General features: G+C 69.1%; 58 protein-coding genes (2 of these 58 running past the window's edge). 23 read left to right on the top strand and 35 right to left on the bottom strand.

Going from position 1 to position 54,610, the window contains the following annotated elements; translation table 11 throughout:
• The 10 genes from copM to ACQW02_RS01580 all read right to left on the bottom strand — a co-directional run.
• Positions 1–331, bottom strand: the 5' portion of a protein-coding gene (copM, locus tag ACQW02_RS01625; RefSeq protein ID WP_431283535.1) for a CopM family metallochaperone. 11 nt of this gene lie to the left of the window's left edge; the window shows 331 of its 342 coding nt (coding positions 1–331); its start codon is at positions 329–331; its stop codon lies off the left edge, out of view.
• Positions 331–1,746: a cysteine--tRNA ligase gene (gene cysS, locus ACQW02_RS01620; protein WP_431283534.1), complete on the bottom strand. Its 1,416-nt coding sequence runs from the start codon at positions 1,744–1,746 to the stop codon at positions 331–333. Before cysS ends, copM begins: the two co-directional genes overlap by 1 nt.
• The gene (gene gltX / locus ACQW02_RS01615; RefSeq protein ID WP_431283533.1) at positions 1,743–3,086 is read right to left on the bottom strand and encodes a glutamate--tRNA ligase; all 1,344 of its coding nucleotides are present in this window, start codon (positions 3,084–3,086) and stop codon (positions 1,743–1,745) included. Before gltX ends, cysS begins: the two co-directional genes overlap by 4 nt.
• On the bottom strand, positions 3,083–3,388 hold the full coding sequence (locus tag ACQW02_RS01610; protein WP_431283532.1) for a hypothetical protein: 306 nt from the start codon (positions 3,386–3,388) through the stop codon (positions 3,083–3,085). Before ACQW02_RS01610 ends, gltX begins: the two co-directional genes overlap by 4 nt.
• The gene (locus ACQW02_RS01605; protein ID WP_431283531.1) at positions 3,385–3,774 is read right to left on the bottom strand and encodes a hypothetical protein; all 390 of its coding nucleotides are present in this window, start codon (positions 3,772–3,774) and stop codon (positions 3,385–3,387) included. The genes ACQW02_RS01610 and ACQW02_RS01605 overlap by 4 nt, the downstream gene beginning before the upstream one ends.
• Positions 3,771–5,432 (bottom strand): NAD+ synthase, encoded by a 1,662-nt coding sequence (locus ACQW02_RS01600; protein WP_431283530.1) that lies wholly within the window; start codon positions 5,430–5,432, stop codon positions 3,771–3,773. Before ACQW02_RS01600 ends, ACQW02_RS01605 begins: the two co-directional genes overlap by 4 nt.
• A gap of 62 nt (positions 5,433–5,494) precedes the next feature.
• A complete protein-coding gene (locus tag ACQW02_RS01595) occupies positions 5,495–6,385 on the bottom strand; it encodes a DMT family transporter (RefSeq protein ID WP_431283529.1) in 891 nt (296 codons plus the stop codon).
• Entirely contained in the window at positions 6,385–7,533 is a 1,149-nt protein-coding gene (locus ACQW02_RS01590; protein ID WP_431283528.1) for a nicotinate phosphoribosyltransferase, read from the bottom strand. Before ACQW02_RS01590 ends, ACQW02_RS01595 begins: the two co-directional genes overlap by 1 nt.
• Before the next feature lie 10 nt (positions 7,534–7,543).
• A complete protein-coding gene (locus ACQW02_RS01585; RefSeq protein ID WP_431283527.1) occupies positions 7,544–8,935 on the bottom strand; it encodes a class II 3-deoxy-7-phosphoheptulonate synthase in 1,392 nt (463 codons plus the stop codon).
• A 142-nt stretch (positions 8,936–9,077) separates the two neighbouring features.
• Positions 9,078–10,043: a Gfo/Idh/MocA family protein gene (locus tag ACQW02_RS01580; RefSeq protein WP_431283526.1), complete on the bottom strand. Its 966-nt coding sequence runs from the start codon at positions 10,041–10,043 to the stop codon at positions 9,078–9,080.
• Between the two features lie 137 nt (positions 10,044–10,180).
• Here ACQW02_RS01580 and ACQW02_RS01575 point away from each other — a divergent pair, with 137 nt between their 5' ends.
• The gene (locus ACQW02_RS01575; RefSeq protein ID WP_431283525.1) at positions 10,181–11,059 is read left to right on the top strand and encodes a 3-keto-5-aminohexanoate cleavage protein; all 879 of its coding nucleotides are present in this window, start codon (positions 10,181–10,183) and stop codon (positions 11,057–11,059) included.
• On the top strand, positions 11,056–11,841 hold the full coding sequence (locus ACQW02_RS01570) for an enoyl-CoA hydratase/isomerase family protein (RefSeq protein WP_431283524.1): 786 nt from the start codon (positions 11,056–11,058) through the stop codon (positions 11,839–11,841). The genes ACQW02_RS01575 and ACQW02_RS01570 overlap by 4 nt, the downstream gene beginning before the upstream one ends.
• Here ACQW02_RS01570 and ACQW02_RS01565 read toward each other — a convergent pair.
• Positions 11,838–12,551, bottom strand: coding sequence for a DUF1028 domain-containing protein (locus ACQW02_RS01565; protein WP_431283523.1), 714 nt, complete (start codon positions 12,549–12,551; stop codon positions 11,838–11,840). The two genes, ACQW02_RS01570 and ACQW02_RS01565, sit on opposite strands and share 4 nt — an antisense overlap.
• A gap of 64 nt (positions 12,552–12,615) precedes the next feature.
• On the opposite strand from ACQW02_RS01565, the gene ACQW02_RS01560 reads away from it, so the two are divergent.
• Entirely contained in the window at positions 12,616–13,587 is a 972-nt protein-coding gene (locus tag ACQW02_RS01560) for a Bug family tripartite tricarboxylate transporter substrate binding protein (protein ID WP_431283522.1), read from the top strand.
• Positions 13,584–14,018, top strand: a complete 435-nt coding sequence (locus ACQW02_RS01555) for a GNAT family N-acetyltransferase (RefSeq protein WP_431283521.1) — start codon at positions 13,584–13,586, stop codon at positions 14,016–14,018. Before ACQW02_RS01560 ends, ACQW02_RS01555 begins: the two co-directional genes overlap by 4 nt.
• Before the next feature lie 67 nt (positions 14,019–14,085).
• Here the strand turns inward: ACQW02_RS01555 and ACQW02_RS01550 are convergent, their stop codons facing one another.
• The 4 genes from ACQW02_RS01550 to ACQW02_RS01535 form a co-directional block, all read right to left on the bottom strand.
• A complete protein-coding gene (locus tag ACQW02_RS01550; protein WP_431283520.1) occupies positions 14,086–15,279 on the bottom strand; it encodes a hypothetical protein in 1,194 nt (397 codons plus the stop codon).
• Between the two features lie 242 nt (positions 15,280–15,521).
• Positions 15,522–16,229 carry a haloacid dehalogenase type II gene (locus ACQW02_RS01545; RefSeq protein ID WP_431283519.1) on the bottom strand — a complete coding sequence of 236 codons (708 nt, stop codon included), beginning with the start codon at positions 16,227–16,229 and terminating at the stop codon, positions 15,522–15,524.
• Positions 16,226–17,089 carry an isocitrate lyase/PEP mutase family protein gene (locus ACQW02_RS01540; RefSeq protein WP_431283518.1) on the bottom strand — a complete coding sequence of 288 codons (864 nt, stop codon included), beginning with the start codon at positions 17,087–17,089 and terminating at the stop codon, positions 16,226–16,228. The genes ACQW02_RS01545 and ACQW02_RS01540 overlap by 4 nt, the downstream gene beginning before the upstream one ends.
• A gap of 28 nt (positions 17,090–17,117) precedes the next feature.
• Positions 17,118–18,080, bottom strand: coding sequence for a Bug family tripartite tricarboxylate transporter substrate binding protein (locus ACQW02_RS01535; protein WP_431283517.1), 963 nt, complete (start codon positions 18,078–18,080; stop codon positions 17,118–17,120).
• A 100-nt stretch (positions 18,081–18,180) separates the two neighbouring features.
• Between ACQW02_RS01535 and ACQW02_RS01530 the strand changes: the two genes are divergently transcribed.
• On the top strand, positions 18,181–19,626 hold the full coding sequence (locus tag ACQW02_RS01530; RefSeq protein WP_431283516.1) for a class I adenylate-forming enzyme family protein: 1,446 nt from the start codon (positions 18,181–18,183) through the stop codon (positions 19,624–19,626).
• A 255-nt stretch (positions 19,627–19,881) separates the two neighbouring features.
• Here the strand turns inward: ACQW02_RS01530 and ACQW02_RS01525 are convergent, their stop codons facing one another.
• On the bottom strand, positions 19,882–20,805 hold the full coding sequence (locus tag ACQW02_RS01525; protein WP_431283515.1) for a homocysteine S-methyltransferase family protein: 924 nt from the start codon (positions 20,803–20,805) through the stop codon (positions 19,882–19,884).
• Positions 20,806–21,004: 199 nt separating this feature from the next.
• On the opposite strand from ACQW02_RS01525, the gene ACQW02_RS01520 reads away from it, so the two are divergent.
• A complete protein-coding gene (locus tag ACQW02_RS01520; protein ID WP_431283514.1) occupies positions 21,005–21,637 on the top strand; it encodes a TetR/AcrR family transcriptional regulator in 633 nt (210 codons plus the stop codon).
• On the opposite strand, the gene ACQW02_RS01515 is transcribed toward ACQW02_RS01520, so the two are convergent.
• From ACQW02_RS01515 to ACQW02_RS01455, 13 genes are all read right to left on the bottom strand, one after another.
• On the bottom strand, positions 21,630–22,577 hold the full coding sequence (locus tag ACQW02_RS01515; RefSeq protein WP_431283513.1) for a threonine dehydratase: 948 nt from the start codon (positions 22,575–22,577) through the stop codon (positions 21,630–21,632). The genes ACQW02_RS01520 and ACQW02_RS01515 overlap by 8 nt on opposite strands.
• Complete coding sequence (locus ACQW02_RS01510) at positions 22,574–23,824, bottom strand: molybdopterin molybdotransferase MoeA (protein WP_431283512.1); 1,251 nt, start codon at positions 23,822–23,824, stop codon at positions 22,574–22,576. Before ACQW02_RS01510 ends, ACQW02_RS01515 begins: the two co-directional genes overlap by 4 nt.
• A complete protein-coding gene (gene mobB / locus ACQW02_RS01505) occupies positions 23,812–24,312 on the bottom strand; it encodes a molybdopterin-guanine dinucleotide biosynthesis protein B (protein ID WP_431283511.1) in 501 nt (166 codons plus the stop codon). Before mobB ends, ACQW02_RS01510 begins: the two co-directional genes overlap by 13 nt.
• Positions 24,313–24,316: 4 nt before the next feature.
• Complete coding sequence (locus tag ACQW02_RS01500) at positions 24,317–25,312, bottom strand: formate dehydrogenase subunit gamma (protein ID WP_431283510.1); 996 nt, start codon at positions 25,310–25,312, stop codon at positions 24,317–24,319.
• Entirely contained in the window at positions 25,312–25,908 is a 597-nt protein-coding gene (fdh3B, locus tag ACQW02_RS01495) for a formate dehydrogenase FDH3 subunit beta (RefSeq protein WP_431283509.1), read from the bottom strand. The genes ACQW02_RS01500 and fdh3B overlap by 1 nt, the downstream gene beginning before the upstream one ends.
• Positions 25,909–25,922: 14 nt before the next feature.
• Positions 25,923–28,874, bottom strand: a complete 2,952-nt coding sequence (locus ACQW02_RS01490) for a formate dehydrogenase subunit alpha (protein ID WP_431283508.1) — start codon at positions 28,872–28,874, stop codon at positions 25,923–25,925.
• 19 nt (positions 28,875–28,893) lie between these two features.
• A complete protein-coding gene (locus tag ACQW02_RS01485; RefSeq protein WP_431283507.1) occupies positions 28,894–29,127 on the bottom strand; it encodes a twin-arginine translocation signal domain-containing protein in 234 nt (77 codons plus the stop codon).
• Positions 29,128–29,150: 23 nt separating this feature from the next.
• Complete coding sequence (locus ACQW02_RS01480) at positions 29,151–29,780, bottom strand: TorD/DmsD family molecular chaperone (RefSeq protein ID WP_431283506.1); 630 nt, start codon at positions 29,778–29,780, stop codon at positions 29,151–29,153.
• A gap of 106 nt (positions 29,781–29,886) precedes the next feature.
• A complete protein-coding gene (locus ACQW02_RS01475) occupies positions 29,887–30,510 on the bottom strand; it encodes a DUF3306 domain-containing protein (RefSeq protein WP_431283505.1) in 624 nt (207 codons plus the stop codon).
• Entirely contained in the window at positions 30,507–31,010 is a 504-nt protein-coding gene (locus ACQW02_RS01470) for a DUF3305 domain-containing protein (RefSeq protein ID WP_431283504.1), read from the bottom strand. The genes ACQW02_RS01475 and ACQW02_RS01470 overlap by 4 nt, the downstream gene beginning before the upstream one ends.
• Positions 31,007–32,032: a DUF6352 family protein gene (locus tag ACQW02_RS01465; RefSeq protein WP_431283503.1), complete on the bottom strand. Its 1,026-nt coding sequence runs from the start codon at positions 32,030–32,032 to the stop codon at positions 31,007–31,009. The genes ACQW02_RS01470 and ACQW02_RS01465 overlap by 4 nt, the downstream gene beginning before the upstream one ends.
• On the bottom strand, positions 32,029–32,568 hold the full coding sequence (locus tag ACQW02_RS01460) for a DUF6505 family protein (RefSeq protein WP_431283502.1): 540 nt from the start codon (positions 32,566–32,568) through the stop codon (positions 32,029–32,031). Before ACQW02_RS01460 ends, ACQW02_RS01465 begins: the two co-directional genes overlap by 4 nt.
• The gene (locus ACQW02_RS01455; protein WP_431283501.1) at positions 32,565–33,251 is read right to left on the bottom strand and encodes a biotin/lipoate--protein ligase family protein; all 687 of its coding nucleotides are present in this window, start codon (positions 33,249–33,251) and stop codon (positions 32,565–32,567) included. The genes ACQW02_RS01460 and ACQW02_RS01455 overlap by 4 nt, the downstream gene beginning before the upstream one ends.
• Positions 33,252–33,385: 134 nt before the next feature.
• On the opposite strand from ACQW02_RS01455, the gene ACQW02_RS01450 reads away from it, so the two are divergent.
• A complete protein-coding gene (locus ACQW02_RS01450; protein ID WP_431283500.1) occupies positions 33,386–35,341 on the top strand; it encodes a 4Fe-4S dicluster domain-containing protein in 1,956 nt (651 codons plus the stop codon).
• Here the strand turns inward: ACQW02_RS01450 and ACQW02_RS01445 are convergent.
• Positions 35,338–36,357, bottom strand: a complete 1,020-nt coding sequence (locus ACQW02_RS01445; RefSeq protein WP_431283499.1) for a methionine synthase — start codon at positions 36,355–36,357, stop codon at positions 35,338–35,340. The two genes, ACQW02_RS01450 and ACQW02_RS01445, sit on opposite strands and share 4 nt — an antisense overlap.
• A 78-nt stretch (positions 36,358–36,435) precedes the next feature.
• Between ACQW02_RS01445 and ACQW02_RS01440 the strand changes: the two genes are divergently transcribed.
• A complete protein-coding gene (locus ACQW02_RS01440; RefSeq protein ID WP_431283498.1) occupies positions 36,436–37,452 on the top strand; it encodes an NADP-dependent oxidoreductase in 1,017 nt (338 codons plus the stop codon).
• A gap of 30 nt (positions 37,453–37,482) precedes the next feature.
• On the opposite strand, the gene ACQW02_RS01435 is transcribed toward ACQW02_RS01440, so the two are convergent.
• The 4 genes from ACQW02_RS01435 to ACQW02_RS01420 are packed head-to-tail and all read right to left on the bottom strand — an operon-like array spanning position 37,483 to position 38,907.
• Positions 37,483–37,842: a DUF2155 domain-containing protein gene (locus ACQW02_RS01435; protein WP_431283497.1), complete on the bottom strand. Its 360-nt coding sequence runs from the start codon at positions 37,840–37,842 to the stop codon at positions 37,483–37,485.
• Positions 37,839–38,048 carry a hypothetical protein gene (locus ACQW02_RS01430; protein ID WP_431285991.1) on the bottom strand — a complete coding sequence of 70 codons (210 nt, stop codon included), beginning with the start codon at positions 38,046–38,048 and terminating at the stop codon, positions 37,839–37,841. The genes ACQW02_RS01435 and ACQW02_RS01430 overlap by 4 nt, the downstream gene beginning before the upstream one ends.
• Before the next feature lie 2 nt (positions 38,049–38,050).
• Complete coding sequence (gene mlaD / locus ACQW02_RS01425) at positions 38,051–38,569, bottom strand: outer membrane lipid asymmetry maintenance protein MlaD (RefSeq protein ID WP_431283496.1); 519 nt, start codon at positions 38,567–38,569, stop codon at positions 38,051–38,053.
• The gene (locus ACQW02_RS01420; protein WP_431283495.1) at positions 38,557–38,907 is read right to left on the bottom strand and encodes an NADH-ubiquinone oxidoreductase subunit NDUFA12 family protein; all 351 of its coding nucleotides are present in this window, start codon (positions 38,905–38,907) and stop codon (positions 38,557–38,559) included. Before ACQW02_RS01420 ends, mlaD begins: the two co-directional genes overlap by 13 nt.
• Before the next feature lie 170 nt (positions 38,908–39,077).
• Between ACQW02_RS01420 and ACQW02_RS01415 the strand changes: the two genes are divergently transcribed.
• Entirely contained in the window at positions 39,078–40,577 is a 1,500-nt protein-coding gene (locus tag ACQW02_RS01415; RefSeq protein ID WP_431283494.1) for a hypothetical protein, read from the top strand.
• 262 nt (positions 40,578–40,839) lie between these two features.
• Here ACQW02_RS01415 and ACQW02_RS01410 read toward each other — a convergent pair whose 3' ends face one another.
• Positions 40,840–41,214, bottom strand: coding sequence for an MAPEG family protein (locus ACQW02_RS01410; protein WP_431283493.1), 375 nt, complete (start codon positions 41,212–41,214; stop codon positions 40,840–40,842).
• A 102-nt stretch (positions 41,215–41,316) separates the two neighbouring features.
• Between ACQW02_RS01410 and ACQW02_RS01405 the strand changes: the two genes are divergently transcribed.
• The 14 genes from ACQW02_RS01405 to ACQW02_RS01340 all read left to right on the top strand — a co-directional run.
• Positions 41,317–41,784 (top strand): RidA family protein, encoded by a 468-nt coding sequence (locus ACQW02_RS01405; RefSeq protein WP_431283492.1) that lies wholly within the window; start codon positions 41,317–41,319, stop codon positions 41,782–41,784.
• Positions 41,781–42,167: a nuclear transport factor 2 family protein gene (locus ACQW02_RS01400; protein ID WP_431283491.1), complete on the top strand. Its 387-nt coding sequence runs from the start codon at positions 41,781–41,783 to the stop codon at positions 42,165–42,167. The genes ACQW02_RS01405 and ACQW02_RS01400 overlap by 4 nt, the downstream gene beginning before the upstream one ends.
• A 42-nt stretch (positions 42,168–42,209) precedes the next feature.
• Positions 42,210–43,349: a GNAT family N-acetyltransferase gene (locus tag ACQW02_RS01395; RefSeq protein ID WP_431283490.1), complete on the top strand. Its 1,140-nt coding sequence runs from the start codon at positions 42,210–42,212 to the stop codon at positions 43,347–43,349.
• A gap of 26 nt (positions 43,350–43,375) precedes the next feature.
• The gene (locus ACQW02_RS01390) at positions 43,376–44,209 is read left to right on the top strand and encodes a DMT family transporter (RefSeq protein WP_431283489.1); all 834 of its coding nucleotides are present in this window, start codon (positions 43,376–43,378) and stop codon (positions 44,207–44,209) included.
• Positions 44,206–46,176 carry a DUF2075 domain-containing protein gene (locus ACQW02_RS01385; protein WP_431283488.1) on the top strand — a complete coding sequence of 657 codons (1,971 nt, stop codon included), beginning with the start codon at positions 44,206–44,208 and terminating at the stop codon, positions 46,174–46,176. The genes ACQW02_RS01390 and ACQW02_RS01385 overlap by 4 nt, the downstream gene beginning before the upstream one ends.
• Positions 46,177–46,220: 44 nt before the next feature.
• Positions 46,221–47,087, top strand: coding sequence for an endonuclease/exonuclease/phosphatase family protein (locus ACQW02_RS01380; RefSeq protein ID WP_431283487.1), 867 nt, complete (start codon positions 46,221–46,223; stop codon positions 47,085–47,087).
• A complete protein-coding gene (locus ACQW02_RS01375) occupies positions 47,084–48,301 on the top strand; it encodes an MFS transporter (protein WP_431283486.1) in 1,218 nt (405 codons plus the stop codon). The genes ACQW02_RS01380 and ACQW02_RS01375 overlap by 4 nt, the downstream gene beginning before the upstream one ends.
• Positions 48,298–49,185: a PPK2 family polyphosphate kinase gene (locus ACQW02_RS01370; protein ID WP_431283485.1), complete on the top strand. Its 888-nt coding sequence runs from the start codon at positions 48,298–48,300 to the stop codon at positions 49,183–49,185. Before ACQW02_RS01375 ends, ACQW02_RS01370 begins: the two co-directional genes overlap by 4 nt.
• A gap of 49 nt (positions 49,186–49,234) precedes the next feature.
• Complete coding sequence (locus tag ACQW02_RS01365; protein WP_431283484.1) at positions 49,235–49,801, top strand: invasion associated locus B family protein; 567 nt, start codon at positions 49,235–49,237, stop codon at positions 49,799–49,801.
• The gene (gene rlmN, locus ACQW02_RS01360; RefSeq protein WP_431283483.1) at positions 49,780–50,967 is read left to right on the top strand and encodes a 23S rRNA (adenine(2503)-C(2))-methyltransferase RlmN; all 1,188 of its coding nucleotides are present in this window, start codon (positions 49,780–49,782) and stop codon (positions 50,965–50,967) included. The genes ACQW02_RS01365 and rlmN overlap by 22 nt, the downstream gene beginning before the upstream one ends.
• Positions 50,968–51,011: 44 nt before the next feature.
• Positions 51,012–52,130, top strand: a complete 1,119-nt coding sequence (locus ACQW02_RS01355; RefSeq protein WP_431283482.1) for an MFS transporter — start codon at positions 51,012–51,014, stop codon at positions 52,128–52,130.
• A 31-nt stretch (positions 52,131–52,161) separates the two neighbouring features.
• Positions 52,162–52,989: a hypothetical protein gene (locus ACQW02_RS01350; protein WP_431283481.1), complete on the top strand. Its 828-nt coding sequence runs from the start codon at positions 52,162–52,164 to the stop codon at positions 52,987–52,989.
• Positions 52,990–53,056: 67 nt separating this feature from the next.
• The gene (locus tag ACQW02_RS01345; RefSeq protein ID WP_431283480.1) at positions 53,057–54,292 is read left to right on the top strand and encodes an argininosuccinate synthase; all 1,236 of its coding nucleotides are present in this window, start codon (positions 53,057–53,059) and stop codon (positions 54,290–54,292) included.
• A 20-nt stretch (positions 54,293–54,312) separates the two neighbouring features.
• Positions 54,313–54,610: the 5' end (the start) of a hypothetical protein gene (locus ACQW02_RS01340; protein WP_431283479.1), read on the top strand. 1,424 nt of this gene lie beyond the right edge of the window; the window shows 298 of its 1,722 coding nt (coding positions 1–298); it begins with the start codon at positions 54,313–54,315; the stop codon falls past the right edge of the window.

Below are 54,610 nucleotides of genomic sequence, written 5' to 3'. Positions count from 1 at the left end.
GGCGTGCGAGCATGGCACGCATTTGCAGGATCTCGGCTTCCTGGGCGGTGATGATCGCCTGTGCCAGGGCGCGGGTCTGCGCATCCGTGCCGTGGCGCAGTTCGACGCGCGCCATGTCGATCGCACCCTGGTGATGGGCGATCATGCCAGCCAGGAAATCGCGGTCCGCATTGCCGGTGAAGGGAATGGCCATGGCCGCATGCATGCGGTTGTTGGCGTCGCGAAATTCGCGCGTGCTGGCCGGTTCCTGCGCTGGGGTCGCGCCATGGCCCGCGTGCTGCGCCAGGGCGGGCGTGGCGAAGAGCAGGGCCGCGAGGATCAGGTGGCGCATCAGTTCCTCCTCCAGACGGTGCCGGTCGCGCCGTCTTCCAAGACCACGCCCTGTTCCAGCAGGGTCGCGCGGATGCGGTCGGCCTCGGCAAAATCGCGCGCCTTGCGGGCGGCGATGCGGGCGGCGATGGCGGCCTCGATCGCGGCGGGGTCCAGGCCCCCCTGCCGCCAGGCCTGCGGGTCGGATTGCGCGATGCCGAGCACGCCGGCCGCTTCCAGGAAGGACGCCGCGGCGACGCCCGCCGCCGGCGGCGCATCGCGCCCCATACGGCCAAGCACGACGGCGGGCGACCCGCCCGTGGTCACGGCGTTTTCCAGCGTCCGCAGGTCGCGCAACCGCGCCAGGGTCAGCGGCGTGTTCAGGTCGTCGCAGAGCGGCGCCAGCGCCCAGTCGATCAGGCCGCGATCCGCACCAGCCTTGGGCGCGCGGGCGAGCATGGCGTAGTCATCCTCGCAATCCGCCCGCGCCTCCTCCAGCCCCGCCTGGGTAAAGTCCATCGCGGCACGGTAATGCGTCTTGAGCACCAGCATGCGAAAGGCTTCGCCCGCCCAGGCCCCGCGCGCCAAGATGTCGCGCACGGTCAGGAAATTGCCGAGCGACTTCGACATCTTCTCGCCATCGACGCGCAGCATGCCGTTGTGCATCCACAGATGCGCGAACTTGGAACCCGGGAAGGCGCAGACCGATTGCGCCAATTCGTTTTCATGATGCGGGAACAGCAGGTCGTGGCCGCCGCCATGGATGTCGAAATCGGCCCCCAACAACTGCCACGACATGGCCGAGCATTCGATATGCCAGCCCGGCCGGCCACGGCCCCAAGGGCTGTCCCAGCCTGGTGTTTCTGCGTCCGACGGCTTCCACAGCACGAAATCGCCGGGGTGCTTCTTGTAGGGCGCGACCTCGACCCGCGCGCCCGCAATCAGATCGTCGGGCGTACGGCCCGACAGCGCGCCATAGGCGGGGTAGGATGGCGTGTCGAACAGCACATGGCCTTCCGCGGCATAGGCATGGCCATTGGCGATCAGCTTTTCGATCATCGCGATCATCGGCGCGATGCTGGCCGTCGCGCGCGGTTCCTCATCCGGCGGCAGCGACCCGAGGGCTGCCATGTCGGTGTGGAAATCGGCGATGGTGCGGGCGGTGATCGTGCCGATCGGCTCGCCGCTGCTGCGCGCGCGCTCGTTGATCTTGTCGTCCACGTCGGTGATGTTCCGCACGTAGGTCACCTGCGGATAGAACCGCCGCAACAGCCGCGCCAGCACATCGAACACGATCACCGGGCGCGCATTGCCCAGATGCGCCAGGTCATAGACCGTCGGCCCGCAGACGTAGATCTTCACATGCGCCGGATCGATGGCCGCGAATTTTTGCCGCGCGCGGGTGGCGCTGTCGTGGAAAAAGAGCTCGGGGATCATGCGGGTGTTCCGATGGCGGCCGCCAGCCGCTGCGCGATGGTCGCGCGGGGCAGCAACGGCAGGAAGGTTTTGAGGTCCGGCCCCTTGTCGGCGCCCGTCAGGGCCAGCCGCAGCGGCATGAACAGCTTGCGGCCCTTGGCGCCGGTCTGTTCGGCCAGGGCGCCGGTCCAGGTGAACCAGGTGTCGGGGCCCGGCTCGCCCTCGGGCAGGATCGCCAGGGCGGTGGCCAGCAGGTCGCGGTCGGGCTGCGGCAGGTCGGGGCTTTCGATGGTGCCGGTCACGACCTCCCACCAATCCCGCGCCTCGGCCGGCAGGTCGAGGTTGCCGCGGACCGCCAGCCAAAAGGCTTCCGTCGCACCTTCGGGCAGGCGGGTGCGCACCGCCTCGAACGGCAGCGCGTGCAGCATGCGGCGGTTCAGCACCAGCAGCCGCGACACGTCGAAGCGCGCGGCCGATGTGCCGAAACGCGAGATGTCGAAGGTCTCGACCAGATCGGCCGGCATCGCCGCCACGGGGTCGGCGCTGCTCCCGAGCGTCGCCAACATCCCCGCCAGCGCCGCAGGCTCAATCCCATCCCGACGCATCTGGCGCAGCGACAGCGACCCCAGGCGCTTGGACAGCGGCCCGCCGTCGCTATCGGTCAGCAGCGGCAGATGCGCGAAGGACAGCTTGCGCGCGTCGCCACCCAGGGCCTCCCAGATATCCAACTGCACACCGGTATTGGTAACGTGGTCCTCGCCGCGAATGATGTGCGTGACTGCGGTTTCGAGGTCATCGACCACCGAGGCAAACGTATACAGGAACGTCCCATCCGCCCGCACCAGCACCGGATCGCTGATCGCCTGCAGCTTCACATGCTTCGCACCCAGCACCGCGTCATGCCAGGTGATGCTGCGCGGCGAGAGCTGGAAGCGCCAATAGGGCTGCTTGCCGTTCTCCCGCGCCTTCTCGATCTGCGCCGCCGTCATGCGCAGCGCCTCGCGGTCATAGACCGGCGCACGGCCCTCCCGCTTGCGGCGTTCGCGCTTGGCGATGAGTTCTTCTTCGGATTCGAAGCAGGGATACAGACGCTTCGCCGTGATCAGCCGCTGCATCGCCGCGGCATAGCGCTCCAGGCGCGACGACTGGGTAAAGGTCTCGTCCCAATCCAGGCCGAGCCAATGCAAGTCTTCCTCGATCGCCTTGGCGAATTCCGGCGTACTGCGGCCCATGTCGGTGTCATCCAGGCGCAGCACGAACTTGGCGCCGCGCCGCCGGGCAAAGAGCCAGTTGGCCAGGGCAACGCGCGCGTTGCCGACATGCAGCAGACCGGTCGGCGAGGGTGCGAAACGGACCTTCATGGGTTGGGGTCCAGTCGCGCGTAATCGGTTTCGGCGGGGGTCGTCGCGGGGTTGGCGATGCAGAAGGCGACCCAGGCCTCATTGTCCAGGCCAGGGGTCAGGGCGTATTCGCCCCAGGCGGCATACATGTCGTGCAATTCCTGTGGTGTTGTCGCTTCGGCGCGCAGGTCCTCGACGGCCGCGCGGATGAAGCGACGTGCGTATTCGCAGGCTTTCTCGGGCGTCGAAAAGCCGGCCACGACCCATTCCTCGTCGGGGTCGCCCTGGTCGGCGAAGTCGCCGCAGATGACGCGATGCGTCACGGCTCCTCGTCCCCGTCATCCGGGTCGTCCTCGATCGCGTCGGCCAGGCGGCGCGGATCGATGCCGCGCCAGTTGCGGTCCTCGGCATCCGTCACGCGCTTCTGGGCGAAATCGCGGACCTCCGTGCCGGATGTCCAGCCGGCGCCCTCGGCGCCCGTGATCTCGGCATCCTCGCCAAAGGCGAACCAGGCCGCCAGCACGGCATCGGCATCCATGCCCCGTCCACGGCAGCGTTCCATCGAATCCCGCACATAGCGCCGGGCGAAGGCATTGGCATGCGCCAGGGTTTCGAAGCCGCGCACGATCTCGACCGGGTCCGAGCCATTGCCGCCCGACAGATCCTTGATCGCCACGGCGAAGGCGCCGGTCAGGATGGGCGTGTTCACTTCACCAACCCCGTATAGCCATTGGTCAAGGGATAACGCCGGTCGCGGCCAAAGGCGCGGGTGCCCAACTTGACCCCCGGCGGTGCCTGGCGGCGCTTGTACTCGGCGCGGTCCAGCATCTTCCACACCCGGACCACCGTCGCGCGGTCATGGCCCTCGGCGACCAGGCCGTTCACATCCAACTCGCGTTCGACCAACCCCGTCAGGATCGCGTCCAGGATCTCATACGGCGGCAGGGTGTCCTGGTCGGTCTGGTCGGGCTTGAGTTCGGCCGAGGGCGGCTTTTCGATCACCCGCAGCGGCATCACCAACCCGCGCGGCCCCTTCGCCCCTTCGGGGAAGTTTTCGTTGCGCCAGTGCGACAAGGCAAAGACGCGGGTCTTGTACAGATCCTTCAGCACCGAATAGCCGCCGCACATGTCGCCATACAGCGTCGCGTAGCCGACGCTCATCTCGCTCTTGTTGCCGGTGGTCAGCAGCATGTCGCCGAACTTGTTCGACATCGCCATCAGGATCAGCCCGCGCGAACGCGACTGGATATTCTCCTCCGTGATGTCGGACTGGCGGCCGGTGAAGACCGGGCCGAGCATGCCGCCAAAGGCCTCCATCGCAGGGCCGATGCTGATGGTGTCGTAGCGGATGCCGAGCAGCCGCGCGCATTCCGCCGCATCCTCCAGGCTGTCGGCACTGGTGTAGGGGCTGGGCATCATCACCGCGCGCACGCGGTCGGCGCCCAGCGCATCGACGGCGCAGGCCGCCGTGATCGCGCTGTCGATCCCGCCCGACAGCCCGAGCAGCACGCCCGGGAAGCCGTTCTTGTTCACGTAATCGGCCACACCCAGCATCATCGCGCGCCAGGTCTGTTCCTCACCGGACATCACCGGCGGCAACGGGGTCGCGGCGCAGAGCCAGCCATTCGCGCCGCGGCTCCACTCGGTCACCGCAAGCGCCTCGGCGAAGGCAGGCATCCGCAGGGCCAGGCTGTTATCGGCATTCAGCACGAAGGAGGAGCCGTCGAAGACCAGCTCATCCTGGCCGCAGACTTGGTTGAGGAAGACGAAGGGCAGCTCCGTCTCCACCACCCGCGCCACCGCCAGATCGACGCGGGCGTAGGGCTTGTTCAACTCGAAGGGGCTGCCGTTGATCGCGATCAGGATTTCCGCGCCGGATTCCGCCAGGGTTTCGCAGACGGACGGGAACCACCAATCCTCGCAGATCATCAGCCCCAGGCGGACGCCGCGAAACGCCACCGGTCCGGGTGCGGGGCCGGGGATGAAGGTGCGCTTGTCGTCGAACACGCCGTAGTTCGGGAGTTCGTGCTTCGCCCGGCGGGCGATGATCTTGCCGCCATCCATCACGTAAAGCGCATTGTGCAATGAATCGCCCTGGCGCCAGGGCCCGCCGACGACCAGCCCCGGGCCGCCATCGGCGGTTTCCGCCGCCAGCGCCTCGATCGCCGCCACGCAATCGGCGACGAAGGCGGGCTTCAGCACCAGATCCTCGGGCGGGTAGCCCGCGATGCTGAATTCCGGGGTCACGACCAGGTCGGCCCCGTGTGCCGCCGCCGCCGCGCGCGCGGCGCGGATCCGGTCGGCGTTGACGATGATCTGGCCCTGGTGCGGGTTGATCTGCGCGAGGGCGATGCGGAGGCGATCCATGCCCGACCCCATAGAGCAGAAACCCGACCGGCGGAAACGGGTCGTCGCGCGACCCAGACCCGTCAGCGCCGAAACAGCCCCAGAAGCATCGGTGGCGGCAGCACCGCCAGCATCATCCCGGCCGAAACCAGGGCGACGCCCGCCAGCCCCGCGACGCCCAAGGGCTCACCCAGCAATGGCCATGCCGCGAGCGCCGTCATCGCCGGCACCAGGGCCGTGATGCTGGTGGTCGTGGTCGGCCCCAGCGCATTCACCGCGCGGGTAAACAGGAATCCGGCCAGCAGCACGGCCAGGATGCCCTGGTACAGGGTCTGGAAGGCGATGGCGCCCAGCGGCACCGCGGCCAGGTTGCTCGGCAGGAAGAGCCACCAGATCGGCAGGAAGACCGGGGCGGCGTAAACGGCGACGGCCATGGTCGCGGTCAGTGCCGGCACCTGCCAGCGCCGCACCAGCAGGGTATAGATCGCCCAGGACAACGATCCGCCCAGAAACAGCAAGTCACCCCGCCAGGCCCCCGGGTTCGCGCCGAAGGTATCGACGGCCAAAAGACCGATGCCCGCCGCGACCACGACCAGCGAGGCGATCCTGGTCTGGGTCCAGGCCTCGTGCATGAAGGCGGCGCCGAGGGCTGCCGACAGGAATGGCAGCATGCCCGGCAGCATCACCCCGCCATGCGACGCGGGGGCGAAGCCAAAGCCGATATAGGCCAGGATGGGGAAGCCGAAACCCGCCGTCGCCACGATCACCGCCGTCTGGCGCCACGGCAGCCGCGGCCAGCCGAACACCGCGATCAGCGGCAGCACGCCCAGGAAGGACCCGCCGTGGCGCAGCGCCGTCATATCCCAGGGGGTGAAGGCCTGGGCCGCCGAAAGCCGCCCGGTTAGAAGGAAGCCGGTCCAGACCAGCAGCACGGCAAAGGCACAGAGCAAGCCAATCCGTCGCTCGCGCCCCATCAAACTCCGCGCCGCCGATCCCCGTTCCGCCGCAACAGGAACTCGCGCCCGACCTTGACCCGCGGCTGGTCGTCGTAGGCGACGATATCGGCGGTGGCGTAGGTCTCGCCCCAGGCTTCGGGGATGAAGGACCCGGTGCCGACGACGTCGATCGGCGCCTTGGCCTCCGCCATCACCCGGCATTTCTGCACGTTGAAGCCGGAGGAAGCGACGATGCGCACCTTCGGGTAGCCAGCGGCGTCCAGCGCCTCACGCATGCGCCAGACGGCGGCGACGGACACGCCGGTGCCGACCATATGGCGCAGGTCGGTGTCGCTGCGGTAGCGGCGGATCGCCTCGGGGATGTGGCGTTCCAGCACGGCGTAGGATTCCGCCGGGTCCAGCCCCTCAAGGAACCGCCCGCCGTGGGTGTCGAGCCGGACCGCCATGCGCCCGGCGGCGGCGAGTTCTGGGAAGCGTTCGGCCACCGCCAGGCCATCCGTGACCTCACGGCCGAAATAATCGACCAGGACGGTCAGGGCCTCGTCCGGGAAGGCCTCATGGAACATCTCGGCCGCCCGCACGGTGCTGCCGGCGTAGCCGATCAGCGCATGCGGCATGGTGCCGCGCCCATGCGGTTGGTCGAAGAAATGCGCCGTCGCCTCGGTCGCATTGCCGATGAAACCCTTGGCGCCTTCCTTCTGCGCGGCCCGGCCACCGACCGATGCCGCATAGGCCATCATCTCGGCCATCTCGGCGCCGGCGCAGTGGCGCGCGTCCATCGCCAGGAACCCCACGGTCTTCAGTTCCAGGCACATCTGCCAGGCGTTGAAGGCCGCCACGCAGGGCGCGCCAAGCTTCTGCAAATACAACGTTTCAAGGTCGGCCAGCGCGGCAAACGACCCGGTCAAATAGACGATGGGATCGCCGGCGCCGACCCATTCGCCCTCCGGATGCACGAGGTCCACGTCAATCTTGACGCCACGCGCCTCGGCGACGCGCGCGATCCATTCCAGCATGATCCGCGGCGCCGACATGACCGGGCGGCGCAGGAACACGGCGTAGGTGACGGTGCAGTCACCAAAACGCTGCACCACCTGGCGGGTGCGGTTGAAGTAGACATCCGTCCGCGCCGCGATGGCGGCGTCGGACGTATCGTCAACCTTCATGCTTCTGGACTCACTGGGCCGCGACCGCGGGGCTCGCGTCATCGACCTTGCTCAGGCGCCGCGCCTTCAACTCTTCGGCGACGAGGAAGGCCAGTTCCAGCGACTGTTCGGCATTGAGCCTTGGATCGCAGAAGGTGGCGTAGTTCCCCGCCAGATCCGCTTCCGTCAGGCGATGGGCGCCACCGATGCATTCGGTCACGTCCTGCCCCGTCATCTCCACATGCACGCCCCCTGCGACCGTCCCCGCCGCGGCGTGCGCATCAAAAAATCCGCGCACCTCGTCCAGGATCGCGTCGAAGGACCGGGTCTTGTAGTCGTTGCCGGCCTTGACGGTGTTGCCGTGCATCGGGTCGCAGATCCAGGTGACCTTGCGGCCCGCGCGATGCACCGCGCGCAGCAGCGGCGGCAGTTTCTCCGCGACCTTGGTCGCCCCCATCCGGGCAATCAGGGTCAGGCGCCCAGGCTCGTTCGCCGGATTCAGGATCTCGGTCAGGCGAACCAGTTCATCCGCCTCCATCGTCGGGCCGACCTTCATCCCGATGGGATTGGCGACCCCGCGCAGGAATTCGACATGCGCGCCGTCCGGCTGGCGCGTGCGGTCGCCGATCCAGAGGAAGTGCGCGCTGACGGCGTAGTGCTTGCCGGGGTGGGTGGAGGGTTCCCGGGTCAGCGCCTGCTCATACGGCAGCAGCAGGGATTCATGGCTGGTGTAGAAGTCGGTCTCCCGCACCTCCGGCGAATTGCCCATGCCGCAGGCGCCCATGAAGCGCAGCGTCTCGTCGATGCGCTGCGCCAGGTCGTCGTAGCGCGCGGCCAGCGGGCTGCGCGCTACGAAGCCAAGGTTCCAGCGATGCACCTGGTGCAGGTCGGCATAACCACCGGTCGCCAGCGCCCGCAGGAAATTCATGGTGCCCGCGGATTGCAGGTAGGCGAATTCCATCCGCTGCGGATCCGGCACGCGGGCTTCCGCCGTGAAGGCCGGGCCGTTCACGATATCGCCGCGATAGGATGGCAGGCTGACGCCACCGACCGTTTCCGTGTCGGAGCTGCGCGGCTTGGCGAATTGCCCGGCCATGCGGCCGAGCTTCACCACCGGCAGTCCGCCGCCGAAGGTCAGCACGACAGCCATCTGCAGCAGCACGCGGAAGGTGTCGCGGATCGGGTCGGCACGGAAATCGGCAAAACCCTCGGCGCAGTCGCCGCCTTGCAGGACGAAGGCCTGGCCTTCGCCGGCCTTGGCCAGCAGCGCCTTCAGCCGGTCGGCTTCGCCGGCAAACACCAGCGGCGGAAAGGTCGCGATCCGCGCCTCCATCGTCGCCAGAGCTGCTGCATCGGGATAATCGGGCACCTGCCGGATCGGCATGCGCCGCCAGCTGTCAGGGTGCCACCCGCGAACCGTCATCGTACCAAAATCTCCGCCCGGATGAAGTTGGAACCCATCATAGCCCGATGCAGCGCCGGGCGCGACATGCCCCTGCGGCAGACCCGCCCGGCGGGCACCGGAGGGCTTGAGGAGATATCGTTACGCTATCCGCTCAGTAATGTCAGCGCCGCGCGAGCAACGCCTCGACGATCTCCTGCACCGCCAGCGCCTCCGCCAGGGTCGCCAAATCCTGCGGTTCGCCGCGTGCCATGGCGGCGACCTTGTCGAGTTGGGCGCGCATGGAGATCGGGCGCATCCGCTCATTCGGGATCGCGTCCGGGGCCGGTTCGAAGCGGCAGTCGCCGCCTCGGCGTTCGGCAAAACTCCAGTCCCGCAGGCGGATGGCGCCTGTGATCCCTTCAAGGGTCCAGAGGTTGTGGTCATCCGCCTCCGTGATGCCGACCCCGGCCGAGACAGTGACCGGCAGGCCGCCGGCGGTCAGGCTGGCGGCGACGGCGGCCTCGGAGGCACCCGCGATCGGATAGGTCGCGCGGCCGGACACGAGGTCCAGCGGCCCCAGTTCCCGCAAGGTCAGGAACAGGAAATGCGACAGCACTTCCCGGGTAAACCCGCCCTCGGCCGCCAGGGACAGCCAGGACGCCGCCCCCTGCTGCCAGCCGCGCGGCCAGGTGGCGAAGGCCGCATGGATCGACAGCGACCGCGCCTGGCCGATGCCCCCGCGCCAGGCGCGCAACTGCGCCACGGCGGGGGAGGACGCCATCGGGAAATTCACCGCCGCCCGGGCACCCTTGGCCCAGGCCACGAACGCCCGCGCCGCCGGAACGTCCGACGCCAGCGGCTTTTCCATGAACACCGCGCGCCCGGCCGCGATCGCCGCGCGCGCCAGGGGGATATGCGCGGCGGGCGGGCTTGCGATGTACAGGCAGTCACAGCTCTCGATCACCGCGGCGGCATCGGCCAGCAGCGGCACGCCCGGCGCGATCCGGCCCAGGGGTTCGGCGGCGGCGGGCGACGGATCCCAAACGCCGGACATCCGCAGCACGTCCTGGTCATGCGCCGCGACGAACCCCGCCAGGCGCTGCCCCATGATGCCGAAACCGACGATGCCGAGGCGGATGGGGGTCATGGCATTCTCCTGCACAGGCGCCGGGTGTGGCGCACCGGGGCTGGCACGCCAAGCCCCATCCCAATCGCCTGGGCGCCTTGCGCCCCCGCACGCGCCGCCGCAGGCTTGCGGCAACGCAGCAGGAGGAACCGGCCATCATGAGCCGCCCCGTCATCATCACCGCCGCCCTGACCGGGGGCGCCGACAGCGCCGGCGCCAGCCGGTTCATCCCTGTCACTCCCGAACAGATTGCAAGCGAAGCCCTCGCCGCGCGCGCCGCAGGGGCCGCGATCGTCCACATCCATGTGCGCGACCCCAAGACCGGCAAGCCGGCGCGTGACATCGCCCTGTATCGCGACGTCGTCGCCCGGATCCGCGCCGCCAAGAGCGACGTGCTGATCAACCTGACCACCGGCAGCGGCGCCCGCTACGTCCCGAACGATGAGGACCCCAGCCGCGTCGGCCCCGGCACCACCATGGCGACGCCGGAGGATCGCGTGGCGCATGTGCTGGAACTCAAGCCCGACATCTGTTCGCTCGACGTCGCGACGATGAACTTCGGCCGCCATGCCTTCGTCAACGTGCCCGACCATCTGGAACGCATGGCGACGATGATCCGCGAGGCCGGGGTCAAGCCGGAGCTTGAAGTCTTCGACCTCGGCCACGCCTGGCTGGCCAAGCACATGGCGGAGCGCGGGTTCTTCGCCGGCACGCCCTGGTTCCAACTCTGCACCGGCATTCCCTGGGGCGCGCCGGCCGATACGCGGGCGATGATCGCGCTGCTGGATGTGCTGCCCAAGGGGGCGCTCTGGTCCGGCTTCGGGATCAGCCGGCAGCAATTCCCGATGGTCGCCCAGGCGGTGATCCTGGGCGGGCACGTGCGGGTCGGGCTGGAGGACAACCTCTATCTTTCCAAGGGCGAACTCGCCCCCGGCAACGCGCCGCTGGTCACGCGCGCCGTCACCATCATCGAGGCCCTGGGCAGCAGCGTCGCCAGCCCGGCCGAAGCCCGCAGCATCCTGGGATTGAACGCATGAGCGAAGTACTGGTCACCCGCGCCGGCGGCGTCGTCACCGCCACCCTGAACCGGCCGGAACGCCGCAACGCGATGAACGCGGCCCTGGTCGCGCGGCTGGATGAACTCATCGCCTCGCTCGCCACGGACCGCGAGGCCCGCGTGCTCGTCCTGACCGGCGCCGGCGGGCATTTCTGCGCCGGGCTGGACCTAGTCGAGGTCGGTTCCGCCGAGGGCGACGCCGAAACCCGCCTGGCCGCCCAACTCGCCCGCAACCGCCGCACCGGTGAGCGCTTTGCCGCCATCGCCGCCCTGCCCCAGGTCGTCATCGCCCGCATCGAGGGCTCGGCCCATGCCGGTGGGCTTGGCTTCGTCTGCGGCGCCGACATCGCCTTTGCCTCGGCCGAGGCCCGCTTCGCCGCCCCCGAGGTCCGGCGCGGCCTGGTCGCGGCGCAGATCCTGCCCTGGATGGCGCGGCGCATGGGGCGTGCCGCGACGACCCGGATGGTGCTGGAAGGCCGCACCCTGACCGCGGCCGAGGCCCTGTCGGTCGGGCTGGTGCACGAGGTCGCCGCCGACGCCACGGCGCTGGACGCCGCCGTCGCCGCCTGCATCGCCGATGTGCTGCAGGGCGCGCCGGGTGCGCTGGCCGAGACCAAGCTGCTGCTCGCGGCCCTAGGCCCGGTCTCGCCCGACGGCTATGCCGAGGCGGGGGCCGCGTCGTTCAGCCGCTGTTCCACCGGCGATGAATCGCGCGAAGGCATCGCGGCCTTCCGGGAAAAACGCAAAGCCCGCTGGGCCTAACGCCGGAAGCGCAGGTCCAACCCCCGCGCGCGCCACTCCGCCTCATACACATCCAGGTCGATCAACCCCGCCGGGTCGGCCCGGCGTGGCGACCGCTGGAGGCCCGGGGCGCGATGGCTGCGCCATAGGGCGACCAGGCGTTCCAATTCGTCCAACGGCATCGGGTGGTCGTCGACACGCAGGTCCAGGTCACAGAAATCCTCGACCGTGGTCAGCACCATCGCGGCCGATTGCCGGCCGCGCCGATCGCCGCCCGCCGCCTGCCCGGCCTGGAGAGCGGCCATCATGCGTTCGGGCAGCGGCCGCGACACATCCCAGGCGGCGGCCGTTGCCGGCAAGACCTCTGGCCCCGCCAGCATATTGCCGGCGAAGGACACCTGCTCCCCCGGCGCATCGCCCGCCCAGTCGACGCAGTTCTGTCCTGTCCATGCCGCGGTTCGCCCGTGCCGGTCCACCGCATGGATCTGGCGGATGCCGCGCCCCTCATCGGCCGCCAGCGCCGCGGTGATCGCCTGCTGCGGCGACAGCCCGCGCGCCAGGCCATCGAGCACCGCGGGGCCCAGGTAGCGGTTCGTCATCGACTGCGTGCAGACCGCCCCCACCCCCGCCCGCACGAAGGGGCAGGAGGCACCGACCGCAAGATTGGCGGTGGTGACGGACACGGCGAAGGCGCCGGAGGCGGGGTCATGCGCGACGATGGACCAGGTCATGGATGATCCTTGCGCGGCGCGCGATCCGGTGTCACCTCACGATCAAAGAACGGAGGTTCGTCCAATGATCAAGATCACCCGCCGCGCGGCGCTCGCCGCCCCGCTGATGCTGCCCGCGCTGGCCCGCGCGCAGCCTGCCTGGCCCGACCGGCCGATCCGGCTGATCGTGCCCTTCGGCGCCGGTGGCGCGATCGACACCCTGTCCCGCACCGTGGCGCAGCGCTTCCAGGAAGTCGCCGGCCAGACGCTGGTGGTGGAGAACCGCCCCGGCGCGGGTGGCACCGTGGCCGGTGCCTTCGTCGCGCAGCAGCGGCCCGACGGGAACACCATCATGATGTGCGACGTGGGCGCGAATGCGATCGGCAAGGAGCTGATCCCCAGCCTGTCCTACGACCCGCCGACCGCCTTCACGCCGATCATCCACCTGGTGAACCTGCCGGCCGCGGTGATCATGTATCCCCAGACCCAGGTGCGCGACCTGGCCGACATGATCGCCCAGGGCAAGGCACGGCCGGATGGCTTCACCTATTCCTCGGCCGGCAATGGCAATGGCAGTCATCTGTTCATGGCGCTGCTGCTGAAGCAGGCCGGCGTCCAGATGGTGCATGTGCCTTATCGCTCGGGCGCCGAGATGGTCACCGCCCTGGTGCGCGGCGATGCGCAGTTCGGTTTCCCGACCGTATCCTCCGCATTGCAGATGGTGCGCGCGGGCAATGCCAAGGCGATCGCGATCAGCACGCCGGCGGGCACCACCGCCCTGCCCGGCATTCCGCCGGTCAGCGACACCATCCCTGGCTTCGACTGCAACGTCTGGCACGGCATCGCCGGCCCGGCCGGCATGGACCCGGCGCTGGCGCAGCGGATCAACGACGTCTTCGGCCGGATCGCCGCGATGCCGGAGGTGCAGGAGGCGATCTTCCGCACCCAGGCCGGCCGCGTCATCGGCGGAACCCCGGCCGACTTCGCCAACTTCATCCAACGCGAGGTGGTGCGCTGGACGCCGATCATCCGCGAAGGCGGCATCCGGGCGGAATGATCCGACCGGCCCTTCCTGGCGATGCCCCCGCCTGCACGGCGCTGGTCGCCGCCGCCTATACGCCCTGGATCGCGCGCATCGGCCGCGCGCCGGGGCCGATGCTGGACGACATGGCGGCCCGCATCGCCGCCGGGCAATGCTGGGTGCTGGATGACGAGGGCATCGCCGGGCTGGTGGTACTGGAAGCCAAGCCGGATGGGCTTTGGCTCGACAATGTCGCCGTCGCCCGCCCCGGTCGGGGTATCGGGCGCCAGCTCATCGACTTTGCCGAGGCCGAGGCGCAGCGCCGGGGGTATGACCGGCTGCGCCTCTATACCCATGTGCTGATGACGGAGAACCGGGCGCTCTACGCCCGGCTTGGCTATGTCGAGACGGCGCTGTTCACCGAGGCTGGGTTCGAGCGAGTGGCGATGGAGAAGCGGTTTTCCTGAACGCCGTATCCCAGGCCTTTCCTCAGTTTCTGGGGTTTCGGACAAATGCCCGGCGGGCGGCCTTGGGCTACTCGGGATAGGTCTCGCTGCCGTCCGGCGTGGCCTTGTGGAACAGGATGAATGCCAGGGGATTGCCTGGCTCGGACATCGCGTCGCTACGCTGACCCGTCACTTCTCCGGCCACGCTGCTGGTATATTCCGCCACCACTTCACCAAAACTGTTGCGCTGGATGGCCACCTTCTGCCCGGCTTCGACCTTGTCGTTGAGCTTGACCAGATGCTCGACGAGCCCGCCCTGGGTTGCCAGGATCGGGAAGGCACTATTGCCGATGAAAACAGCCACATCCTTGCCCGTACGTCCCATGGGCCCGGCGACGATGCCATGATGCTTGAGGACGTTCATCGTGCCTTCCACGAACAGGGAGATCATCCCGAGGTTCAGGACACGTGCAGCGCCGATCTCCGCGCAAAAGGCCGGGATGCCCACGTCGACAAAGGCATTGTGCAGGACCCCGGGATACACGTGATTGTCGAAGATCTGGCCGACCGGATACAGGTCTGCCATCGCCTTGATCTCCGGCACATCCATGGCGGCAATATTGAATGCGGTGACATCGAAGCCGGTGGTCCCGGTATGGAAGTCGATCGCGGCATCGGCGTTCGGCCGCAGCAGGCGGTTGAACAGGAGCCCGGCGTGGCGACTGGGCGCGGTGACGCCGTTCTCGTTCCCGGGCCATTCCCGGTTCATGTCGATCAGATCATGGCCCCGGCCAAAATTGGGCCATCTGCGCTGCATGCCTTCCAGGGCCGGGCGGGCCACGTCGGTGACGGCCATCACCGTCCCCGACATCTGCGCCGGATCGAGCTGGTTCATCACGGTCTGGACCGTATGGATGGAACTCATCTCGTCGCCATGCACGCCGCTCACCAGGACGACGCGCTTGCCGGGTCGTGCCCCCCGGGCGACCGTCACGGAGACATACCAATGCTGTCCGGTCGGCATCGCCACGCCCTGGAAATACAGAAGGTGCTTTTGCCCGGGCGCCAGGTCATTGACGTCGAGGGCGCTGACGACCTTCTTTCCCTGGATCGTATCGCCGGTATAGATCGTTGCCGGTGCCGGACCGACAGGGGAGGTCGCCGGGCCCTGGGCCTTCGCCGAACCGGCATGGGCCACAAGAGCGGCCGTTGCGCCAATCGTAGCCATTGATGCCATCATGAAATCACGGCGATCAGGGCGTTGTTCTGGCTCGCTTGGCATGATGAAGGCCTCATTCTGTAGGAAAATGACGGTCGAAAATCTGTAAATCGCCCCCCATCAAGCTGCCGATGTCACCGGCTTGCGATGTTGCCGCGCCGTTCGGCATTACCCAGGACTTTTCTTGTTATTATATAAGCTTGGACTGAGAACGCTCAGCCCAAGCGGAGGGCCGGAAGTGCACGCGGCTCTCCCCGCGACGAAGGCATCTTATCCTACACGCCTCGCCAGCGGGGGTTATTTTTTCAGCAGCCCAGCGCCTTCGCCAAGCCACCAAAATCCGGCGCCACGACCTCCCACTCCTGCTCGGCGGAAAGGTCCTTCTTCTGGCTCGGCCCGTATTCGGTCGGCCGCGCCACGAACCCCGTCTGCAGCCCGCATTTGCGCGCCGCCGCCAAATCGCTGTTGTGGGCGGCGCCCAGCATCACTTCGTTCGGCGCCAGGCCCAAAACCTCGGCGGTGCGCAGATAGGCCTGGGGGCTGGGCTTGTAGGCCTGGGCCACCTCGGCCCCCAGGATCGCGTCCCAGGGGATGCCGGCGCGCTTGGCCAGATTCAGCATCAGCGCGATGTTCCCGTTGGACAGCGGCGCGATGATGTAGCGCGTCTTCAGACGAGTCAGTCCGGCGACGACATCCGGCCAGGGGTCCAGCCGATGCCAGGCGGTGTTGAGCCAGACGCGGCGCTCCTCCGGCAGGTCGATCCCGTAATCGGCCAGCAGCGCGTCCAGGTTTTCCCGGTGCAGCACGTCCAGCCGCGTATAGGGGCGGCTGCCGTCGCGGATCGGCGCCATGGAGGGCTGGTATTTTGCTCTCCAAGCATCGGCGAAGGCGTGCGGATCGATGTCCGCGCGGCCCACCTCGGTCAGCACTTCGGCTGCTTCGCGGGCGATGCTGTTGCGCCAGTCGACGACGGTGCCGAAGACGTCGAAGACGACGGCCTTTGGGGCGCTCATTTCGCCCAACGCTTGTCGAAGTCCCAGACTTCAGGGAAGCCCATCAATTCGCACATGCGCGAAAAGCCGTAGGAATCCGCCGGCGCCAAGGTGTTGGAATCGCCGTTGGCCTTGAGGTGGCCATAGGCGCGTTCGCAGGCCGCGGACACCGCCAGGAAGCCGAGCGCCGGGTAGATCGCGATGGCATAGCCGATCTCCGCCAGGCGTGCGGCGTTCAGGATCGGCGTGCGGCCGCCTTCGACCATGTTCGCCAGCAGCGGCTTGGTCGCGGCCTTGCCGACGGCGATCATCTCGGCCTCGGTTTCGGGGCTTTCGACGAACAAAATATCGGCGCCGGCCTCGGCGTAGATCGCCATGCGGCGCAGCGCCTCATCCAGGCCCAGGCTGGTGCGGGCATCGGTGCGGGCGATGATCAGGAAGTTGGGGTCTTTGCGGGCTTCGACCGCGACCTTGATTTTCAGAGCCATGTCCTCGGCCGGGATCACGCTGCGGCCCGGGGTATGGCCGCATTTCTTCGGCATTTCCTGGTCTTCGAGCTGGATGGCGGTGATGCCCCCGGCTTCATAGCCCATCACGGTGTGGCGCACGTTCAGCAGCCCGCCATAGCCGGTATCGGCATCGGCGATGACCGGGGTCTTGGTGCCCTGGGCGATCTGGCGCATGCGGCCGACCATGTCGGAATAGGTCGCGATGCCGGCATCGGCCACGCCCAGATGGCTGGCGACGGTGCCAAAGCCGGTGGCGTAGAGGGCGGGGAAGCCCATGCCATCGGCGACCTTGGCGCTGATCATGTCGAAGACGCCGGGCGCGAGGATGAATTTTTTCTCGGCGAGCGCCTGCTTGAGGGAGGGGTGGGCCATCAGTCGATCCTTGTCTTGGTGAAATACGTCAGTTGGAACGCTCGATCCGCCCCGCCGCCACGGCTTCGGCCCAGCGCCGGTCATCGGCCTCCAGGAAGGTGGCGAAGGCGGCGGGCGGGCGCAGGTCGGGTTCCAGCCCCAGGGTCACGAAACGCTGGACCAGGGTGGGGTCGGCATAGGCGGTGGCGACCGCCGCCTGGATGCGGGCGGCAAGCTCCGGCGCCATCGATTTCGGGCCGAACATGCCGACCCAGCCGCTGATGTCATAGCCCGCGACGCCGGCTTCCTGGGCAGTCGGGACATCGGGCATCAGCGAGGTGCGGGTGGCGGTGGAGACGCAGAGCACGCGCACGCGGCCCGATTGCAGATGCGGGATGGCGCTGGCGGTGCTGGTCCAGCCGGTCGGCAGGTGGCCGGCGACGATGTCGTTCATCAGCAAGCCGCCGCCGCGGTAATAGACGTCCTGCATTTGCACCCCCGCGAGGCGGGCGAATTCGGTGCCGGCGAAGCGGGTCACGGCCTCGGTCTGGCCGAAGGCGATGCTGCCGGGGCGGGCGCGGGCGGCGGCCAGCATGCCGGCCAGGCTGTCGAAGGGCTGGGAGGTGCCGCTGACCATCACCAGGATCTGGCGGGACATCAGCGCAACCGGGGTGAAATCGCGGATGGGGTCGTAGGTCAGGTTGCCCATCGCGTATTTGTTTAGCGTATGGGTGGAGGTGACGATGCCCAAGGTGGTGCCGTCGCCATCGGCGCGGGAAATGACTTCGCTGCCGATGGCGCCATTCGCGCCGGCGCGGTTTTCCACGACGATCGGGTGGGCCAGGTGCGGGCGCATGGCTTCGACCACGGCGCGGGCCAGCACGTCGGTGCCGCCGCCGGGGGGATAGGGGACGATCACGCGGACCGGGCGGGTGGGCCAGGCGGGTTGGGCCTGGACGAGCGCGGGGGTGGCGAGCAGCGGTAGGCCGAGGATCAGCGAGCGGCGATTCATTTTGGCGGTCCTCCGAATTTGGCGGCACCCTGGCGCGGTCGCGGCGCGTCGCCAAGCCCCCGGCGGGGTGCAATGCTGACGCGGTCAGGGAGGCGATACGATGGATGTCCTGCCACGCCGCACGGCCGATGTCCTGGCGCCGCATGTCGCGGCACGGCCCGATGCCGTGGCGCTGGTGGGTGAGGCAGGCGCGCTGACCTGGGTGGATCTGGCCGGGGCGGTGACGGATACCGCACGGCGCCTGGTCGCGATGGGGGTGCGCGGCGGCGACCGGGTGATGATCCTGGGCGAGAACGAACCCACCATGGCGGTGCTGCTGCTGGCCTGCAGCCGGATCGACGCCTGGGCCATCCCGCTGAACGCCCGGCTGACGGCGCGGGAGGTTGCGGATATCCGTGAGCACTCCGGCGCGCGCGTCGTGTTTTTCTGCACGGGGGCCAGCCCGGCGGCGGCGCGGCATGCGGGGGATGCGCCGGTGGTGTGGGATGGGGTGCGGGCCTCGGCCGTGGATGAGGCCGCGGTGGCCGAGGCGGTGTGGGACGACCCGGCGAAGCAATGCGCGGCGTTGATCTATACGTCTGGAACGACGGGTCGGCCCAAGGGCGTGATGCTGTCGCATCGCTCGCTGCTGTTCATGGCGGCGATGGGGGCGAAGGTGCGCGGCTGGCGGACAGATGACGTGATGTATGGCGTGCTGCCGATGAGCCACGTGTTTGGGCTGGCCAATATGCTGTTGGGCGGGTTGCTGGCCGGGGCGACGATCCGCCTGGTGCCGCGCTTCGACCCCGATGCGATGCTGGCGGCGATCGCCCGGGATGTGTCGGTCATCCAGGGCGTGCCGGCGATTTTTTCGCGGCTGCTGGCGCGGATCGCGGGGCCCGCGGCGGCGCCGCGGCTACGGGTGCTGTCCTGCGGCGGGTCGCCGATGGACCCCGCGGTGCAGCAGGGGTTGCGGCGCGTGTTCGGGCTGCTGCCGCACAATGGCTATGGGCTGACCGAGGCGGGGCCGACCATCAGCCAGACCCGCGAACCGCGCGACGATCTGTCGACCGGCCCGATCATGGAGGGTGTCGAGGCACGCATCGCCCCGGATGGGGAGATCGAGGCGCGCGGCCCGGGTATCATGCTGGGGTATTACCGCGACCCGGCGGCGACGCGGGCGGCCTTCACCCCGGACGGGTTCTTGCGCACGGGCGACCTGGGGCGGATCGACGACGAGGGGCTGCTGTGGCTGGTCGGGCGGTCGCGCGAATTGATCATCCGCAGCGGCTTCAACGTGCACCCGGCCGAGGTCGAGGCGGTGATCGCGACCTGCCCCGGCGTGGAACAGGTCGCGGTGGTGGGGCGGCCGGTGGCGGGCAATGAGGAGGTGGTGGCCTTCTTCACCGGCGACGCCGATCCCGCCGCACTTGCGGCGCATGCGGCGGCGGGGCTGGCGCCCTACAAGCGCCCGACCCGCTGGGAACGGCTGGAGGCGATGCCCGCCAGCGGCACCGGCAAGGTGCTGAAGCACCGGTTGGCGGCGATGGCGCGGGGGTTGGCGTGAAGAATTGGGGAAGTTGCGCCGTGGAAGGGGCTTCGCCCCCTCCACACCTCCCCCACCAAGGGGCCGTGGCCCCTTGGAACCCACGGTATTTGGCAAAATAAAGGGAGGGGCATCAAGGTCGCTCCCCTGATCAAGCGCGCTCCATGCCCCTCCCTTTATTTTGCCAATACATCACGCCGGTCCAGGGGCGGCGCCCCCTGGTGGGGAGAGTTTGAGAGGGGCGAAGCCCCTTTCAAGGCACAACCTGCCCAATCCTCACAAACACGCCTCGCAGATCGCGGCGAGGTGGCGGTGGTCGGTGCCGCAACAGCCGCCCATGATCCGCATCGACGGCAGGGTGCGGCGCAGGTCGCGGTAGTGGCGGCCGAGGTCCACGGGGTCGCCGGCGTCCAGGGTTTCGCTCTCGTCCAACTCGGCGTGTGACTTGGTCGAGGCATTGGCGCGGATGCCGAGGATGCGGTCGCGCCAATCGCCTTCACCGAAGCTCGCGGCCAGGTGCGTCGGGTGGGCGCAGTTCACCATGAAATAGGCGGCCGCGCCGTTGGTGGCTGCGTCCACCGACTCGATCGCGTCGCGCAGGCTGCGGCCGGTGACCAGGCGGCCATCGGTCTCCAAGGTGAAGGAGATGGCGCAGGGGATGTCCTGCGCGCTGGCGGCGCGGATGATGCCGGTGGCCTCGTCGGGGTTGGTAAGGGTGAAGGCGGTGACCATGTCGGCCTCGGTCGCGGCGAAGGTGGCGATCTGGGTGGCATGGTAGTCCTCGGCTTCGGCGGCGCTCATGCGCCCGGCCTTGTAGCCGTCGCCGCGGGGACCGATCGCGCCGCTGATGACGCAGGGGATGGCATGGTCGCGCCGGAGGTCGAGCAGCAGGTCGATGGCGTCCTCGTTCACCTCCGCCAGTGCCTCCGGCCCGAAGCCGAGCAGCGCGCCCCAGTCGGGATTGGCGCGCCAGGTCGCGGAATCGAGGATGAAACCGGTGCCGTGCTGGCGCGCGATGTCGAGGTAGCGGGCGTAGTAGCGCCACAGCGCCTCGCGCCCCGATTTGCTGGTGAGCAGCACGAAGGCAGCGAAATGCGGCAGGTCCAGGCCTTCGTGGAAGATGAGGGTGGTTTCCATGCCGCCATCGGTCAGGAAGGTGCCGCCATCGAGTTGCGGCAGGTGGTCGCGATAGAGGGCCATGATCGGTCTCCCTGTGCTGGTGATGCCCGGAGTCTTGCCGATGGGGGCGGTACAGACCTAGCCGATCAATGGTCCAGCATGCCGAAAATTCTTGATTTCCCTGTGCGATCAATGAATTCAGCGTCGTTTCGAGGCTATGCAGACGCGCCCGATGCGGCGCCCGCGCGCAAAAACCAGACCGCCGGTACAGGAGCAGGCCATGACCAAGGGTGACGAGACGCGCAAGCGCATCCTGGACATCGCGCAGGACTCGGTGCTGGCGAAGGGATTTGGCGCGACCTCGATCGAGGAGATCATCGCCGCGACCGACCTGACCAAGAGCGGCTTCTTCTACCATTTCAAAAGCAAGAACGACTTGGCGAAGGCGCTGCTCGCCCGTTACGTCGATGAGGACGAGCGGATCTACGACGAGCTTTTTGGCCGCGCACGGGCGCTGATGGACGATCCGTTGCAGGCCTTCCTGCTGGGGCTGACCTTGCTGGCCGAGGTCTTCGCCGATCTGCCGAACCGGCATCCGAGATGCCTGGTCGCGACCAGTTGCTATTATGATCGCATCTTCGACCGCGAGATCCAGGAGATCAACCGCCAGGCGGCACTGCAATGGCGGCAGCGCTTTCGCGCCACATTCGACGAGATCGCGGCGCATTACGAACCGCACCAGCCGATCGACCTGGATCACCTGGCGGATATGGTCTCGGCGGTGATGGAGGGCGGCATCATGATGTCGAAGGCGTTGAAGGAACCGGCCGTCCTGCAACAGCAGGTGCTGGTGCTGCGCGACATGGTGAAGCTGTTGTTCGCGCCGACGCCGCCGTTGCGCGCGGTCAGGTGATCCAGGTGCGGAACAGCGCCAGGTCGATATTGCCGCCGCAGAGGATGACAGCGACTTTCTTGCCACGCATCGCGTCGCGTTCCTGCATCAGCGCGGCCAGAGGCGCGGCGCCCGCGCCTTCCGCCAAGTTGTGCGTGTCGGTCCAATAGGCGGCGATGGCGGCGCCGACCTCGGCGTCCGTGACCTGCACGATGCGCGCGATGCCGTGCTGGATCATGGCAAAAGCTTCGGCGTCCGGCATGCGCGTCGCCATGCCATCGGCGCGGGTTTCGGCAGCGGGTGTGGTGACGACATGGCCCGCCGCGAGGGAGAGGGCGTAGGACGGGGCGCCGGTGGATTGCACGCCGATGATCTCGGTTTTCCGGCCCAATGCGTCGCGGGCCAGGATGCAGCCGCAGGCGCCGGAACCCATGCCAATGGGCACGTAGATCGCGTCGAGGTCGGGCACGGCTTGCAGCAGTTCGACGGCATAGGTCGCGACACCAAGCACCAGGTCGCGGTGGAAGGAGGGCACCATTTCCAACCCGCGTTCGGCGGCGATGCGCCCGGCCTCGATGCGGGCGGCGTCGAAATCATTGCCGTGTTCGATAAGTTCCGCGCCGAGGGCGCGCATGGCGGCATTCTTCTCGGTGGAATTGCCCTGGGGGACGAGGATGGTGACCGGCACGTTGTGGCGGCGGCCCGCAAAAGCGAGGCTCTGGCCGTGGTTGCCCCGGGTGGCGGAGATCAGCCCGGCGACCCCGGGCCGTTCGCGCGCGCAGCGATCGACATAGACCAGCCCGCCCCGCACCTTGAAGGCGCCGGTGGGGGTGTGGTTTTCGTGCTTCACCCAGACCTCGGTCCCGACGCGCGCGGCCAGCAGCGGCCAGGCGTATTGCGGGGTCGGCGGCATGGCCGCACCCACGATGCGGCGGGCGTGGTCCAGGTCGTCCAGGGTCATGCAAATACCGCGGCAAAAGGGAGCACGCGCAGGGCATCGCCGGGCGTGACGGAAAGGCTGTCCTCGGGCAGTTCGGCAAAGCCGTCCGACCCGGTCAGGGAGGAGAGCAGCCCGGCCCCTTCCCGCGCGAATTTGACCGCCCGCAACGCGGTGCCATCGTCGCGCAGGGTGACGCGCACGTATTCGCGCCGCCCGGGCTTCTTGCGATAGGCGAAATCGGCGACGGCGGGCACGCGCAGCAGCGGCACGGGGGCGGCCCCGGCCAGGCGCAGGATCAGCGGCCGGGCCAGGTGCAGGAAGGTCACGATGGCCGCGACGGGATTGCCAGGCAGGCCCACGACCGGGGTGCCGGCGACGACGCCCATGGCGGCGGGGCGGCCGGGCTTGATGGCCAGGCGCCAGAAGACCAGGCGGCCCGCGGCCTCGATCGCGGTGCGCACGTGGTCTTCCTCACCAGCGCTGACGCCGCCGGTGGTCAGCAGCAGGTCGTGGTCGGCGGCGGCGGTATGCAGGGCTTCCTGGGTGGCGCCGGCGCGGTCGGCCAGGATGCCGAGGTCGGTGGCGACGACCGGCAGGCGCGCCAGCAGCGCGAGCAGCATGAAGCGGTTGCTGTCGAAGGTCTGCGCCGGGCCGAGGGCGCTGCCGGGATCGGCCAGTTCGTCGCCGGTCGAGAAGACGCCGACGCGCACCGGGGCGGTGACGGGCAGGCTGGCAAAACCCAGGGCGGCAGCCAGGGCGATTTCGGCCGGGCCGAGGCGGCAACCGGCCGGCAGGGCGCGGGCGCCCGCGCAAAAATCCTCGCCGGCGGGGCGGGCATTGGCGCCGGGTTTCAGGCCGGGGGGGATCAGCACGCCGGTCGCGTCGTCGGTTGTGTCTTCCTGCATCGCGACGGTTTCGGCGCCCGCGGGCATGGGCGCGCCCGTGAAAACGCGGGCGGCGGTGCCGGGGGGCAGAGGGGCGGCGTTCTGGCCGGCGGCGATGCGGGCGGCGATGGGCAGGCGGGTGGCGGTGCCCGGGGTCAGCGAGGCATGGGCAAAGGCGTAACCATCGACCGCGCTATTGGCGAAGGGCGGTAGCGGCCGTGGGGCGACCAGGTCCTCGGCCAGGATGGCGCCCGTGGCCTGGGCCAGCGGCACCTGGCGGATGCCGCCCAGCGGGGCGATGCGTTCGCCGATCAGCGCCGCCGCCGCATCCACCGACAGCAGCGGCCCGCCGAAGGCGAAGCAGTCGTCGGTCAGTTGGGCCATGGCACGGCATGGCGCAGGATCAGGTCGGCGATAGCGGCGATGTCGTCGATCCCGGCCTGCGGCAGCGCGACCGGGGCGGGTGTGTCGGCGGCGATGGCGCGGATCATCGGGTCGTCCGGGCAAAGCCAGGGCTTTTCATTGGCCGCGCGAAACACCTCGATCTTTGGGTGGGTGTCGCGCTTGAAGCCCTCGACGATGACAAGGTCCACCGGATCCAGCCGTTGCAGCAGGTCGCGCAAGGGCGGTTCCGGGGCGCCGCGCAATTCGGTCATCAGCGCCCAGCGATTGGCCGATGAGACCAGCACCTGGCGTGCGCCGGCCTGCCGGTGCGTGTGGCTGTCCTTGCCCGGGAGGTCGACATCAAACGCATGATGCGCGTGCTTGAGCGTGGAGACAGAAACCCCGCGCTGCCCCAATTCGGGGATGAGGCGGGCGAGCAAGGTGGTCTTGCCCGCGCCGCTCCAACCCGCCAGTCCGATCAGTCGCAAGGGATCAGCCGGCACTCGCCGCGCCGGCGGCCCCGTCGATGGTCACGCGCGCCTTGGCCAGTTCCTGGTCAACCCACATGTCGTGGTGCATGCGCGCCCAGTTGTAGTCCACCTGGCCGGTGCCCATGGCGTCGAAGGCGCCCTCCATCCCGATGGAGCCGATGTAGATATGCGCCAGGATGGCCGCGATCATCAGCACCGACAGCACGGCGTGGATGGCATGGGCCAGTTGCATGCCCTCGATATTGGTCCAGGCGAAGGGGAAGATCAGGAAGTAGCCGGAGACGGCGACGGCAGCACCGCCCAGCACCACCATCCAGAAGACCATCTTCTGGCCCGCGTTGAAGCGGCCGGAGGGCGGGTGGGCGTTGCCGATGATGCCGCCGCCCGCCTTGATCCAGGCGAAGTCCATCCTGTTGGGGATGTTGTCCTTGACCCAGAGCAGGAACATCAGCGCGATGCCGAGGGTGAAGGGGAAGGAGAGGAAGTTGTGGGCGATCTTGCCCCAATGCGTCGCCTCGGCGAAAGCCGCCGGGCCGAAGAGCGGCAGGAGCAGGTGCCGCCCGAAGGTCAGGTTCAGCCCCGACAGCCCGAGCACGATGAAGCAGGAGGCGACGAGCCAGTGGTTGGCGCGTTCGAACCAGTTGAAGCGCTGTAGGGTACGCCCGGACGGCCCGCCCTCGATCGGGATGCGGCCGCGCGTCATGTAGAAGACGAGCAGCACGGCGATCATGCCGACGATGGCGATCCCGGCCACCCAGACCAGGGTCACGTTGTGGAATTGCCGCCAGTCGCGGCCGGCGGGCTGGATCAGGTCACCCGCGCGGGTGTTCGGGATGGTGACGCGGCCCTGGATGATGTCGCCACGCAGCGCGGCCTGGAGTTCCAATTCGGCGGCCGAAAGCTGGCCGCGATCGTTGAAGGGCGTCGGCGCCGGCTGCGCGGTCGCGGCCCCGAGCGGCAGCGCCAGCAGGGCCAGGATGAGGAGAAGCTTGCGCATCACACCCGCACCTCTTCCCGATAGGCGGTGCGCCAGCCCCAGGCGCCCGAGCCATAGCCGCGCGTCTGCACGCGTTCGCGGTAGATGCTGGCGATGATGTCGCCGTCACCGGCGAGCAGCGCCTTGGTCGAGCACATTTCCGCGCAGAGCGGCAGCTTGCCCTCCGCGATGCGGTTCGCGCCGTATTGGATCCATTCGGCCTGGCTGTTGTCGGCCTGCGGGCCGCCGGCGCAGTAGGTGCATTTGTCCATCTTGCCGCGCCCGCCGAAATTGCCGACGCGCGGGTATTGGGGCGCGCCGAACGGGCAGGCATAAAAACAATAGCCGCAGCCGATGCAGGTGTCCTTGTCATGCAGCACGATCGCATCGGCGGTCGTGTAGAAACAGGATGTGGGACAGACCGCGGCACAGGGCGCGTCGGTGCAATGCATGCAGGCCATGGAGATCGAACGCTCACCCGGCCGGCCATCGTTGATGGTGACGACGCGGCGGCGGTTGATGCCCCAGGGCACCTCGTTCTCGTTCTTGCAGGCGGTGACGCAGGCGTTGCATTCGATGCAGCGATCCGCGTCGCAGAGGAATTTCATGCGGGCCATTGTTCTATCCCCTCTCAGGCCGACGCGCGGATCTGGCAGATTGTGACCTTGGTTTCCTGCATGAAGGTCACCGGATCGTAGCCATAGGTTGTGACGGCATTGACGCTTTCGCCCAGCACGATCGGATCGGTGCCTTGCGGATACTTGCCGCGCTGGTCATCGCCCATGAACCAGCCGGCGAAGTGGAAGGGCATGAAGGCGACGCCGGGGCCGACGCGTTCGGTCACCAGCGCCTTCATCCGGGTCCAGCGATTGGCCGGCATTTCAGGGCCGCGCACCTGCACCCATTGCCCATCGCGGATGTTGCGGGCGGCGGCATCGCGCGGGTTGATCTCCACGAACATGTCCTGCTGCAATTCGGCCAGCCAGCGGTTGGAGCGGGTTTCCTCGCCGCCGCCCTCGTATTCCACGAGGCGGCCGGAGGTGAGGATGACCGGGTAGTCGGCCGCGACCACCGGGCTGCGCGCCTGCACCGTGGTGCCGAGATGCGGCAGGCGGAAGCCGCGCCGGTCCGGCAGGGTCGGGTATTGCGCGATCAGGTCGTTGCGCGGGGTGTAGATCGGTTCGCGATGCACCGGCACGGGGTCGGGCAGGTTCCAGGCATTGGCCCGCGCCTTGCCATTCCCATAGGGGATGCAGCCGTGTTCCATCGCCACGCGCATGACGCCGCCCGACAGGTCGGTGGCCCAGGAGGCGGTGCCGCCCTGGCGTGCGATCTGCGCCTTTTCCGCCGCCGTCAGGTCGTCGAACCAGCCCAGGCGCTGCAATACCGCCGTGGTGAATTCCGGATAGCCGTCCTGGATTTCGGACCCCAGCGTGTAGGAACGTTCGGCCAGCAGGGTCTGGCCATTGCGTTCCACGCCAAAGCGGGCGCGGAAGGTGCTGCCGCCGTTCTTCACATGCAGGCTGGTGTTGTAGAGCACATGCGTGCCCGGGTGCTTCTGTTCCGGCGTGCCCCAGCAGGGCCAGGGCAGGCCGTAGAACTCATTGGCGACGGGGCTGCCGGCGGCGCCGCGCAGGGACACCAGGTCGAACTTGTCCTGGTTGGCCATGTGCAGGCGCAGGCGTTCGGGCGACTGGCCGGTGTAGCCGGTGCTCCAGCAGCCGCGGTTGATCTCGCGCAGGATGCTTTCCGAGGTGGGCGCGTTGTTGCGGATCTCGAAGCCCTTGGTGACGTCGCGCTGCATGCGGAAGGTCATGTTCCGGCGCTCGGCGGCCGTGTCGATCGCGCCCATCAGGCGATGCAGGGATTCGTAGTCGTCCTTCGATTCGAAGATCGGATCGACCACCTTCTCACCCCATTGGATGGAGCGGTTGGAGGAGGTGCGGCTGCCCGAGGTTTCGAACTGCGTGCAGGCCGGCAGCAGGTAGGTGCCGTTGCGGCGGTTGGCGAGCACGGCAAACGTCGTCGGGTGGGGGTCGGCGACGACCAGCAGGTCCAGCGCCTCCAGCCCCTTCACCGCTTCGGGCATGCGGGTGACGGTATTGCCGCCATGGCCCCAGACCATCATGCCCTTCACGGAATCGCGCTGGGCGACGTAGTTCTCGCTGCCGGCGGGGCGGGCGCCGAGGCCGGGCATGGTCACCGCATCGAAGTAGCGGGTGGTGGGGATGCCCGGCATTTCCATCATCGCCGGGCTGTCGAAGCGCGCGACCATGGATTCGTAGGACACATCCCAGACGCGCGACCAATGGCGCCAGGCATTCGCGTCCAGCCCGTAGTAGGCCGGCAGGGTGGTGACATCGAGCCCGAAGTCCGTGGCCCCTTGCACGTTGCAATGGCCGCGGAAGATATTGGCGCCCGTGCCTTCCTTGCCGACGTTGCCGGTGGCCAGCAGCAGGATGCAATAGGCGCGGACATTGGCGGTGCCGACCGTCTTCTGGGTCGCGCCCATGCACCAGATCAGGGTGGCGGGCTTTTGGGTGGCGATCATCTCGGCCACCTTGCGCATCTGCGCCTCGGGCACGCCGGCGACGCGTTCGACTTCGGCAGGCGTCCATTTGGCGACTTCGGTGCGGACATCTTCCATGCCGTTCACGCGGGTCGCGATGAATTCGCGGTCTTCCCAGTTGTTGGCAAAGATGTGCCAGAGCAGGCCCCAGATGATGGGGATGTCGGTGCCCGGGCGGATGCGCATGAATTCGGTCGCATGGGCCGCGGTGCGGGTGAAGCGCGGGTCGATGACGACGAGGTTCGAGCGCTGCTGTTCCTTGCCCGCCAGCACGTGCTGCAAGGAGACCGGATGCGCCTCGGCCGGGTTGCCGCCCATGATGACCATGGTCTTGGCATTGCGGATGTCGTTGTAGGAATTCGTCATCGCGCCGTAGCCCCAGGTATTGGCCACGCCCGCGACGGTCGTCGAATGGCAGATACGCGCCTGGTGGTCGACCGAATTGGTCCCCCAAAAAGCCGCCATCTTGCGGAACAGATAGGCGCCTTCATTGCTGAACTTGGCGCTGCCGAGCCAGAACACGCTGTCCGGGCCGCTGGCCTGGCGGATCGCCATCAGCCGGTCGCCGATCTCGGCGAGCGCCGTGTCCCAGGACAGGCGCTGCCACTGACCATCGACCAGCTTCATCGGGTATTTGATGCGGCGGTCGCCATGCACCAGCTCGCGCACCGAGGCGCCCTTGGCGCAATGCGTGCCGCGGTTGATGGGCGATTCCCAGGCGGGTTCCTGGCCGACCCAGACGCCGTTCTGCACTTCGGCGATGACCGTGCAGCCGACCGAGCAATGCGTGCAGATGTTTTTGACGCGGGTGACGGGCAGGGCGAAGTTGGTCGGCCCGGCGGCGGCCTGGCGCACATTGGACAGCGGGATCGCGCCCAGCCCGGCCAGGACGCCGCCGGTGACGCCGGCTTGTTTCAGGAAGGACCGGCGGTCGAGGCCGCCGGAGGACAGGCCCTCATAGGCCGCGGCAAGCCGGGCGCGGGTGGCGGTGCGGTCGGAGCGCTTGATCAGCATGGCGGGTTGCTCCCGGCTCTCAGTAGCGGTTGGTGCGGTAGAAGTCGGCGACATGCGCCGTCTCGCTGTAGCGCGCCTTGGTCTTGTCGGCCTGGCTTTCCTTGGCGGTGGGGGTGCCGCGCACGGCATCGGCGCGGTCCCAGCCCGGCAGCATGGCGGCCTGGGCGGTCGTGGTCGCGGCGACGGCGGCGCCGGCACCCAGGCCCAGGGCCTTGAGGAAGCCGCGGCGTTCGGGTGTGGTGTCGTTGGCCATAGTCGGGGTCCCCTTTGTACGCGTCAGGCGGGCAAGGCGGCGGCCGCCTGCTCGATCTCGATCACCGTGCGGCCCAAGGTGCCGACGGCGCGGTAGAATTGTGCGGTTTGCGCGCGTTCGATGTCGGTGAAGCAGCGCCCGGCCCAGGATAGCATGTGGCGGGCGAAGAAGCGTTCGGCTTCGCGTGCGCCGCCATCGAACCCGCCGGAGAGCAGGCCCGCGTAGGTTTCGCACAGGAAACCCAGGTGGTCCTCGGGCTCGACCACGCCGGCCGCGCGTTCCAGCCCCAGCCGGCGCAGGTCGGCGCGCAGATCGGCCAGCGGGCGGTCGTGCAGGAAGCCGGTGATGTAGTAGGACGCATAGGGCAGGACCTCGCCGCGCCCGACGCCGATGAAGAGATCGAAGTACTCGCGGCTGATGCTGTCATGCGTCGTTTGTTGCGCCGCAACAGCCAGGGTGCGGATGGCTTCGCCGACCTGGGTCGTGTCGCCGGCCAGCGCTTGCAGGGCGCGCAGCAGATCGGCGTCAGGGGGCGCCACGCAGAGCCGGCCGATCAGTGCGAAAAGCCGCGCTCGTCCATCGCCCAGGGGTTCAGCCTTGGAAGATTCGGGCGGTGTGATCCCGCCGCTTTCTGGCCCCGTTCGGTCGTCCATTCAGGACGGCACCCTCTAAAAGAATCATGGAAAACTGGTCAGAATAATTTCGCACCGCCCGCAGGCGGGTGCAAGAGGAAGTCACGTGGGCCGCACGCCGAATAGGTCAAGCCGGCATGGCGCCGCCGTGGCGTTTGCGCGGCAAGGGCGGGATGCGCGGCGGCGTGTCGTCGGCGGCGATGGGCGCGGGCGGCGCGACGGGCCAGGCGGCGGCGGCGATGGCGGGCGGCACGAAGGCGGGCGGCGCGACCTCGACCAGGGGGAGCGCGGCGTCCGGTGGGATGGGGGGGTCTTCGACCTCGGGTGGTGTTTCGCCGCGCAGCAGCGCGTCGTCGGCGTCGAGTTGCCCTTCGGTGCGGCCGACGATCTGCGCCAGCATCGCGCGCAGATTGCCGGCCAGGTTCAGGGCCGATCCGGGCACGCCGCCTTCGACATTGTAGTCCCAGGCGTAATCGGCCGGGCCGATGAAATCGCGGATTCCGACGTCCATCGACCACATTTGCCGCAATGCAGCATGGCGCAGGCCGGGCGGCACGTTCGGCTTCAGGAAGGCGGTGAGGTCGCCGTCGAGGGAGAGGCTGTCGAGGCTGGGCAGTTCGGCGGGGGCTTCGTCGGGCGTCGGTTCGGGGACGCGGGGTGTCTCCACCACCGCATCCTCTTCCGGCAGCGCTTCGCCGCGCTTGCGCCGCGACCAGCGGGTCAGGAAGCCATCCTCGTCGGGGGGGATCATTCCTCCTCCTCCTGGCGTTTTTGGCGCCAGTCGCCGCCGCCATCGCGACGACGTTTCCAGAAACCGCGTTCGCGGTGGTGCTGGGCGACATAGGTTTGGACCTGCGCCAGCAGCCAGGGCGGCATCGGCAGGCTTTCCATCAAGTCGCTGCCGGAACCGGCGATGGCCTCGACCTCTCCCGCGTCGACGGTCGCGTGGTGCAGTACCATGCCCGGCGATGTTTCGGCGGCGCGCAGCACGACCCAGATGCTGGGCTGGGTGGATTCGATGTTGTGCTTCAGATTGTCGGTGTCGGTGGTGTGCAGCATGACATCGGCCTGGCCGGCGAAGAACAGGGCGCGGCCATCGGCTTGCCGCAGCAAGGTCCAGGCGGGCAGGTCGGGCGCCTGTTCCAGCACATCGACGATGCGCCAGACTTCATCGGACCAGGCGGTGACGCCGGGGCGGCGTTCGGCCAGCACGCCGACGGGGACGCGCCGGGTGTCGGGGTGGTCGGTCATGACACGGGTGCCAAAGGCAGGCCGGCGAGCAGGTTTTGCGGCTTGATCCGCACGACCTGGGCCGCATCCATCGCCAGCGCGAGATAGACCGGCTTGCCGCGCAGTTTCGCCAGCGCCTGCGACGGATCGGCAAACTCCAGCACGGCCAGCCACAGGATGCGCGCCAGCCGCGCCTGCGCGACTTTCTTGCCGTGCCACAGGTCATTGGCGATGCCGGTGGCTTCGGCATCCAGGCCGACGTGCCAGGTCCAGTTGCGATCCTCGATCACCGGCACGCAGCGGATGGTGCAGGCGACGCCGATGACATGGGCGCAGAATTTCTCGATGGCGCGCGCCAGGCCGGCCTGGCCCGGGCGGTTTTCGGCGATGTCCAGCGCCAGGTCGTGTGCGTCGGACCGGGGTGCGTAGGATGCGGCATTGGCATCGTTCAGCACGTCGAACTCAGCCTCACGCGGGGTCGCGCCCGCCTCGGTCAACAGGCGTCCGAGCGGCCCCAGGTCGGCGTCCGCCGCGCGTGCGGCCAGGACTTCCTCATCCGCCAGCAGGGTCGCGCCCTGGGTGATCGCGGCGCGCTGGTTGCGGAACAGGCATTCGGCGGCGCGCAGGATATAGGGATCGCCGACGCCATCCATCGCCGCGCGGGTGACGAGATGCGTCAGCATCTGCAGGAAGATCGGCGGGATGCCGGAGACATTGCCGCGATACAGCGCGCACCAGGCGGCTTCCAGGGTCGGTTGCGCCATGACCTTGTCGCGGAAGCGCAGGAAGACTGCGAAATTTTCCCGCGCATCGGCATCGGCCAAAGGCGCGGGGTCTTGCGGGCTGAGCGGATCGGCCATCAGGGCGGCGTGCAGCGCGCGTTCGGCGTCGCAGGCTTCCTCCGGCGGCAGCAGTTCCGGCCGCGCCAAAAACGCGCGCCAGAGGTCGGGGGTCGCGACCAGCCGCCCCTCCGCCGTGCGGTCGCAGAGCGCGTGGCCTGACGCGAGCCAGAATTCGCCGGGCGCGGGGAGAAAATGGTTCATCGCGCGAGCCTGGTCAGGTCGGGTTGGTCGATCGGTTCGTCCTCGCCGGTGATCTCCACGATGCCGAAGACCGGCAGGCTGCCGAAATCGTCGCGCGGGGTGTCGCGGCGATGCAGGGTGCGGAAGGTTTCGCGTTGCTGGCCGTCCTCGATGCGGCGGGACAGGGCCAGGACGGTGCCGGGGTCGTGGCCGGCGCAGAGGGATTCGGCGAAGGCGATTTCTTCCTCGGCCGCGGCGGTGGCGGCGGCATCGTCGGGGGCGCCGAGGGCACGGCGGATATGGAAGGCCAGCGCCGCGACGGCGGCGGCGCGGGCGGCGGGATCGCAGGGCGCGACCTCGACCAAGGTGGACCAGCCGAAGGAGCCAAGCCCCAGAAATCCGCTGCGAAAGGCCTGGCGGCGCTTGCCGGCCATGTCGGCCGGGTCTTCGTCCCAGAACATGAAGCCGCCGGCGACGGCCCATTCGCCAGGGGCCGCGGCGGGTTCGAAGACCACCGTGTCGGACGGGTCCAGCCGCAGGGTCCGGGGCAGCATCATGCGCCGAACGCCCGGCGATGGCGGGTGCCGTCGCGTTCCCAGATCAGGTCGGCGGTGCCGAGGTCGATGCCGCGCCGCGCGCCATCCGTCTCGACATCCTGTTCCAGCCGGGCGAGGAAGCGGTCGGCGACGGCCTTGGGACCGTCGCGGTCCCATTCGGCGATACCGGCCATCAGGTGGCGCGCCCAGGCGGCGGTGAGTTCGGTGGGGTCGGTGTCGGTCCAGCCTTCGGCTTCCAGGCTGGTGCGGCCGGGGTCATGGCCGGGGTCGCGGCCGGCGGGGATGGCGAAGCGGGCCTCGACGCCGACGACCAGCCAGTCGGGCATGGCATCGGCGCTGGCGCCGTCGGGGGTGGCGAGGCGGGCCTGGCCGGCGATGCCGGCATTGACCAGCAAGGTCGCGGGCCAGCGCAGGGCGACGGGGATTTCGGGCGGCCCCAGGGACGCCACCGCATCGGCCAGGGCGTTGATCGCGGCGTAGAGGGCCAGGCGGGCGGTGCCCAGGGGTTGCTCCGGTTCCAGCACCACCGCCACTTCGACGCGGCCGAGCGAGCGCACCCAGGGCAGGGTCCCGGCGCCTTGCGTGGGGGCCAGGGCGACCGCGCGCAGGATCGCATCCCCGGCTTCGCGCAGCGGGATGGGGGTGAACAGGCTGGGTAGTTCAAGCAGGGTTTTGTCGTGCAACGCCGGCTCCCCTCCCCTTCGGACGTGGTCGTTCGTATATGGCGATGGCGGCCGGATACCAAACCGCGCCAGCCCGGAGACGTCAGCGAAAAATGGCCAGCGCCACGGTTTTTGTTTGCACCTGCGAAGACAGCATGACGCTGGATACGCGCGTCGTGGCGCGCGGCTGCAAGGGCGAGGTGCGCGGCGCCGAGCAATTGTGCCGGGCGCAGTTGGACCGCTTCCTGGCGGCGATGGGGGATGGCGACGTGACGGTCGCCTGCACCCAGGAAGCGCCGCTGTTCGCCCAGGAGGCCGAGGCCGCGGGCCACGCCGGCGCCCTGCATTTCGTCAATATCCGCGAACAGGCCGGCTGGTCGGACGAAGGCGCGCAGGCCAGCCCGAAGATGGCGGCGATCCTGGCCGCCGCCGCCGAACCCATGCCGCAGGTGCCGCAGGTCACGCTGCAAAGCAGCGGGGTCGCGCTGGTGCTGGGCCGCGATGCATCCGCACTGGCCGCCGCCGCGCGGTTGGCCGAGGCGCTGGATGTCACCGTGCTGCTGACCGGGGACGAGCCGGTGGCGCCGATGCGGGAGGCCGCCTTCCCCGTCCTGCGCGGGCGGGCGACGGGGGCGACGGGGTGGCTTGGGGCCTTCGAGGTCGCGGTGGGCGATGTCGCCAGCCCGAAGCCTTCGTCGCGGGCCGCCTATGCCTGGGGGCCGGGAAAGCCGCGTTCGACCAGCCGCTGCGACCTGGTGATCGACCTGACCGGCGGGGCGGCGCTGTTCCACGAAACCCGCCAGGGATATTTGCGGGCGGATCCGGATGATGCGGGCGCGGTCGCGGCGGTGGTGGCAGAGGCGTCCGGCCTGGTCGGGACGTTCGACCAGCCGCGCTTCATCACCTTCGACGCCGGGTTGTGCGCGCATAGCCGCAACAAGCGCATTGGCTGCACGCGCTGCCTGGACCTGTGCCCCACGGGCGCGATCACGCCGGGCAAGGACAGCGTGCTGGTCAGCGCCGAGATCTGCGCCGGCTGCGGCGCCTGCGCCGCGGTCTGCCCGACCGGGGCGGCGCGCTACGCCCTGCCGCCGGCCGATGCGCTGGCGCGGCGGGCGCGGGCCTTGCTGCTGACCTATCGCGATGCGGGCGGGGCCGCGCCGGTGCTGCTGCTGCACGATGCGGCAAACGGCACGCCGCTGATCGAGGCCCTGGCCCGCCATGGCGACGGGCTGCCGGCGAACGTCCTGCCGTTGCAGATGAACGAGGTGAGTGCGGCCGACCTGTCGCTCTTCGCCGGGGGTTTTGCCTGGGGGGCGACGCGCGTGGTCGCGCTGCTGCCGGCGCGGCGGCCGCATGGCACCGAGGGCCTGTTCCGCGCCATCGACACCGCCAATGCGATCTTGGATGGGCTTGGCCTGGGGGCGCGCGCGGGCGCCATCGAGACGGATGATCCCTTCACCCTGGGCGAGGCCTTGCGCGCCCTGCCCCCCCTGCCCTTCCGCTTCGCGCCGGGCTCGTTCCTGCCGATGGGTGCGCCGCGCGAAATCGCGCTGGCCGGCTGGCGCGCGCTGCGGGAGGCGGCGGCCGCCCCGGTCGCGACCATCGCGCTGCCGGCGCTGGCCGGGTTTGGCGCGGCCGAGGTCAAGGCCGATGGCTGCACGCTGTGCCTGGCCTGCACCATGGTCTGCCCGACGGGTGCCTTTGCCGCGAACCCGGACACGCCGGAATTGTCCTTCCTGGAGGATGCCTGCGTGCAATGCGGGCTCTGCGTCGCGACCTGCCCGGAAAAGGTGATCAGCCTGGTCCCGCGCCTGGACCTGCGGCCCGAGGCGGCGCAGCGCCGCATCGCCAAGGCCGAGGCCCCGGCTGCCTGCACCAAATGCCAAAAACCCTTTGGCACGCGGTCCAGCATCGACCGCGTGAAGCAGAAACTGGCCGCGCATTGGATGTTCGCGGACCCTGCGCGCTTCGCCGTGCTGGAGATGTGCGAGGATTGCCGCGCGGTGGAGGCGACGCTGGGTGGCGTCGATCCCTATGCCGGGGCGCCGCGCCCGGTGACCAAGACGACCGAGGATTGGCGGCGGGAGGCGGAGCGGGACAAGGCCTAGCCCAGCGCCTCGCACGCCAGTTTCGCCCCGGCGCTGAGCGCCCGCAGCTTGGCCAGCGCGATGCCGCGATCCATCGGCGCCATGCCGCAATTCGTGCAGGGAAAGATGCGCTCCGGCGCCAGGTATTGGCGCGCCTCGGCGATGGTCGCCGCGACCTGTTCCGGGGTTTCCACGACATCCGATGCGACATCGATGACGCCGACCAGCACATCCTTGCCCTTCAGCAGGCCGAGCAGCGACAGCGGCACTTTCGAATTCGCGCATTCCAGCGAGATCTGTTGCACGCTGCTCGCGGCCAGGGCGGGGAAGATCTTTTCGTACTGGCGCCATTCGTCGCCGAGCGTCTTCTTCCAGGCGATATTCGCCTCGATCCCATAGCCGTAGCAGATGTGGACGCCGGTGGTGCAGGTCAGGTTTTTCAGGCAGCGTTCCAGCGCTTCGATGCCCCAGACGGTCACCTCGTCCATGTAGACGTTGAAGGCGGGTTCATCGATCTGGATCACGTCGATGCCATCGGCTTGCAGCGCGCGGGCTTCTTCATTGATCAGGTCGGCAAAGGCCATCGCCATCTTCACGCGGTCGCCATAGTAGCCATCGGCGATGGTATCGATGATGGTCATCGGGCCAGGCAGGGTGAACTTGATCTTTTTCCGCGTGTGCGCGCGCATCAGCTGGGCTTCGGTCGCATGCACGCGGCCGCGCAGCCGCAGCGGGCCGGTCACCGTCGGCACCATCGCGTCATAGCGGTTGTTGCGGATTCCCATCTTCACCTTCTTGGAAAAGTCGATGCCTTCGACCTGTTCCAGGAAGCCGTGCACAAAATGCTGCCGCGACTGTTCGCCATCGGTGACGATGTCGATGCCCGCGTCCTCCTGCTCCTTCAGCCACAGCAGGGTCGCGTCGCGCTTGGCGGCGTCGCGTTCGGCGCCCTCGGCCTTCCAGGCGGGCCAGAGCGTCTTGGTCTCGGCCAGCCAGGCGGGCTTGGGCAGGCTGCCGGCGACGGTGGTCTCGAACATGGCGTTTTTCCCCTGGATGGCGTTGGTATCGTCCTGACCGATCCGGACGACCCCGGCAAGACGAAGGGCCCCAACGCCATGACCGAGACGAACCTGCGCATCCTGCTTGCCCGCCGCCCGAACGGCGCCCCGGTGCCCGAGGATTTCGCCATCGAGGAAGCGCCGCGCCCCGAGCCGAAGGACGGCTACGTGCTGGTGCGGCACCGCTTCCTCAGCCTGGACCCGTATATGCGGGGGCGGATGTCGGAGGCGAAATCCTATGCCAAGCCCGTCGCAATCGGTGGGGTGATGGAGGGCGCCTGCGTCGGCCATGTCGTCGAAAGCCGCGACCCCGGTTTTTCGCCGGGCGATGCGGTGCTGGGCGGCTTTGGCTGGCAGCGGTTCTCCGCCGTGCCGGCCGCGCGGCTGATCCGGTTGGATGAGGCCGAGGCGCCGCTATCGGCCAACCTGGGTGTGCTCGGGATGCCGGGGCTGACCGCCTGGACGGGGCTGGAGGATATCGGCCAGCCGAAGCCGGGTGAGACGGTGGTGGTGAGTGCGGCCTCCGGCGCCGTTGGCCAGGTGGCGGGGCAGATTGCGAAGCGGCGCGGGGCGCGGGTGGTCGGCATCGCGGGGGGCGCGGAAAAATGCGCGTTTGTGACCGGCACGCTGGGCTTCGATGCCTGCATCGATCATCGGGGCGATTTGGAGGCGCAGTTGGATGCGGCCTGTCCCGAGGGCATCGACGTCTATTGGGAAAACGTCGGCGGCGCGGTGCAGGCGGCGGTGTTTCCGCGGTTGCGTGACTTTGGCCGCATGGTGATGTGCGGGATGATCAGCCAGTACAACGAGGCGCCGGGCGCGGATGCCTCCGGCGCGCCGCCCGGCCCGAACCTGGGGCCGGTCGTGCGCAAGCGGCTGCGGATCCAGGGCTTCATCGTCAGCGACACCGGCTGGCCGCGTTACGGAAAATTCCGCGCCGAGATGCTGGGCTGGATGCGCGACGGGTTGGTCTGGCGGGAGGATGTGGTGCAGGGGCTGGCGCAGGCGCCGGCCGCGTTCATCGGGCTGCTGAGCGGGCGGAACTTTGGCAAGCTGGTCGTAAAAATCGATTGAGCTCTGTTGGCGATTGGCCTGCGGGCGCGCTCAGCGGCACTCCAGCACGCGGATGTCGTAGACCGGGTGTTCCAGCGTATGGACGCCCGGGGCGCTGGCGAACATCCAGCCGCGGAACGCCGGCGGCGCATCGGGGGCGGCGCGTTCGTCGGTGATCTCCAGCCAGGCGGCGGCGTCGGGCACGTCCTCGGCGGGGCGGGCGTGGCAGGCGCGCACGAGGATGGTCAGCGTGCCGAAGCGCACCGGCGTACCGACCGTGGCGTTGAAGGTGCTGACGCGCGCCGTCACCTTGTCCAGCGCCTGCAATTCGGCGGTGTTGCGGCGTGGCCATTCCTGGGCGATCGCTGGCGCCGTCGCCAGCAATGCCGCCAGCAGTAGGGCGCGCTTCACGACCGGTTGCGTCCCGGCAGGGCATCGACCAGCGCGTGCAGCAGTTTGCGCATTTCGGTTTCGTCCACGCCCATCAGGATCGCATCTTCCAGCGCATCGGCCAGCACCTGTGCCGCTTCGGCGTGGTTCTCGGCCAGGACCTTGATCTTTTCCCGGCAGGAGATCGGCGCGCCATCCGCGCCGGGCCATTCGGCCGGCGGGGTGATTTTCACGGCCGTGCGGGGGCCGGCGCCTCGGCGGCGCCGGGCTGCCGCTGACTGGCCAGGTCGGTGACGGAGAAGATGAAGCGGCCCAACAGGGCCTCCAGGCTGACCGCCGAGGCGGTGATGCGGATTTCGCCGCCCGAGGCCAGGATGCGGTCGGCCCCGCCCGGCACGATGGCGACATACTTGCCGCCCAGAAGGCCCTCGCTGGTGATCTCGGCGCTGCTGTCCTCGGGGATGCGCAGGGCGCTGTCCACCTGGAGGGTCAGCACGGCCAGGAAGGTCGTGGGGTCAATGCGCTGGGACGAGACGGAGCCGACCTTGACCCCCGCGATGCGGACATCGGCGCCCGGGGACAGCCCGTCGATGCGATCGAACTTGGCCGTCAGGGTCAGCCCGCCGGTCGGCGCGCTGCGCCCCGTGCTGGTGACGGCGTACGACAGGAAGCCGATGGCGGTGATCAGCACCAGGGCGCCGACCAGCACTTCGAAGATGGAACGCCCCTTCATGATCAGGGCGTCCACGCCTCATAATCGCCGGCGCTTTTCTGGCGGGCGCCGCCGCGGCTGTCGTGGCCGAGCGGCTTCCAGGCATTGGGGGTGCCGGTCTGGTTCGGCAGGTGTTCGCGCTGCCAGGGGTAGCGCTTGGCTTCCGGCAAGGGGGTATCGACCGTGTGGTGCAGCCAAGCGTGCCATTCGGGCGGCACGGAGGTCGGGTCAGGCTGACCCTTGTAGATGACCAGGCGGCGCTTGCGCGGATAGCCGGGCATATCGGCGCGGCTTTCGAAATAGGCATTGCCGAAGCGGTCGGTTCCGACCGGGCGGCTCGACAGGCGCGTGAAGAAACTGGTCAGGAAAGACATGTCGACGGCCCTGGCAGGGGGAACAGGTGACACCTTGTCGCACGGCATCGGTTGCGGCGCAAAAAGCCCTGGGCGGCCGGGAGTGTTGTCCACAACTTGTTGGGGGTCGGACGCGATCGGACCACCACATACGGCTTCCGCCAAGCGGTTGCAGCGGTTAGGGTCAGGCCATGACACGCCCTGCCACGCTCTGGACCGGTCTTGCCCTGCGCCGCACTCGTGCTGGCGCCGACCCCGATTCGGAGCCGCGCCGGATCGCGCTTCCCGCCCATTGGGATGATGCGGCGGCGGCGGCGCTGGCGGCCCTTGCCCCCGGCGATGGCCCGGTGTCGCTGCCGTCGCTGGCCGAGGCCTGGATCGGCGGCTTGGCCACGCGCGGCCGGCGGCTGGGCGTGCTGGACAGCGATGCGGCGGCCGAGGCCCTGGCGGCGGATCTGCGCGCCCTGGTGCTGGCCCGGCGGGGTGCGCCCGGTGCCGCGATCTGGCGCCGCGATCCGCGCGCGATGCCGCGGTTCGTACTGAACCTGCCGGCCTTCCTGGATGGCGCCGGGGGCTTTGACCTCGAAGCCTATGCCGATGCCGTCGAAACCGGCGTGCTGGCGCTGGAGATCGCGGGCGGCGGCAAGGCCGGCCGCCTGGCGCTGGGGTTCTGCGACCTGTCGGGGCTGCTGGCCGCGCTCGGCCTGCCCTATGGCGGCGCCGAGGCGCGCCAGGTCGCGGCCGGGATCGCCGCCCTGACCCGTGGCGCGGCCGAGGCCTGTTCCGGCCGGTTGGCCGCGCAACTCGGCGCGCGGGAGCCGGTGGCGCTGTTGTGGCCCGCGCCCCCCGGGCAGACGTCGGTGCCGGGGCTGGCCGCCGCCGCCCGGGCGGCACTGGATGCCGCCGCCATGGCCCCCGGCCTGCGCCACGCCGTCATCTTCGCCCTGACCCCGCCCGATGCCGCCGAGGCGCTGTTGGGCGCCGAGACCGGGGGCCTGGCCCCCGCCGCCGGCCCGACCCGGCCGGTCTGGGATTCCTCGGGCCGTATCCTGGACCTGCCGACCGCCGCCGCCCTGCGCGCCGGGGATCGTGCCGCGATGCTGCTGGGCGCCGCCGACGAGGCCGCGCGGGCGGCGATGGAGGCGGCTGTCGGTCCCTTCCTGCACGCGCTTCCCCCGGCACCGCCCGCCACCGCCCGCGCCCCCGCCGCGGCCCCGCGCCGTGCGCCGCCGCCAAAAATCGGCGGCACCATCTGGCGCGCCACCGTCGGTGGCCAGCGCGTCGCGATGAAAGTCGCGACCGGCCCCACCGGCCTGCCGATCGAGATCGGCTTCACCGTGCCGCGTGAGGCCAGCCTGCTGCGCGCCATGCTGGATGCCACGGCCGAGGCGGTCGGCGTCGGCCTGTCGATGGGCGTGCCGCTGGCCGAATATGTCGATTGCTACGCCTATGCCCCCTTCGGCCCGGGTGGGCCGGTCGAGGGCGATCCGACCATCCGCCGCGCGACATCGGTGCTGGACTGGGCGTTCCGGCGCCTGGCGGCCGATCTGCTGGGGCGGACCGACCTGCCCGATCCGGGCGAGGAAGCCACGCCCGAGGAAACCAGCGCAGCCGGGCCCATGCTGCCGCTGGACCTGCCGCAGGCACCATCGCCCATCGGCCGGCGGCGGGCGTTCCGGCTGGTTGGGTAGAAAAACGGCGAGGTTGCGCAATGGAAGGGGCTTCGCCCCCTCCATACCTCCCCCACCAGGGGCCGCCGCCCCTGGACCGGCGGAGTATTGGTAAAATAAAGAGAGGGGCATGGCCTGTGCGTGATCAATCGCGCACCAACGACGCCCCTCTCTTTATTTTACCAAATCGCGTGGGTTCCAAGGGGCCACGGCCCCTTGGTGGGGAGAGTTTGAGAGGGGCGAAGCCCCTTTCAAGGCGCACCCTCCGTTTTACTGCAACCCGCTAGCCGACCAGCAGCCCGAGAGCGCCGAGGCCGAGGCCCGTCCAGGTCAGGCCCATGCCGATCTGGCGCCAGATCATGCGCGGCGTGCCGCCCGCCAGGCCCCAGGCATGCGCCAGTCGCCCGGCCAGGGTCGTGGCGCCGAAGGCATGCAGCGCCCAGGCGGGGGCGCCCAGCAACGCGAACAGGATCAGGATGGCGAAGGTCGGTGCCGCCTGTTCGACCGCGTTCGCGTGGACGCGGATCGCGCGGAACAGGCCGGGGTCGCCGCCATCGCCGATGTCGACCGAAGACCGCCAGCGCTGGCGGAGCACCAGCATGGCCAGCGTCATCAGCAGCAGCGTGTGCAGGGCGACATAGGTGGCGGCGATGTGCATGGAAACGCGCATAGCGCGGCCGCCACCCCGGCGCCATCGCTTCCCGCCGGGCGCGGCTTGGGCAATCATCCCGCCCCGAACAATGAGCATGGAGTCGACCACATGGCCGGAAAGATCGAAGCGCGGCTGGCGGAATTGGGCCTGGCGCTGCCGGATGCCTCGGCCCCGGTCGCCAATTACATTCCCTTTACCGTCGTGGGGTCGATCGTCTTCGTCTCCGGCCAGGTGCCGCGTCGGGATGGCGCGATCTGGCCGACCGGCAAGCTGGGCGGCGGGGTGTCGGTGGAAACCGGGCAGGAAGGGGCGAAGAACTGCTTCCTGGCGATGCTGGCGCATCTGAAGACCGCGGCCGGCGGCGATCTGGACCGGGTGAAGCGGGTGTTGCGGATGACGGGCTATGTCGCCTCGACGCCCGATTTCAACAACCAGCCGCTGGTGATCAATGGCGCGTCGGATACCGCGGTCGCGGTGTTTGGCGATGCCGGGCGGCATGCCCGCAGCGCCATCGGCGTGATCGCCCTGCCGGGTGATGCGGCGGTCGAGGTGGAAGGCATTTTCGAACTGGCATGAGTGACGAGGCCGCCATCGCAGCGGTCCGCCGCTGGTTCGCGCATCCCGCGGCGGCGCTGCTGCACCCACAGGTGCATTGGCGCATCTGCCCCGGGATGGGGGTCGAGCCGACGGTCTATGTCGGGCCGGATGATGTGATGGGCGTGTTGTGGCCTGCGTTACATGCGCGGTTTTCCTACTGGTCGCAGAAAGCCGATGAGATGATCGCGGCGGATGGCGGGCGGGTGGTGGTGCGCGGCCGGATCATCGCGCAGACCCGCGACGGGCGGCGGCTGTCGGCCTGTTTCATCGATATCGTGACGGTCAGCGACGGGCTGATCGTCGCGGTGGATAGCGTCGCCGATACGGCCACCCTGATGCCCGACGCGACGCATGCGCGGTAGCGGCCTGGTTGCACCCGGGCGGGGCGGGACGACATCCCGCGCATGACCGAATTCTCACTGACATTGCACCGCGCCATCGCGGAAATACCGGCCGCCGAATGGGATGGGCTGGCGGGCGGCGGCAATCCCTTTGTCGGGCATGGCTTCCTGTCGGCGCTGGAGGAGAGCGGTTCGGCCAGTGCGCGCACCGGCTGGCTGCCGCAGCATGCTGTGCTGCGCGACGACGCCGGGCGGATCGTCGGCTGCGCGCCGGCCTATGCGAAAAGCCATTCCTACGGCGAGTATGTGTTCGATCACGGCTGGGCGCAGGCGTTCGAGCGCGCTGGCGGCAATTACTATCCGAAATTGCAGGTCGCGGTGCCGTTCAGCCCGGTGCCGGGGCCGCGTTTGCTGGGTGAGATTCCGGCCGAGGTGTTTGCGACCGCGTTGCGCCAGGCGACGGGTGAGATCGGGTTTTCGTCCTGCCATGTGACCTTTTGCACCGAGGCGGAGGCGCAGGGGTTGGAAGACGCGGGCTGGCTGCGGCGGATGGGTGTGCAGTTCCACTGGTCCAATGCCGGCTTTGGCAGTTTCGACGATTTCCTGGGGACGATGCGGGCCAGCAAGCGCAAGTCGATCCGACGCGAACGGCGTGACGCGCAGACTGCGGGACTGGTGTTCCGCGCCTTGCAAGGCAGCGCGATCACGCCGCGGCATTGGCGCGTGTTCAACCGCTGCTACCAGAACACGGTCGATCGCAAATGGGGCAGCGCCTATCTGACCGAGACGTTTTGGCCGCTGCTGGCGGATCGGCTGGGCGATCGCGTCGTGCTGATGGTCGCGGAGAAGGATGGTGAACCGGTCGCGGCGGCGCTGAACCTGTGGGGCGATGATGCGCTCTATGGCCGCAACTGGGGGACCTTGGTCGAGGCGCCGTTCCTGCATTTCGAACTTTGCTATTACCAGGCCATCGATTTCGCGATTGCGCATGGCATCGCACGGGTCGAGGCGGGGGCGCAGGGCCAGCACAAGATCCAGCGCGGCTATTTGCCGGTTGCGACGCATTCGGCGCATTGGATCGAACATCGCGGGCTACGGTCCGCAATCGCCGATTTCTTGGCCCGCGAACGCGCGGCGATGGCGGCGGAGATGATGGTGCTGGCCGAGGGCTCGCCGTTCCGGCGGGCGGGCGAGGAGTCCTGATCGCCTATCTGCAATTGGCGTCGTCGATGGCGCTGGTCGGCGCGAATGTCGCGGTGGCGAAATTGCTGGCGGAAGATTTGTCGGTGCCGATGATCGCGGGGCTGCGCTGCCTGATCGCCTGTGCGGTCTTGTGGCCGCTGGCGCGGGTGATCGACGGGCCGGTGGTGGTGCCGCGCGATGTGCGGAAAAACCTGTTCTGGCAGGCGGCGTTTGGGACGGTGCTCTACAACGCGGCGCTGCTGGCGGGGCTGCGGCTGACGGGGGCGCTGGAGGCGGGGCTGGTGCTGGCGAGCCTGCCGGCGGTGATCGCGCTGGGTGGTTGGATTTTTTTGCGTGAGGCCTTGGCGCCGCGGCAATGGGCAGCGGTGGCGCTGGCGGCCGGCGGAATGGGCGCGATCGCGCTGGCGCGTGGTGGGGAGTCGCAGGGGTCGCTTCTGGGCGGCGCGCTGGTCTTTGCCGGGGTGTGTGGGGAGGCGGTCTATGCCGTGCTGGCCCGGCGCGTCGCGGGGCGGGTGCCGGTGGTGACGGCGTCGCTGTGGATGCAGGTATTTTCGGTGGCGCTGCTGGTGCCGTTTTGCCTGCCGTTTTTGGGCGATGTTTTGGCATTGGCCCATCCGCGCGTGGCAGGGTTGCTGATGTTCCATGCGCTGACGGCGAGCGTGGTGTGCCTGCTGCTTTGGTATGCGGGGTTGAAGCGGGTGGAAGCCGGGGTCGCGGGGATTTTCACGGCGTTCTTGCCGGGCACGGCGGCGGCGGTGGCGATTTTTGCCCTTGGGGAGCATGCGACGGCGGTGCATGCGGCGGGGTTTGGGTTGTTGTTGGGGAGCGTACTGCTGGCGACCTGGCCCAGGCGGCGATGACGCCGTGGTTCGCTTGCACGGGCGCCGAATTGCTGGCGATGGACACCGCCGATGTGGTCGGTCGCCTGGCGGCCGCCCAATCGCTGCGGCTGGGCGCCGAGGCCGGGCAGACGCTCGCCTGGACGCCCCAGATCAATACGCTGAAGCGCCTGGTCGCGAATGCCGATGGCGGCGGTTGGATGATCGCGCTGGAATACGATTTGATGCGCCTGGAGAAGCGCTGCGACGCGGTGATCGTGACGCCGCGCGCGATCGTCGTGCTGGAGTTCAAGACGACCCGCGCCGATCGCGCCGCGCTGGCGCAGGCCGAGGATTACGCGCTGGACCTGCGCGACTTCCACGCGGGTAGCCGCGCGCATCCGATCATCCCGATCGTCGTGGCCGGCGATGCCGCGCCGCTTGCCTTCGATCCGCCGCTGATCTGGCATGGCGTGCTGACCCCCATCGCGACCACGCCCGCCGCCCTGCCCGCGCTGGTCGCGGCCATCCTGGCCGCGGCGCCTGCCGCGTCGCTTGATGGTCCTGGGTGGATGGCCGCGCCCTATCGGCCGGTGCCGCATATCGTGGAGGCGGCGACCTTGCTTTACGCGCGCAATGGCGTCGCGGAGATTGCCGCGGCCCGCGCCGACCTGCCGAACCTGACACGCACGACGGAGGCCATCGCGCGTCACGTCGCGGCGGCGCGGGAGAATGGCGAACGCCGCATCGTCTTCGTCACGGGAATCCCGGGTGCCGGCAAGACGCTCTGCGGGCTGAACACCGTGTTTGGGCCGGCGCGACAGGATGGCGCGGCCTTCCTGACCGGCAATGCGCCGCTGGTTGCGGTGCTGCGCGAGGCCTTGGCGCGCGATGCCGTGGCGCGCCACGGGACCGCGCCCGCCGAGGCCCGGCGCCGCACCCGCATGGCGCTGCAGAACGTGCATCGCTTCCTGGAAGACAACCTGGCCGGCACGCCGCCCGAACACGTCATCGTCTTCGACGAGGCCCAGCGCGCCTGGGACGCCGCCCAGGCCACCCGCGACACGCTGCGCCGCGCCAGCCGCCTGCATATGAGCGAACCGGCGCATGCGCTGGAGATCATGGGCCGCGTCCCGGGCTGGGCGGTGATCGTGGCGCTGATCGGCAATGGGCAGGAGATCAACACCGGCGAGGCCGGGCTGCGCGAGTGGGGCCATGTGATCGCGGCCGGCGGCACCTGGCATGCGGTCGCGGCCGAGCGGGCCATCACCGCGGCGGACCCTATGCAGCGCCTGGCCGATGGCCCGGCGCCCTGGCTGACGGTCGATGGGGACCTGGACCTGACCATCCCGGTGCGCTCGATCGGCACCGACACCGGCGCTGCCTGGGTGGAGGCGGTGCTGGACGGCGACCGTGCCCGCGCCGCCGGCGTCGCGCGGGGCGGCGTGCCGTTCTTCGTCACGCGCGACCTGGCGGCGATGCGGGCGGGGGTGCGCGGTTTTGCCCGTGGCCTGCGCCGGGCCGGGCTGGTCGCCAGTTCCGGCGCCAAGCGCCTGCGGGCCGAAGGCCTGGGTGTCGAGGTCGGGGGTGCCGACAACGCGCCCGACTGGTTCCTGCGCCGCTGGCCGGATGTGCGCGGCAGCGATGCGCTGGAGGTCTGTGCCACGGAATATACCTGCCAGGGGCTGGAGCTGGACGTGGTCGGCCTGGCCTGGGGCGGTGATTTCTGCCGTGCCGGCACGGGCTGGGTGGCGCGGGATTTTGTCGGGTCGCGTTGGAACCGCGTGGCCAAGCCGCAGAACCTGGCCTTCATCCGCAACACCTATCGCGTGCTGCTGACCCGGGCGCGGTATGAGACCGTGATTTTCGTGCCCAGCGGCGAGGCCGACGACCCGACGCGCGTGCCGGCCGATTTCGACGCGGTCGCCGACTACCTGTTTGCCTGTGGTGCCGGCGCCCTGCCCTCGGCGCCGGTCATCCCAGCCAGCGTCGTCGCCATGCTGTTCTGACCCCCTCCCTGGTCATCCCGGCGCCACCGCGCCAGTTTGCCGCCATGCTGCGCCTGATCCTCGTCCTCTGCGTCCTCGCCCTGCCTGTCCGCGCGGAAACCCTGCGCCTGGCCACCTGGAATATCGCCTGGCTGACCCAGAAACCCGCTGGCCATCGCGACCTGCCATCCAATGTCATCGCCCGCAGCCCGGGTGATTTCGCCTTGCTGGCCGGCTACGCCGCCCGCCTGGCCGCCGATGTCGTGGCCTTGCAGGAGATTGATGGGGAGGCCGCCGCCGCCCGCGTCTTCCCGCCCAGCGCCTGGGTGATCCACCTGACCGACGAACGCGATGTCCAGCGCCCCGGCTTCGCCATCCGGCGTGGGCTGCGCGTGACGCCGAACCCGGATCTCGCGGGGCTGGACCTGGTGCCGCATGCGCGGTTTTCGCTGCGCCGGGGCGCCGACATCACGATCGAGGCAGGCGGCACGCAGCTTCGCCTGCTGTCGGTGCACCTGAAGGCCGGCTGCCGCGACGGCCCGCTGCGCCCGCCGCGCGACCCGGATTGCGATGGCCTGTCCCGCCAGGTGCCGGAAATCGCCGGCTGGATCGCCGCCCGCGTGCGGGAGGGGGTGGCCTTCGCCGTCCTCGGCGATTTCAACCGGCGCATGGAACGCGCCGAGGACCTGACCGGCGCCCTGGCCGAGGCCGCGCCCATGACCCGCGTCACGGCCGGGCAGTCCAGTCCCTGCTGGGCATCGGGGGATGGGCGGGGGCGGCCGTTCATCGATCATATTTTCCTGGGCGGGCCGGCGCGGGACTGGCTGGTGCCGGGCAGCCTGCGGGTGCTGGTCTATGGCGAACGGGATCCCGCCTTTCGTGACCGGCTGTCGGACCACTGTCCCGTCAGTGTGCGGCTGGCGCTCCCTTGAACGTCTTTGCCCGCATCACCCTGCCGCTGGCCGGGATGAACTTCGTGAACCAGGCGTCGCGGTCGCTGGTGGCGACGGTCGGGCCGTTGCTGGCGGTGGAATTCGCGCTGTCGGCGGGGGAATTGGGCCTGCTCGCCGCCTGCTTCTTCGCCGCCTATGCGCTGGCGCAACTACCGATCGGGCTGGCGATGGATTTGTATGGGCCGCGCCGGGTGCAGACGGTGATGGCGCTGCTCGCGGCGCTGGGGTTCGTCATTTGCGCAGTGGCGCCGGGGGCTGCGTGGCTCGCGGTCGGGCGGATCATCACGGGCGCCGGCGTCTCGGGGGCGCTGATCGCGTTGCTGACCGCCCATACCCAGTGGCTGGCGCGGGACAGGGTGGCGGGCGCCACCGGGTTGGCCGTCTTCATCGGCGCGATGGGCGGCATGGCCGCGACCCTGCCCGTGCAGATGGCCTTGCCCTTCATCGGCTGGCGCGGGGCTTTCCTGGTTCTGGCCGGCCTGGGCTGCGCCGTGGCGGCCTGGGTCTGGCTATCGGTGCCGGGCGCCCCGCCGGGTGCCGCCCCGCCGCCCAAGCGACGCTTTTTGCTGGAGGTCGGGGAGATCGGCCGCATCTTCCGCCACCCGGTCTTCATCCGCCTGGTGCCGGGGATCGTCACGCTGTCGGCCATCTCCTTCTGCTGGCAGGGGCTTTGGACCGGGCCCTGGCTGCGCGATGTGGGGGGCTTGGGCGACACGCACCGGGCGACCGTGCTGCTCGCCTACGCCTTTGGCCTGTCGACCGGCAGCCTGGTGATGGGCCGCCTGGCCAGCGCGTTGCAGGCGCGGGGCCGCGAGCCGATGCTGATCCCCTTCATCGCCATGGGCGGGATCGCGGCGATGCAGATCCTGTTGATCGCGTTGCCGATGTCGCATCCCGTGGCGCTGGCGATCGTGTGGTGCCTGTTCGCCTTTTGCGGCGCGGCGGGGCCGGCGGGCTATGCCGCGGTCGGCCGGTCCTTCGGGCCGGAACTGGCCGGGCGGGTCGCGACCGCGATCAATGCCAGCATGCTCGCCCTGGTCTTCGTGCTGCAAAGCGCGATCGGAGTGATCCTGGATTTTTGGCCGCGCACCGCCGTGGGGGGGTGGGATACGGCCGGCTATGGCTGGGCGCTGGCGATGACGCTTATGTTGCAAGCGGCAACGGCGCTTTGGGCGTTCTGGAGGAAACCATGATCGACGCGAAGCAGGTCCTGAAACTGGTCGAGACATACCGCGTCACCAACGGCCGCAACTTCCGCCTGAAGGATTACCCGACCAAGGACGACCTGGGCGACGAGCTGACCAAGGAAAACGCAAAAAACGGGTTGAAGATCGGGGTGGACGAGCTGGCGTCGCTGCAGGACCGGCTGTCGGCGCAGGACCGCTGGGGCGTGCTGACGATCTTCCAGGCGATGGATGCGGCCGGCAAGGATGGCACGATCAAGCATGTCTTCAGCGGGTTGAACCCCCAGGGCACGTCGGTCGAATCCTTCAAGCAGCCGACCGTGCTGGAACTGGACCACGACTTCCTGTGGCGCCACGTCCTGCATTTGCCGCAGCGCGGCCGCATCGGCATCCACAACCGGTCCTGGTATGAGGAGGTGCTGGTGCTGCGGGTGCATCCGCAACTGCTGGAAAAGCAGCGCATCCCGCCCAGGCTGATCGGCAAGAAGGTCTTTGACGAACGGCTGGAGGATATCGCCGCCTTCGAAGGCTATCTCGGCCGCCAGGGCATCGTCGTGCTGAAGTTCTTCCTGCACATGTCCAAGGACGAACAGCGCAAGCGCTTCCTGTCCCGGGTCGATGAGCCAGAAAAGAACTGGAAATTCAGCGCCGCCGACGTCGCCGAACGCGCCTATTGGGACAGTTATCATTCCGCCTACGAAAAAGCGATCCGTGCGACCGCGACGCCCGAGGCCCCCTGGTATGTCGTTCCGGCCGACGACAAGGCGCTGACCCGGTTGATCGTGGTGGCGGCGATGGTGAAGGAATTGACGGCGCTCGACCTCGAATACCCCAAGCCGACGGCGGCGCAGAAGGCAGCATTGCAGGAAGCGCGGGAGGCGCTGGAGGGCTGAGGCCGGGCGCGTGGTGGACGCGCGGGCTGTCGCGGACTATTCCCCCGGCATGCCACGCTCTGCCCTGCTGACCGGCGCCCTGATCCTGTCCCTGCTGGCGGCGCCGCTGGCCGTCCCCGCCACGGCGCAGGCGCCCGCCCGCCCAACCGCACCGGCCCCGGCCCGCCCCGCGGTGGCGGCGGCCGGGCCGCGCGCGGTCGGGACCTTCGGCGCCTGGACCGCGGCCCTGCACACCGAAAACGGCGCCCGGGTCTGCTACATGCTGGCCCGCGCCAATCGCGAGGGCAGCCCGCCCAATGCCCCGACCCTGACCGTCAGCCATCGCACCGGCGCACGCGACCAGGTGGCGTTCCAGGGCGAGGGCCTGCGCTTCCAGCGCAACGCCGCCGGGACCTTGAAGGTGGGGGACAATGACCTCGCCCTCTATACCCATGGCGACACCGCCTATGCCCGCGACAACCGCGCGGCGATCCAGGCGATGCGTGGCGGGCGGGAGGCCGTGGCCAGGCTGCCGGGGCCGAACGGCCGCGGCACGGCGAGCGAAACCTTCCCGCTGAACGGATTTTCGGCGGCCTATGAGGCGATCGGGCGGGAATGCCCGGCGCCCCGCAGATGAACGCCGAACTCACCGCGGCCGAACGCGACCGCATCCTCGCCAAGTCGGCGATCTTCGCGCCGCCCCCGGCCGTGCTGCCGGACGGGCGCCGCGAACTGGTCGGGCTGACGCGCGAGGAATTGGCGGCCGAGATGGTCGCGATCGGCGAAAAGCCGTTCCGTGCCAAGCAGTTGTGGCACTGGATCTACCACCAGGGGGCGACTGATTTTTCGGTCATGTCCTCCATCGCCAAGCCGATGCAGGCCAAATTGGCCGAACGTTTTGTCGTGGGGCGGCCGGAGGCGACGGCGGTCCAGACGTCGTCGGACGGCACCCGCAAATTCCTCTTCCGCTACCGCGACGGGCAGCAGGTCGAGACGGTCTATATCCCGGAATTCGAACGCGGATCGGTCTGCATCTCGACCCAGGTCGGCTGCACCCTGTCCTGCAAGTTCTGCCACACCGGCACCCAGAAACTGACGCGCAACCTCGGCGCGGCGGAGATCGTCGGCCAGTTCATGGCGGCGCGGGATTCCTACGGCGAATGGCCGACCCCGGATGGCGAGGCCCCGCGCCTGCTGTCCAACATCGTCGTGATGGGCATGGGCGAGCCGCTGTATAACTACGAAGCCACCGCCAAGGCCCTGCGCATCGCCATGGATGGCGAGGGCATCGGCCTGTCGCGCCGCCGCATCACGCTCTCCACCAGCGGCGTGGTGCCGATGATGGACCGCTGCGGGCAGGAGCTGGGGGTGAACCTGGCGGTCTCGCTTCACGCCGTCACCGATGAATTGCGCAACGAGATCGTGCCGCTGAACCGCAAATACCCCATCGCGGAACTGCTGGCCGCCTGCCGCCGCTATCCGGGGGCCACCAATGCGCGGCGCATCACCTTCGAATACGTGATGCTGGACGGCATCAACGACAGCCCGGCCGAGGCGCGCGAACTGGTGCGCCTGCTCTATGGCCTGCCGGCCAAGGTGAACCTGATCCCGTTCAACCCCTGGCCCGGCAGCCCCTACAAGACCAGCACGGGTGCTGCGGTAAACGCCTTTGCCGATATCGTCAGCGAGGCGGGGTATTCCGCCCCGGTCCGCCGCCCGCGCGGCCGCGACATCCAGGCCGCCTGCGGCCAGTTGCGGACGGAGAATGAGCGGGTGCGGCGCGTCCCCGCCGAAGAGTCCTGAACCCCGTCACGGCCCTGCTGCCGCTGCTGATCGCGGCGACCTTTGTGTCCGGCTGCGCGATGCGGATGCTGGACCCGCTGCTGCCCATGATGGCCGGCGAGTTTCTGGTGGCGGTCGGCGCCATGTCGCCAGTGATCGCGGCCTTTGCCTTGGCCTATGCCGGCGGGCAGTTGGTGATCGGGCCGGTCGGGGACCGGTTTGGCAAGCTGCGGATGCTGGCGCTGTCGCTGTTCCTGTTCGGGGGGGCGGTGATCGCCTGCGCCCTGGCGTCCGACCTGTCGCGGCTGGTGATCGCGCGGGTCGCGGCCGGGGCCACTGCGGGAGCGATTTTTCCGCTGGCGCTGGCCTGGGTGGCCGACAATGTGCCCTTCGCGGCGCGCCAGGCGATGATCGGGCGGCTGCTGACGGGGATGGTGCTGTCGCAACTGATCGCCGGGCCGATGTCCGGCATCCTGGGCGAGAATTTTGGCTGGCGGGCGAGTTTTGGCTCGCTGGCGGTGCTGTCGCTGGTCATGGGCGCGGCGCTGGCCTGGGGCATCCGCCGCCTGCCGGCCGCCGGGGTCGGTTCGGGCGGGATGGGGCTGTCCAACTACCTGCTGCTGGCCAGGCGCCCGGCCGCGCGGCGGTTGCTGGGGACGACGTTTATCGACGGGCTGTGCCTGTTCGGGGGGGCGTTTCCGTTCCTGGCGTCCTTCATGATCGAGGAGTTTGGCCTGGGTGCCTCGGGCGCCGGGATGGCGGTGGCGGGGTTCGGGTTGGGGTCGCTGGTCTATACGCGGCTGGCGGGCCGGCTGTTGGGGCGGTTGGGCGAGGGCGGGATGTTCGTCGCCGGCGGCGGGGCGGTGGGGGCCGCGCTCTGCGTGGTCGCGGCGGCGCCGAGTTGGTGGGTGGTGGCGGCGATGCAGCCGGTGCTGGGCCTGGCCTTCTTCATGCTGCACGGCACCTTGCAGGCGCGGGCGACCGAGGCGCTGCCGGAGGCGCGGGCGACGGCGGTGTCGGCCTTTGCCCTGTCGCTGTTCCTGGGGCAGAGCGTGGGGAGCCTGATTTTTGGGGTGGTGATCCATGAGGGCGGGTATCGCGCGGCTTTTGCGGCGGCGGGGGTGATGGTGATCCTGTTGGGGTTTTGGGCAAGGTGGGCGCTGGTCAGGCCGGTGGGGGCGTAGCATCCTCCGGTAAAAGAACCGGGGAAACGCCATGATCCAGCCCATTGCCCGGCGGCTTGCCGCCGCGATCGCCGCCCTGTTGCTCACGACGGGCCTTGCCGCCGCCCAGACCCGCCCGGTCGTGCGGGGTTTCGGAGCGGAGACGCCAACCGTCTTCCTCTTCGTCGGCAATAGTTTTTTCTACTATAATAACAGCATGCATGGTCAGATCGGGCAGTTGGTGCGCGGCCTTGGCGCGCGCGAAACGCGGCCCTGGCGGGCGGTCTCGGTGACCATCAGCGGGTCTGGGCTGGATTGGCATGATGTGGACAGCTACTTCCGCCCGAACGCGGTCGGCGCCTATTCCTTCGATGCCAACAACAACATCATCATGAACCCGCCGGGGCGGGTGTTCGACGCCGCGATCATGATGGATTGCAGCCAATGCCCGGTGCATCCGACGCTGTCGGCGGTCTTCACCGATTATGCGAAGCGGCACGCGGATACCGTGCGGCGGCATGGCGCGCGGCCGATCTTCTTCATGTCCTGGGCCTATGCCGACAAGCCGGAGATGACCGCGCAACTGGCCGAAGCCTATACCGTCGCCGGCAATGCCAATGATGCCCTGGTGATCCCGGCCGGGCTGGCCTTTGCCCGGTCCATCGCCGAACGGCCTGGGCTGAACCTCTATGTCGCCGACCTGCGGCACCCGAGCCTGGCCGGCACCTACCTGGCCGCCGCGACGGTCTATGCAGCGATCTATGGGCGCAGCCCGGAGGGCAGCAGCTACACGGCGGGGCTGGATCCGGAGACGGCCGCCTTCCTGCAATCGGTGGCCTGGCGGACGGTGCGGGAGTATTTTGGGACGGCAACGAACTAGCCCCGTCTTGCCCGCCCCGCCCCTTGGAGGCATACGCGCGGCGTCAGACCACGGGGATTTTGGGATCATGCGCGTAAAAGATGTGAAGAAAGTCGTGCTCGCCTATTCCGGCGGCCTCGATACCAGCGTGATCCTGAAATGGCTCCAGACCACCTATGCCTGTGAGGTGGTGACCTTCACCGCCGACCTCGGCCAGGGTGAGGAACTCGGGCCGGCCCGTGACAAGGCCCTGCTGCTCGGCATCAAGCCGGAAAACATCTACATCGACGACCTGCGCGAGGAATTCGTCCGCGACTTCGTCTTCCCGATGTTCCGCGCCAATGCGCTGTACGAGGGCTGCTACCTCCTCGGCACCTCCATCGCGCGCCCGCTGATCTCCCAGCGCCAGATCGAGATCGCCGAAATGGTCGGCGCCGACGCCGTCGCCCATGGCGCGACCGGCAAGGGCAATGACCAGGTCCGGTTCGAAGTCGGCTACTACGCGCTGAAGCCCGACGTAAAAGTCATCGCCCCCTGGCGCGAATGGGATTTGACCAGCCGCACCGCGCTGATCGCCTTCGCCGAACAGCACCAGATCCCGATTTCCAAGGACAAGCGCGGCGAGGCCCCCTTCTCGGTCGATGCCAACCTGCTGCACAGCAGCAGCGAGGGCAAAATCCTCGAAGAGCCCTGGGACGCGCCCGACGAAATGGTCTGGCAGCGCACCATCCGCCCCGAGGACGCCCCCGATGTGGCGACCGAGATCACCATCGAATTCGAACGCGGCGACGCGGTCGGCATCAATGGCGAACGCCTGTCCCCCGCGACCCTGCTGACGCGGCTGAACGCGCTCGGCAAGGCAAACGGGATCGGCCGGCTGGACCTGGTGGAAAACCGCTTCGTCGGCATGAAGTCCCGCGGCTGCTACGAAACCCCGGGCGGCACGATCCTGCACACCGCCCATCGCGCGATCGAGAGCATCACCCTGGATCGCGAGGCCGCGCATCTCAAGGACAGCGTGATGCCGCGCTATGCCGAGATCATCTACAACGGCTTCTGGTTCAGCCCGGAACGCCGGATGATCCAGGCGCTCGTCGACCACAGCCAGGCCAGCGTGTCGGGCGAGGTGCGGCTGAAGCTCTACAAGGGCAACACCATCGTCACCGGGCGCCGGTCGCCCAACAGCCTGTATTCCATGAAGCATGTGACGTTTGAGGATGACCAGGGCGCCTACGACCAGTTCGACGCCCAGGGCTTCATCAAGCTGAACGCGCTGCGGCTGAGGCTCGGCGCGATGGCGGGGCGCAAGGGCGGCGCGCTCTAGCGCCTGCCAGGAATCCGTCGGTGGCGCGGCGGTGGGATGATGTGGCGCTGGCCCTTCTGGGGCTGGCGTTGTTTGCCCTGCTGCTCGTCATGCGGCGGCAGGCGATGACGGGGGATGAGCAGCGCTACATCCTCTATGCCGCGTCGCTGTGGCGGCACGGCGGTTTCACGATGCCGGTGGCCGATTGGTCGGCGCTGCATATGGCGGCGAACCGGGTCGGCATCGACGACCTGCCGCGCGGGGGCGATGGCGCGGTGCTGATGCACCCTGTCGCCATGTCGGCGCTGGTGGCGCCGGTCGCGGCGCTGTTCCCGATCG

It is taken from the genome of Humitalea sp. 24SJ18S-53, assembly GCF_050632385.1.
Classification (GTDB): domain Bacteria; phylum Pseudomonadota; class Alphaproteobacteria; order Acetobacterales; family Acetobacteraceae; genus Humitalea.
The sequence above is the reverse complement of the archived record's forward strand: the minus strand, read 5'-3'. Positions and strand labels throughout refer to the sequence as shown.

Bases quoted from the DNA above. Each gene is read 5' to 3' on its own strand.
- cysS (WP_431283534.1), bottom strand. From the start codon at position 1,746: ATGATCCCCGAGCTCTTTTTCCACGACAGCGCCACCCGCGCGCGGCAA.
- gltX (WP_431283533.1), bottom strand. From the start codon at position 3,086: ATGAAGGTCCGTTTCGCACCCTCGCCGACCGGTCTGCTGCATGTCGGC.
- ACQW02_RS01600 (WP_431283530.1), bottom strand. From the start codon at position 5,432: ATGGATCGCCTCCGCATCGCCCTCGCGCAGATCAACCCGCACCAGGGC.
- ACQW02_RS01595 (WP_431283529.1), bottom strand. From the start codon at position 6,385: ATGGGGCGCGAGCGACGGATTGGCTTGCTCTGTGCCTTTGCCGTGCTG.
- ACQW02_RS01590 (WP_431283528.1), bottom strand. From the start codon at position 7,533: ATGAAGGTTGACGATACGTCCGACGCCGCCATCGCGGCGCGGACGGAT.
- ACQW02_RS01585 (WP_431283527.1), bottom strand. From the start codon at position 8,935: ATGACGGTTCGCGGGTGGCACCCTGACAGCTGGCGGCGCATGCCGATC.
- ACQW02_RS01580 (WP_431283526.1), bottom strand. From the start codon at position 10,043: ATGACCCCCATCCGCCTCGGCATCGTCGGTTTCGGCATCATGGGGCAG.
- ACQW02_RS01575 (WP_431283525.1), top strand. From the start codon at position 10,181: ATGAGCCGCCCCGTCATCATCACCGCCGCCCTGACCGGGGGCGCCGAC.
- ACQW02_RS01570 (WP_431283524.1), top strand. From the start codon at position 11,056: ATGAGCGAAGTACTGGTCACCCGCGCCGGCGGCGTCGTCACCGCCACC.
- ACQW02_RS01565 (WP_431283523.1), bottom strand. From the start codon at position 12,551: ATGACCTGGTCCATCGTCGCGCATGACCCCGCCTCCGGCGCCTTCGCC.
- ACQW02_RS01560 (WP_431283522.1), top strand. From the start codon at position 12,616: ATGATCAAGATCACCCGCCGCGCGGCGCTCGCCGCCCCGCTGATGCTG.
- ACQW02_RS01555 (WP_431283521.1), top strand. From the start codon at position 13,584: ATGATCCGACCGGCCCTTCCTGGCGATGCCCCCGCCTGCACGGCGCTG.
- ACQW02_RS01550 (WP_431283520.1), bottom strand. From the start codon at position 15,279: ATGCCAAGCGAGCCAGAACAACGCCCTGATCGCCGTGATTTCATGATG.
- ACQW02_RS01545 (WP_431283519.1), bottom strand. From the start codon at position 16,229: ATGAGCGCCCCAAAGGCCGTCGTCTTCGACGTCTTCGGCACCGTCGTC.
- ACQW02_RS01540 (WP_431283518.1), bottom strand. From the start codon at position 17,089: ATGGCCCACCCCTCCCTCAAGCAGGCGCTCGCCGAGAAAAAATTCATC.
- ACQW02_RS01535 (WP_431283517.1), bottom strand. From the start codon at position 18,080: ATGAATCGCCGCTCGCTGATCCTCGGCCTACCGCTGCTCGCCACCCCC.
- ACQW02_RS01530 (WP_431283516.1), top strand. From the start codon at position 18,181: ATGGATGTCCTGCCACGCCGCACGGCCGATGTCCTGGCGCCGCATGTC.
- ACQW02_RS01525 (WP_431283515.1), bottom strand. From the start codon at position 20,805: ATGGCCCTCTATCGCGACCACCTGCCGCAACTCGATGGCGGCACCTTC.
- ACQW02_RS01520 (WP_431283514.1), top strand. From the start codon at position 21,005: ATGACCAAGGGTGACGAGACGCGCAAGCGCATCCTGGACATCGCGCAG.
- ACQW02_RS01515 (WP_431283513.1), bottom strand. From the start codon at position 22,577: ATGACCCTGGACGACCTGGACCACGCCCGCCGCATCGTGGGTGCGGCC.
- ACQW02_RS01510 (WP_431283512.1), bottom strand. From the start codon at position 23,824: ATGGCCCAACTGACCGACGACTGCTTCGCCTTCGGCGGGCCGCTGCTG.
- ACQW02_RS01500 (WP_431283510.1), bottom strand. From the start codon at position 25,312: ATGCGCAAGCTTCTCCTCATCCTGGCCCTGCTGGCGCTGCCGCTCGGG.
- fdh3B (WP_431283509.1), bottom strand. From the start codon at position 25,908: ATGGCCCGCATGAAATTCCTCTGCGACGCGGATCGCTGCATCGAATGC.
- ACQW02_RS01490 (WP_431283508.1), bottom strand. From the start codon at position 28,874: ATGCTGATCAAGCGCTCCGACCGCACCGCCACCCGCGCCCGGCTTGCC.
- ACQW02_RS01485 (WP_431283507.1), bottom strand. From the start codon at position 29,127: ATGGCCAACGACACCACACCCGAACGCCGCGGCTTCCTCAAGGCCCTG.
- ACQW02_RS01480 (WP_431283506.1), bottom strand. From the start codon at position 29,780: ATGGACGACCGAACGGGGCCAGAAAGCGGCGGGATCACACCGCCCGAA.
- ACQW02_RS01475 (WP_431283505.1), bottom strand. From the start codon at position 30,510: ATGATCCCCCCCGACGAGGATGGCTTCCTGACCCGCTGGTCGCGGCGC.
- ACQW02_RS01470 (WP_431283504.1), bottom strand. From the start codon at position 31,010: ATGACCGACCACCCCGACACCCGGCGCGTCCCCGTCGGCGTGCTGGCC.
- ACQW02_RS01465 (WP_431283503.1), bottom strand. From the start codon at position 32,032: ATGAACCATTTTCTCCCCGCGCCCGGCGAATTCTGGCTCGCGTCAGGC.
- ACQW02_RS01460 (WP_431283502.1), bottom strand. From the start codon at position 32,568: ATGATGCTGCCCCGGACCCTGCGGCTGGACCCGTCCGACACGGTGGTC.
- ACQW02_RS01450 (WP_431283500.1), top strand. From the start codon at position 33,386: ATGACGCTGGATACGCGCGTCGTGGCGCGCGGCTGCAAGGGCGAGGTG.
- ACQW02_RS01445 (WP_431283499.1), bottom strand. From the start codon at position 36,357: ATGTTCGAGACCACCGTCGCCGGCAGCCTGCCCAAGCCCGCCTGGCTG.
- ACQW02_RS01440 (WP_431283498.1), top strand. From the start codon at position 36,436: ATGACCGAGACGAACCTGCGCATCCTGCTTGCCCGCCGCCCGAACGGC.
- ACQW02_RS01420 (WP_431283495.1), bottom strand. From the start codon at position 38,907: ATGTCTTTCCTGACCAGTTTCTTCACGCGCCTGTCGAGCCGCCCGGTC.
- ACQW02_RS01415 (WP_431283494.1), top strand. From the start codon at position 39,078: ATGACACGCCCTGCCACGCTCTGGACCGGTCTTGCCCTGCGCCGCACT.
- ACQW02_RS01410 (WP_431283493.1), bottom strand. From the start codon at position 41,214: ATGCACATCGCCGCCACCTATGTCGCCCTGCACACGCTGCTGCTGATG.
- ACQW02_RS01405 (WP_431283492.1), top strand. From the start codon at position 41,317: ATGGCCGGAAAGATCGAAGCGCGGCTGGCGGAATTGGGCCTGGCGCTG.
- ACQW02_RS01400 (WP_431283491.1), top strand. From the start codon at position 41,781: ATGAGTGACGAGGCCGCCATCGCAGCGGTCCGCCGCTGGTTCGCGCAT.
- ACQW02_RS01395 (WP_431283490.1), top strand. From the start codon at position 42,210: ATGACCGAATTCTCACTGACATTGCACCGCGCCATCGCGGAAATACCG.
- ACQW02_RS01390 (WP_431283489.1), top strand. From the start codon at position 43,376: ATGGCGCTGGTCGGCGCGAATGTCGCGGTGGCGAAATTGCTGGCGGAA.
- ACQW02_RS01385 (WP_431283488.1), top strand. From the start codon at position 44,206: ATGACGCCGTGGTTCGCTTGCACGGGCGCCGAATTGCTGGCGATGGAC.
- ACQW02_RS01380 (WP_431283487.1), top strand. From the start codon at position 46,221: ATGCTGCGCCTGATCCTCGTCCTCTGCGTCCTCGCCCTGCCTGTCCGC.
- ACQW02_RS01370 (WP_431283485.1), top strand. From the start codon at position 48,298: ATGATCGACGCGAAGCAGGTCCTGAAACTGGTCGAGACATACCGCGTC.
- ACQW02_RS01365 (WP_431283484.1), top strand. From the start codon at position 49,235: ATGCCACGCTCTGCCCTGCTGACCGGCGCCCTGATCCTGTCCCTGCTG.
- rlmN (WP_431283483.1), top strand. From the start codon at position 49,780: ATGCCCGGCGCCCCGCAGATGAACGCCGAACTCACCGCGGCCGAACGC.
- ACQW02_RS01350 (WP_431283481.1), top strand. From the start codon at position 52,162: ATGATCCAGCCCATTGCCCGGCGGCTTGCCGCCGCGATCGCCGCCCTG.
- ACQW02_RS01345 (WP_431283480.1), top strand. From the start codon at position 53,057: ATGCGCGTAAAAGATGTGAAGAAAGTCGTGCTCGCCTATTCCGGCGGC.